At 64.3% G+C, this 56,436-nt stretch carries 52 protein-coding genes and 1 tRNA gene (2 of these 53 cut by a window edge); 35 read left to right on the forward strand and 18 right to left on the reverse strand.

Annotated features, from left to right (window positions below; translation table 11 throughout):
- From BLS55_RS03065 to flgB, 10 genes are all read right to left on the reverse strand, one after another.
- Positions 1–652 carry the start of a sensor histidine kinase gene (locus BLS55_RS03065; RefSeq protein WP_092152889.1) on the reverse strand. Its footprint begins 1,076 nt before the window's first position, so only the first 652 of its 1,728 coding nucleotides appear in the window; the start codon lies at positions 650–652; its stop codon lies off the left edge, out of view.
- Complete coding sequence (locus BLS55_RS03070) at positions 652–3,288, reverse strand: PEP/pyruvate-binding domain-containing protein (RefSeq protein WP_092152890.1); 2,637 nt, start codon at positions 3,286–3,288, stop codon at positions 652–654. Before BLS55_RS03070 ends, BLS55_RS03065 begins: the two co-directional genes overlap by 1 nt.
- Positions 3,289–3,686: 398 nt before the next feature.
- Positions 3,687–5,147, reverse strand: a complete 1,461-nt coding sequence (locus tag BLS55_RS03075) for a FliI/YscN family ATPase (RefSeq protein ID WP_092152891.1) — start codon at positions 5,145–5,147, stop codon at positions 3,687–3,689.
- Positions 5,148–5,156: 9 nt separating this feature from the next.
- Positions 5,157–6,908 (reverse strand): FliH/SctL family protein, encoded by a 1,752-nt coding sequence (locus BLS55_RS03080; protein ID WP_092152892.1) that lies wholly within the window; start codon positions 6,906–6,908, stop codon positions 5,157–5,159.
- 32 nt (positions 6,909–6,940) lie between these two features.
- Positions 6,941–7,936, reverse strand: coding sequence for a flagellar motor switch protein FliG (fliG, locus tag BLS55_RS03085; RefSeq protein ID WP_092152893.1), 996 nt, complete (start codon positions 7,934–7,936; stop codon positions 6,941–6,943).
- 43 nt (positions 7,937–7,979) lie between these two features.
- The gene (locus BLS55_RS03090; protein ID WP_092152894.1) at positions 7,980–8,192 is read right to left on the reverse strand and encodes a flagellar M-ring protein FliF; all 213 of its coding nucleotides are present in this window, start codon (positions 8,190–8,192) and stop codon (positions 7,980–7,982) included.
- Positions 8,179–9,816, reverse strand: coding sequence for a flagellar basal-body MS-ring/collar protein FliF (gene fliF, locus BLS55_RS03095; protein WP_092152895.1), 1,638 nt, complete (start codon positions 9,814–9,816; stop codon positions 8,179–8,181). The genes BLS55_RS03090 and fliF overlap by 14 nt, the downstream gene beginning before the upstream one ends.
- A gap of 236 nt (positions 9,817–10,052) precedes the next feature.
- A complete protein-coding gene (gene fliE, locus BLS55_RS03100) occupies positions 10,053–10,499 on the reverse strand; it encodes a flagellar hook-basal body complex protein FliE (RefSeq protein WP_092152896.1) in 447 nt (148 codons plus the stop codon).
- Positions 10,500–10,535: 36 nt separating this feature from the next.
- Positions 10,536–10,973 (reverse strand): flagellar basal body rod protein FlgC, encoded by a 438-nt coding sequence (gene flgC / locus BLS55_RS03105; RefSeq protein WP_092152897.1) that lies wholly within the window; start codon positions 10,971–10,973, stop codon positions 10,536–10,538.
- 24 nt (positions 10,974–10,997) lie between these two features.
- On the reverse strand, positions 10,998–11,411 hold the full coding sequence (gene flgB / locus BLS55_RS03110) for a flagellar basal body rod protein FlgB (protein ID WP_092152898.1): 414 nt from the start codon (positions 11,409–11,411) through the stop codon (positions 10,998–11,000).
- A 244-nt stretch (positions 11,412–11,655) separates the two neighbouring features.
- Here flgB and BLS55_RS03115 point away from each other — a divergent pair, with 244 nt between their 5' ends.
- The 15 genes from BLS55_RS03115 to BLS55_RS03180 all read left to right on the forward strand — a co-directional run bounded on the left by BLS55_RS03115 (position 11,656) and on the right by BLS55_RS03180 (position 27,532).
- Positions 11,656–12,339: a precorrin-2 dehydrogenase/sirohydrochlorin ferrochelatase family protein gene (locus tag BLS55_RS03115; protein WP_092152899.1), complete on the forward strand. Its 684-nt coding sequence runs from the start codon at positions 11,656–11,658 to the stop codon at positions 12,337–12,339.
- Positions 12,326–13,153 carry a cytochrome c biogenesis protein CcsA gene (gene ccsA / locus BLS55_RS03120; RefSeq protein ID WP_092152900.1) on the forward strand — a complete coding sequence of 276 codons (828 nt, stop codon included), beginning with the start codon at positions 12,326–12,328 and terminating at the stop codon, positions 13,151–13,153. The genes BLS55_RS03115 and ccsA overlap by 14 nt, the downstream gene beginning before the upstream one ends.
- A 13-nt stretch (positions 13,154–13,166) precedes the next feature.
- A complete protein-coding gene (gene hemA, locus BLS55_RS03125) occupies positions 13,167–14,459 on the forward strand; it encodes a glutamyl-tRNA reductase (RefSeq protein ID WP_092152901.1) in 1,293 nt (430 codons plus the stop codon).
- Complete coding sequence (locus tag BLS55_RS03130) at positions 14,459–14,794, forward strand: hypothetical protein (RefSeq protein WP_092152902.1); 336 nt, start codon at positions 14,459–14,461, stop codon at positions 14,792–14,794. Before hemA ends, BLS55_RS03130 begins: the two co-directional genes overlap by 1 nt.
- Before the next feature lie 105 nt (positions 14,795–14,899).
- The gene (gene tilS / locus BLS55_RS03135) at positions 14,900–16,057 is read left to right on the forward strand and encodes a tRNA lysidine(34) synthetase TilS (protein WP_092152903.1); all 1,158 of its coding nucleotides are present in this window, start codon (positions 14,900–14,902) and stop codon (positions 16,055–16,057) included.
- 299 nt (positions 16,058–16,356) lie between these two features.
- Entirely contained in the window at positions 16,357–16,884 is a 528-nt protein-coding gene (locus BLS55_RS03140; protein ID WP_092152904.1) for an FmdE family protein, read from the forward strand.
- A gap of 125 nt (positions 16,885–17,009) precedes the next feature.
- Positions 17,010–19,226: a TonB-dependent receptor plug domain-containing protein gene (locus BLS55_RS03145; protein ID WP_092152905.1), complete on the forward strand. Its 2,217-nt coding sequence runs from the start codon at positions 17,010–17,012 to the stop codon at positions 19,224–19,226.
- Positions 19,214–19,978 (forward strand): class I SAM-dependent methyltransferase, encoded by a 765-nt coding sequence (locus BLS55_RS03150; RefSeq protein ID WP_092152906.1) that lies wholly within the window; start codon positions 19,214–19,216, stop codon positions 19,976–19,978. Before BLS55_RS03145 ends, BLS55_RS03150 begins: the two co-directional genes overlap by 13 nt.
- Positions 19,963–21,102, forward strand: a complete 1,140-nt coding sequence (locus tag BLS55_RS03155; protein ID WP_092152907.1) for an ABC transporter substrate-binding protein — start codon at positions 19,963–19,965, stop codon at positions 21,100–21,102. The genes BLS55_RS03150 and BLS55_RS03155 overlap by 16 nt, the downstream gene beginning before the upstream one ends.
- Positions 21,086–22,192: a FecCD family ABC transporter permease gene (locus tag BLS55_RS03160; RefSeq protein WP_257243116.1), complete on the forward strand. Its 1,107-nt coding sequence runs from the start codon at positions 21,086–21,088 to the stop codon at positions 22,190–22,192. Before BLS55_RS03155 ends, BLS55_RS03160 begins: the two co-directional genes overlap by 17 nt.
- Entirely contained in the window at positions 22,176–22,925 is a 750-nt protein-coding gene (locus BLS55_RS03165; RefSeq protein WP_092152908.1) for an ABC transporter ATP-binding protein, read from the forward strand. Before BLS55_RS03160 ends, BLS55_RS03165 begins: the two co-directional genes overlap by 17 nt.
- 606 nt (positions 22,926–23,531) lie before the next feature.
- Entirely contained in the window at positions 23,532–23,966 is a 435-nt protein-coding gene (locus BLS55_RS11805) for a hypothetical protein (protein WP_143339502.1), read from the forward strand.
- A gap of 381 nt (positions 23,967–24,347) precedes the next feature.
- Positions 24,348–25,085 carry a hypothetical protein gene (locus tag BLS55_RS03170; protein WP_092152909.1) on the forward strand — a complete coding sequence of 246 codons (738 nt, stop codon included), beginning with the start codon at positions 24,348–24,350 and terminating at the stop codon, positions 25,083–25,085.
- Between the two features lie 147 nt (positions 25,086–25,232).
- Positions 25,233–25,577 carry an STAS domain-containing protein gene (locus tag BLS55_RS03175; protein ID WP_143339503.1) on the forward strand — a complete coding sequence of 115 codons (345 nt, stop codon included), beginning with the start codon at positions 25,233–25,235 and terminating at the stop codon, positions 25,575–25,577.
- A 35-nt stretch (positions 25,578–25,612) separates the two neighbouring features.
- Positions 25,613–27,532: a PP2C family protein-serine/threonine phosphatase gene (locus BLS55_RS03180; RefSeq protein WP_180365381.1), complete on the forward strand. Its 1,920-nt coding sequence runs from the start codon at positions 25,613–25,615 to the stop codon at positions 27,530–27,532.
- 134 nt (positions 27,533–27,666) lie between these two features.
- Here the strand turns inward: BLS55_RS03180 and BLS55_RS12260 are convergent, their stop codons facing one another.
- Positions 27,667–29,016 carry a sigma-54 interaction domain-containing protein gene (locus BLS55_RS12260; RefSeq protein ID WP_180365382.1) on the reverse strand — a complete coding sequence of 450 codons (1,350 nt, stop codon included), beginning with the start codon at positions 29,014–29,016 and terminating at the stop codon, positions 27,667–27,669.
- A 157-nt stretch (positions 29,017–29,173) separates the two neighbouring features.
- Here BLS55_RS12260 and BLS55_RS03190 point away from each other — a divergent pair, with 157 nt between their 5' ends.
- From BLS55_RS03190 to BLS55_RS03210, 5 genes are all read left to right on the forward strand, one after another.
- Positions 29,174–31,693: a SpoIIE family protein phosphatase gene (locus BLS55_RS03190; RefSeq protein ID WP_180365383.1), complete on the forward strand. Its 2,520-nt coding sequence runs from the start codon at positions 29,174–29,176 to the stop codon at positions 31,691–31,693.
- Between the two features lie 276 nt (positions 31,694–31,969).
- A complete protein-coding gene (lysA, locus tag BLS55_RS03195) occupies positions 31,970–33,241 on the forward strand; it encodes a diaminopimelate decarboxylase (RefSeq protein WP_092152914.1) in 1,272 nt (423 codons plus the stop codon).
- Positions 33,210–34,658: an MATE family efflux transporter gene (locus tag BLS55_RS03200; RefSeq protein WP_257243117.1), complete on the forward strand. Its 1,449-nt coding sequence runs from the start codon at positions 33,210–33,212 to the stop codon at positions 34,656–34,658. The genes lysA and BLS55_RS03200 overlap by 32 nt, the downstream gene beginning before the upstream one ends.
- A gap of 68 nt (positions 34,659–34,726) precedes the next feature.
- Entirely contained in the window at positions 34,727–35,620 is an 894-nt protein-coding gene (locus tag BLS55_RS03205; protein WP_092152915.1) for a DUF2156 domain-containing protein, read from the forward strand.
- 34 nt (positions 35,621–35,654) lie between these two features.
- Positions 35,655–35,987, forward strand: coding sequence for a YnfA family protein (locus BLS55_RS03210; RefSeq protein ID WP_092152916.1), 333 nt, complete (start codon positions 35,655–35,657; stop codon positions 35,985–35,987).
- 116 nt (positions 35,988–36,103) lie between these two features.
- On the opposite strand, the gene BLS55_RS03215 is transcribed toward BLS55_RS03210, so the two are convergent.
- Positions 36,104–36,180 (reverse strand) — tRNA-Arg (locus BLS55_RS03215).
- A gap of 167 nt (positions 36,181–36,347) precedes the next feature.
- On the opposite strand from BLS55_RS03215, the gene BLS55_RS03220 reads away from it, so the two are divergent.
- The 8 genes from BLS55_RS03220 to BLS55_RS03255 all read left to right on the forward strand — a co-directional run bounded on the left by BLS55_RS03220 (position 36,348) and on the right by BLS55_RS03255 (position 46,230).
- Entirely contained in the window at positions 36,348–37,493 is a 1,146-nt protein-coding gene (locus tag BLS55_RS03220) for a metal-dependent phosphohydrolase (protein ID WP_092152917.1), read from the forward strand.
- A 170-nt stretch (positions 37,494–37,663) separates the two neighbouring features.
- Positions 37,664–39,388, forward strand: coding sequence for an alkaline phosphatase (locus tag BLS55_RS03225; protein ID WP_092152918.1), 1,725 nt, complete (start codon positions 37,664–37,666; stop codon positions 39,386–39,388).
- A 79-nt stretch (positions 39,389–39,467) separates the two neighbouring features.
- Positions 39,468–39,938 carry a hypothetical protein gene (locus BLS55_RS03230; protein ID WP_218970725.1) on the forward strand — a complete coding sequence of 157 codons (471 nt, stop codon included), beginning with the start codon at positions 39,468–39,470 and terminating at the stop codon, positions 39,936–39,938.
- The gene (locus tag BLS55_RS03235; protein ID WP_092152919.1) at positions 39,935–40,612 is read left to right on the forward strand and encodes an ATP-binding cassette domain-containing protein; all 678 of its coding nucleotides are present in this window, start codon (positions 39,935–39,937) and stop codon (positions 40,610–40,612) included. Before BLS55_RS03230 ends, BLS55_RS03235 begins: the two co-directional genes overlap by 4 nt.
- The gene (locus BLS55_RS03240; protein WP_092152920.1) at positions 40,609–41,901 is read left to right on the forward strand and encodes an FtsX-like permease family protein; all 1,293 of its coding nucleotides are present in this window, start codon (positions 40,609–40,611) and stop codon (positions 41,899–41,901) included. Before BLS55_RS03235 ends, BLS55_RS03240 begins: the two co-directional genes overlap by 4 nt.
- 67 nt (positions 41,902–41,968) lie before the next feature.
- The gene (locus tag BLS55_RS03245; RefSeq protein ID WP_092152921.1) at positions 41,969–43,321 is read left to right on the forward strand and encodes a bifunctional folylpolyglutamate synthase/dihydrofolate synthase; all 1,353 of its coding nucleotides are present in this window, start codon (positions 41,969–41,971) and stop codon (positions 43,319–43,321) included.
- Positions 43,314–44,744: an L-seryl-tRNA(Sec) selenium transferase gene (gene selA, locus BLS55_RS03250; RefSeq protein ID WP_092152922.1), complete on the forward strand. Its 1,431-nt coding sequence runs from the start codon at positions 43,314–43,316 to the stop codon at positions 44,742–44,744. The genes BLS55_RS03245 and selA overlap by 8 nt, the downstream gene beginning before the upstream one ends.
- 94 nt (positions 44,745–44,838) lie before the next feature.
- Positions 44,839–46,230 (forward strand): aminopeptidase, encoded by a 1,392-nt coding sequence (locus tag BLS55_RS03255; protein ID WP_092152923.1) that lies wholly within the window; start codon positions 44,839–44,841, stop codon positions 46,228–46,230.
- A 242-nt stretch (positions 46,231–46,472) separates the two neighbouring features.
- Here BLS55_RS03255 and BLS55_RS03260 read toward each other — a convergent pair whose 3' ends face one another.
- Positions 46,473–47,207 (reverse strand): outer membrane protein, encoded by a 735-nt coding sequence (locus tag BLS55_RS03260; RefSeq protein WP_092152924.1) that lies wholly within the window; start codon positions 47,205–47,207, stop codon positions 46,473–46,475.
- Between the two features lie 49 nt (positions 47,208–47,256).
- On the opposite strand from BLS55_RS03260, the gene BLS55_RS11810 reads away from it, so the two are divergent.
- From BLS55_RS11810 to BLS55_RS03275, 4 genes are read left to right on the forward strand one after another with little or no spacing between them, the layout of a single operon-like run.
- Positions 47,257–47,541, forward strand: coding sequence for a hypothetical protein (locus tag BLS55_RS11810; protein ID WP_143339504.1), 285 nt, complete (start codon positions 47,257–47,259; stop codon positions 47,539–47,541).
- A complete protein-coding gene (locus tag BLS55_RS03265) occupies positions 47,498–48,514 on the forward strand; it encodes an ABC transporter substrate-binding protein (protein ID WP_092152925.1) in 1,017 nt (338 codons plus the stop codon). The genes BLS55_RS11810 and BLS55_RS03265 overlap by 44 nt, the downstream gene beginning before the upstream one ends.
- Positions 48,502–49,203 (forward strand): GTP-binding protein, encoded by a 702-nt coding sequence (locus BLS55_RS03270; RefSeq protein ID WP_092152926.1) that lies wholly within the window; start codon positions 48,502–48,504, stop codon positions 49,201–49,203. The genes BLS55_RS03265 and BLS55_RS03270 overlap by 13 nt, the downstream gene beginning before the upstream one ends.
- Positions 49,196–50,068: an ATP-binding cassette domain-containing protein gene (locus BLS55_RS03275; RefSeq protein WP_092152927.1), complete on the forward strand. Its 873-nt coding sequence runs from the start codon at positions 49,196–49,198 to the stop codon at positions 50,066–50,068. Before BLS55_RS03270 ends, BLS55_RS03275 begins: the two co-directional genes overlap by 8 nt.
- A 45-nt stretch (positions 50,069–50,113) precedes the next feature.
- Here BLS55_RS03275 and trmFO read toward each other — a convergent pair whose 3' ends face one another.
- The 5 genes from trmFO to BLS55_RS03300 form a co-directional block, all read right to left on the reverse strand.
- Positions 50,114–51,475 (reverse strand): methylenetetrahydrofolate--tRNA-(uracil(54)-C(5))-methyltransferase (FADH(2)-oxidizing) TrmFO, encoded by a 1,362-nt coding sequence (gene trmFO, locus BLS55_RS03280; RefSeq protein ID WP_092152928.1) that lies wholly within the window; start codon positions 51,473–51,475, stop codon positions 50,114–50,116.
- 286 nt (positions 51,476–51,761) lie between these two features.
- On the reverse strand, positions 51,762–52,043 hold the full coding sequence (locus BLS55_RS03285; protein ID WP_092152929.1) for a hypothetical protein: 282 nt from the start codon (positions 52,041–52,043) through the stop codon (positions 51,762–51,764).
- Positions 52,044–52,158: 115 nt separating this feature from the next.
- Positions 52,159–52,389 carry a hypothetical protein gene (locus tag BLS55_RS03290; RefSeq protein ID WP_092152930.1) on the reverse strand — a complete coding sequence of 77 codons (231 nt, stop codon included), beginning with the start codon at positions 52,387–52,389 and terminating at the stop codon, positions 52,159–52,161.
- A 64-nt stretch (positions 52,390–52,453) separates the two neighbouring features.
- Positions 52,454–52,894, reverse strand: a complete 441-nt coding sequence (locus BLS55_RS03295; RefSeq protein WP_092152931.1) for a nucleoside deaminase — start codon at positions 52,892–52,894, stop codon at positions 52,454–52,456.
- A 68-nt stretch (positions 52,895–52,962) separates the two neighbouring features.
- Positions 52,963–53,631 carry an LOG family protein gene (locus BLS55_RS03300; protein ID WP_092152932.1) on the reverse strand — a complete coding sequence of 223 codons (669 nt, stop codon included), beginning with the start codon at positions 53,629–53,631 and terminating at the stop codon, positions 52,963–52,965.
- Between the two features lie 333 nt (positions 53,632–53,964).
- On the opposite strand from BLS55_RS03300, the gene BLS55_RS03305 reads away from it, so the two are divergent.
- The 3 genes in view from BLS55_RS03305 to coaD are tightly spaced (at most 6 nt apart) and all read left to right on the forward strand, a layout consistent with a single transcriptional unit that may run on beyond the window.
- Positions 53,965–55,578 carry an MBL fold metallo-hydrolase RNA specificity domain-containing protein gene (locus BLS55_RS03305; RefSeq protein ID WP_092152933.1) on the forward strand — a complete coding sequence of 538 codons (1,614 nt, stop codon included), beginning with the start codon at positions 53,965–53,967 and terminating at the stop codon, positions 55,576–55,578.
- A gap of 6 nt (positions 55,579–55,584) precedes the next feature.
- Positions 55,585–56,136: a 16S rRNA (guanine(966)-N(2))-methyltransferase RsmD gene (rsmD, locus tag BLS55_RS03310; protein ID WP_092152934.1), complete on the forward strand. Its 552-nt coding sequence runs from the start codon at positions 55,585–55,587 to the stop codon at positions 56,134–56,136.
- Positions 56,133–56,436: the 5' portion of a pantetheine-phosphate adenylyltransferase gene (coaD, locus tag BLS55_RS03315; RefSeq protein WP_092152935.1), read on the forward strand. It continues 236 nt past the right edge of the window; 304 of the gene's 540 nt are visible here — the first part of the coding sequence; its start codon is at positions 56,133–56,135; its stop codon lies off the right edge, out of view. The genes rsmD and coaD overlap by 4 nt, the downstream gene beginning before the upstream one ends.

A 56,436-nucleotide genomic window follows, 5' to 3' on the forward strand; every position in this document is an offset into this window, starting at 1 on the left:
GGTAGCGGGAATCCGTCTGGAGCACGCCCTGGGCATTGACGATAAAGGCGTCGCTGTGCGGGCCGGAGTACACCCGGCGCAGCAGCGCGTCGATGGCGTCCATATCAATGGTGGCCCGAAGGATGAAGCTCTGCCCGCCCACATGCCGCAGCACGGCTACGATGAAGTGCGGCACATGGCGGTAGCCCAGAAACACGTCGCTCACATACACGCCCTTGCGCAGCACCTCCACAAACCAGTCGGCCTCGGCGTAGTTGGCCCCGCGCAGGTCGAAAGGCCCCACATAGGCCACATGTTTGCCGTCCATGCCGATGATGCCCACATCCACAAAGGAGCGGCTGTTGGCCTGCATGACGCTGAAAATGGCGCTCAGCCGCGCGGGGTCGCTCAGCTCCGCATAACTGTGGGTGAAGGCAAGGGTCTTGATCTGGGCCACCCGCTCCACCATAAAGGTGTCCAGGGCGCGGTGCTTGCTGCTGATGACGGCCTCAATGCCCGCGCTGATCTTTTCGTCATAAATGGCCCCCAGGCGGTCCAGGCAGAACAGGCCCAGAGCCGCCAGGGGCGTCAGCGCCATGAGCAGCAAGGTCGCCAGCAGGCGCCGGTAGATGCTTTTGTATCCGCGATGGGGCGCGGCCGCCACGACAGACATCAGCGTTCCTCCCCGCAGCGGGGCGCCCCGGCCAGGGGCGCGGCGCTCCCGGATGCGGCGTCAACCGCGACGCCGCCCAGGGGCTCGCCCCGGTACAGGGCCCGGCAGTGTTCCAGAATCTCTTCCCGCCGGGCGGCCACCTGCGCCGCATCCTGCATGATCATGTCCAGCTGCCGGGTGTGGATGGTCATATACCCGGCCACGGCCAGCAGACGCGCGCCTTCTTCCTCTTCAAAGCCTTTGAGGGTGGCGCTTACGGCGTCGTTGTGCAAAACGGGGGCGAGGCCGAATTCCCACAGGATATCGGCCACAAAACGCACCCGCAGCATGCGCCGCTCTATGTCCGCCGCGCCGCCGCGCAGCTGGAAGTTGAGATAATTTTCGGAAACGCGCTCGGAAAGCCGCGCCTCCACTGACACAAAATGAAAGCCGAAGCGCGAGTGCAGGCTGCAGTAATCGCGCGAGACCAGAAAATAGTTCTTTTCGCTGAAATACGCCGTTTGCGAGGCCGGGTCCAGATGCGGATTGGCCGTCGCTTCAAACAGCACGGACAAAAAGCCCTTGCCGTCCACGGGCGGCGGCCCCTGCCAGGGCCAGGCGTTCATGCCGCGCCACAGGGCGCGCATGGGACGGGAAGCAATGTCCTCCACGTCGATAACCGGCCCCGAAGGCGTCACACGGAAGCCATCGCTCAGATTCACCACCCAGAACTGTTTGAGCACCTTGTCCCTGAGCTGTTTGACCCTTTGCGGCGCATAGGCCTTGGCCGCGCCCAGGCTGAACATGGCGCTCACGGCCCGCTCGTGGCAATAGCGCCCAATATCGTGGTAAGTGGCGCAGTTGGCGGCCTTAAAGTCCACGCTGTCCACCTCCAGGGTCAGGGGCAGGATGTGGCGCGACGCGTTCTGGAGAACGCGGTACACCGGGCTGCCGGGCATATAGTCCTTCCCCGCCGGTTTATTGGGCAGCACGGCCTCGCGCCGTTCGTCATAAACCGTGCGCACATCCGCGCAGAGGGTCACGGGCTGGCCGTTTTCCACCACCTCCGTGGCCCAGGCCATGCCGAACACGGCGGGCTTGCCGAATTCCCGCGCTAGAGAGGCCAGCCGCGAACCCTGAAAGCCGCGCTCCACCACCAGCCCGGCCATGCGGTCAATAAGCGCGCCCCACATATAATTGTCGTCCGGCACCACCAGGATGCCGCCCGTGGGGAAGCGCCGGGCGTCGTCCCAGCGCCGGGCCGTCCAAGCCGGGCCCCAGGTTCTGCCGGGGTTGACCGTAAAGCCCCCTTCCAGCAGCACGGCGTCGTCCAGCTCCGGCGGGGGCGCGGGCTCCGGCAGGGGCGCAGCCGGGGGCCGGGTCATGGGGCGGGTCATGAGCAGGCGGATCTCCCCCGCAGGCGTACGCGCCCAGGTGACCGCCTGGGGCAAACCTTCAGCCGCCTCCACCTCCAGGGCCAACCGGGCCGCCTGCAGGGCCGCCGTCTCGTCCAGCACGGGCCGGAGCACGCGGTGCGGGCGGCGCTCCACCACCCGTTGCGGCGCGGCGCGGGTCACTGTGGCCGCATCCACGGGCATGGCGGAATATTCCAGCTCCTGCGGCAAGCCCTCGCAGGCGTAGACATGGACGTGGGCGCTCTCCGGCCGCAGGGGCGCGGCGGACTGCGCAAGCCCGCCCCAACAGCCCTTTTCCACCGCCAGGCAGGTGACGCAGAGCCCGGCCCCGCCGTCGGTAAGGCCGCGCGCCCGGCGGTAGACCAGGGCCTGGGCGCGCTGTTTGCCGGCCAGGGTTTTGTGGATGGCCTCCAGAATATGCGCGTCTGGCGCGTCCAGGGGCACGGGCGGCCCCCAGAGAACCATGCCGCAGCCTTCCTCCGCCGGGGCCTCAGGCGGCCAGACCCGGCCGCGCGGCAAAAGCTGCAGGGAATCCGCGTCCGGCAGAGCGCGCAACCGCTCCACCTCTTGCAAAACGGCGCTCGTCAGGTTTTGCGGCAAGGGCGTGGATTCCACCAGCTGGCCCAACTGGCGGGAGAGCTTGGCGAGGTGCATAGGCGCAAGCCCCCCGGCGGCCTGAATGCGACGGTTGATCTCGCTCTGCAGATCCCCGTGCTGAAAAAAATGCTGGCAGCCTGCGCCGGTAATGACAAAGCCCTGCGGCACGGCCTGGGGAAAACGCGCCCGCAGCGCCTCCAGCCTAAGGGCGGCCGGGTCCACCAGCGCGCCCTGCAAGGCCGCCGTCCCTTCGCCCAGGGGCAGGGTCAGCGGCCCCAGAAGGCAGGATTCCGGCTCGTAGACCTCATCGGCCACCAGCTTCTGCAACTGATTGAAGCGCTCGTAAAGGGCGGCGCAGGGGCCGGGGTCCAGCCGCTCCAACTGCTGAATGCACTGAAAGACCTGGGTGGCCACCTTGGTGCAGAGGGCGCGCACCCGGTACAGACCAAAAGGATGGTCGCAGCAAAGGGTATATTCCACATCGGCCATGGTTTCCTGAAAGGTGTTCCAGGCCGTGAGAAAGAGCTTGAAGGAATGGTGCCGCAGGGCGAAAAAGCGCTCAGCCTCGTCGGCAGAGCGCGGCTCGGACCGCTCCTGGCGCTTGGCGGAAGGCAGAAAAAAGCCCAGCAAACGGCTGAGGGACATGGCGGCTCCCCTGGCGCATACCGCGTTGGCCCCGGCCCCGGCCCTGCGGCCGCGGTGGAGGCGTCTCTGACGCTAGCACAGGCCGCCGCGGCCTTCAAGCGCATGTGCCGAAAAGCGCAAGTTTTTTTCGGCAAGGAAGAGCGCTGTACGGCCAAAGGGGCGCGCGATCTGCCGGGGCGCAACCAGGGGCCGTCATGGGGCGGGCCATGAGCAGGCGGATCTCCCCCGCCGGCGAGGGCGCCCAGGCGACCGCCTGGGGCGAACCTTCAGCCCCTCTACATCCAGAGCCAGTCGGGCCGCCTGCAGGGGCGCCGTCTCGTCCAGCACGGGCCGGACGCGCGCGGCGGGCGGCATGCGGCCGTGTTTTTTGGTTATCCAAAGGAGCGGCGGTTGCCGCGTTACACGGCGGGCGGGGCGGCCTCCGGCATGTCGGCCAGGGCGCGCAGCTGGGCCATGCTCTGCTCCAGGTTCTGGGGGTCGCCCACATCCTGCTGCAGAAAGGCGTTGACGGCGGGCATCTTGGCTATGGCGGCGTCGATTTCCGGGTTGGAGCCTTTGGCGTAAGCGCCGATGTTGACCATATCCTCCACCCGACGGAAGGTGCTCATATGGCGGGTAACCACACGGCCTGCCAGCACGTCCTGCCGCTCGCAGATGTCCGAACGCAGACGGCTGATGGAGCGCAGCACGTCAATGGCGGGGAAGTGCCCCTGGTCCGCCAGGTCGCGGGTGAGCACAATGTGCCCGTCCAGGATGGAGCGCACGGCGTCGGCAATGGGTTCGTTGAAGTCGTCGCCGTCCACCAGCACGGTATAGATGCCGGTAATGGTGCCCGAAGCCGAGCGCCCGGCCCGTTCCAGCAGCTTGGGCAGCTGGGCGAAGACCGAAGGCGTGTAGCCCTTGGTGGTGGGGGGTTCGCCTACGGCCAGGCCCACTTCGCGGGCGGCCATGGCAAAGCGGGTGACGGAATCCATCATCAGCAGCACGTCCATGCCTTTGTCGCGGAAGTATTCGGCCACGGCCGTGGCCGCGTAGGCGGCGCGCATGCGCACCAAGGGGGATTGGTCAGAGGTGGCGATGACCAGCACGGAGCGGGCCATGCCCGCCGGGCCCAGGTCGCGTTCCATGAATTCCACCACTTCGCGGCCGCGCTCGCCGATGAGGGCGATGACGTTGACGTCCGCGCGGGTGTAGCGGGCCATCATGCCCATGAGGGTGGATTTGCCCACGCCGGACCCGGCCATGATGCCCACGCGCTGCCCCTTGCCCAGGGTGAGCAGACTGTTGACCGAGCGCACGCCCACGTCCAGGATGTCCGTAATGCGCGGGCGTTGCAGGGGGCTCGGCGGATCGGTATAGATGGGGGCCAGCTCCGGGTGCCAGGTTTGCCTGGCTTCCACCGCCCAAGGGGGCGTGAAAGGGCGCTGCTCCCCCATCTGACGAGAAAAATCGGCCCGCGCGGCCTCCCCCACGGGCAGGGGCGAAGTGTAGATTTCCGCGCTTACGGGCGGCCCGGCGTCCAGGGGCGTGCCGAAAGCGTCAAAGGCCCGGCCCAGCAGATCCGGCCCCACGGGAAAGACCGGGGGCAGGCTGGTGTTGCGGATGCGGCTGCCGGGACGGATGCCGCGCATGTCGCCGTAGGGCATGAACAGCAGGTTACCGTCGCGAAAGCCCACCACCTCCGCCGCAATGCCGCCCTCCTCCCCATCGTCGGGCAGCATGTGGCAGACCGCGCCCAAGGGCGCGCGCAGGCCGCTGCCTTCGGCCACCAGGCCCACCACCTTGTTGACCTTGCCGTACAGGCGCACCGGGTCTCCGGCGCGCAGCAGTTTGGCGCAGGCTTGCGGATCCAGCTTCATGCCGCCCCCTCAGCGCTCAGGGTCCGCGCCGGGCAGAAAGCCGCCCTGCGTGAGAACGTTGCGGGCGGCGGCTTCCTCCTCCAGTGGAAAAAGCTCTTCTTCCAGCTCGGCCAGACTGGGCGCGCCGGCAGCGGAACCGGGCGCGCCGGAAGGGGTCGCGCCGGATTGAACAGAACCAGGCTGCGCAGAACCGGATTGGGCTAGGCCGGATTGGACTGGATCGGATTGGACTGGGCGCGTTGCGGCTTGGGAGGATTGCGCCTGCCGAGGATCGTCCTGCGGCGCTGCGGTCTGCGCCCCGCCGTGGGACGCGGCGGCAGGCGCGGCATCCGGCGCGGCATCCGGTGCGACTGGGACGTCCGGCGCGGCGGCAGGCGCGGCATCGCCCTCCAGGGGCTCGCCCAGGGGGGGCAGCCAGAGCGATTCTTCCGCGTCGTCGGCCGCAGGGGCGGAAGAAGGCGCGTCCGACGCGGGCGCGGGATCGGGCCCGACGTCCGCCGACGAGGGTACGGGGGCCGACGCTGCCGCGGCGATGGCATCCGCCCCGACCGGCGCAGCAGGCGGTGCGGCTGCAACGCCAGGAGATGGGGATGCGGCGTCAGCAGGAGATGCGGCAGGAGGCTCGGCTGCCGCCGTGGGCGCAGCAGGGGGCGCGGCTACCGCCGTGGGCGCAGCAGGTTTCTGAACCGCAGCAGGGGGCGCTGCTTCCACAGGGGATGCGGCGGGCAAAACTTCCTCAACCTCCACGGGCGTGGCCGCCTCTGCCGTCGCGGGCGGCGTTTCCGAGCCGGCGGGGGCGGCAGAGGGCGGCGTTTCCACTTCGGGCGCGGCCAGGCGCGCCGCTTCGCGGGCCACAAGCTCGCCCAGCTCCGCGGCGGCGGCCGCTTCTTCTGGGCGCTGGGGCAGGGCCAGGTGGGCCAGCACGCCCGCTGTCATTTCCCGGAAATAGGCGCGGCGGCAATCCACGCTGCCGCTGCCGCTTTCCGCCACCAAGTCGCCGGGCTCCAGGTTCGGGTCACCCGTAACCACCCACTGGCGCAGCTCCGGCACGCGCTCCCGCGCAGCCTGAAACAGATCGCCCACCGTGGCTTCGTCGTCGGGGTGCACGCGCACGCTGACACTGGCGCGCTCTTCCAGCAGGTTAAGGGCCTCCAGCACCAGGCTGCGCAAAATGGCCTTGTGCTCGCTTTGCAGCATCCAGCCCGTGCCCGCCTCCACGGCGGCCAGGGTCAGGGCCGTCAAATCTTCGCGCCAGGCGGCGCACAGGGCGGCCTGCTGGTCCTCCAGCCGCCGCAGCAGCGTGGCCAGGCTCTGGCCCAGCTCCTGCCGGAAGGCGGCCAGTTCCTCTCCGGCCGCATCCATGCCCTCCTGAAAGCCCGCATCATGGGCCGCATCGCGCAATTGGGCGGCCTCTTCCCGCAGCTGGGCGGCCGCCTGGCGCTCCTGCCGCGCCGCATCCAGGGCGGTACGGGCTTCCTCCCGCGCGGCGTCGGCCTCGCGGGTCAGGGCCTGCACGGCGGCCGCAGCTTCGGCGCGGGCCTCCTCCAGCACCTTCTGGCGCTCCGTGTAGGCCGCGCCCAGGATCTCCCGCGCGCGCTCCTCGGCCCGGGCGCGCACCCGCGCCAGGTAGTCTTCCTCCTGCTGGTGCTGGCGGCGCTGGCGCAGGGCGGGTTCCTGCATGGCGTCGAGCTGAGCCTCGGAGGCTTCACGCTCGCCCATGAAGACAGTGCCCCATTTTTTGCGCAGTTGGTCCGAGGCCATGGCGACCTATCCGGGGTTAAAGGCTTGCGGGGCTAAACAAAAACATCGCCCGCGCCGCGGCTGATGACGAGCTTGTTTTCCCCTTCCAGCCGCCGCACGATCTTGACGATGTCCTGCTGGGCACCCTCCACGTCCGAGAGTTTGGTGGGGCCCATGAATTCCAGCTCTTCGCGGATCATGTTGCCGGCGCGCTCCGACATGTTCTTGAAAAATTTTTCCTTGAGCTCGTCGCTGGCGCCGCGCAGGGCCAGAGTGAGCTGTTCGTTGGGAACTTCCTTGAGCAGTTCGCGCATGCCCCGGTCGTCGATATTCTTGCAATCCTCAAAGACGAACATGAGGTTGCGGATATCCTCGGCCATCTGGGCGGAATCTTCTTCGATTTCGGAGAGCACTTCCTCTTCGGTGGCGCGGTCCACGGCGTTGAGGATTTCGGCCACGGACTGCACGCCGCCCACCTTTTTGCCTTCCTTGCCGCCCATGGCAATGAGCTGGCTGGTGAGCACCTTATCCACCTCCATGAGCATGTCTTCGGGCACGGCCTCCAGGCGGGCCAGGCGCATGAGCACTTCAGCGCGCGCGCCTGCGGGCAGGTTCGTCAACAAATTGGCGGCCTGGTCCGGGTTAAGGTGGCCAAGGATGAGGGCCAGGGTCTGGGGATGCTCGTTGCGCAATATCTGGGCCAGCAGCCGGGGGCTGACCTGCTCCAGCTCGCGGAAGGGGGCCGGGCCCGTATCCAGATTAAGGGAATCCAGGATATACTTGGTGGTTTCCGGGTCCACGTTTTTGACCAGCAGGCGCTTGAGGGTATCGGAACCGCCGGCGATCATGTCCACGCCCTCCACCAGGGATTCGTGGAATTCGCGCAGCACTTCCTCCACGGTTTCGCGCGGCACGGGCTCCAGCTCCACAATGGCCTTGGAGATATCGGCAATCTCCTGCCGATCCATGCGCTTGAACACATCGGCCGTAAACTTGTCGCCCATGGCGAGCAAAAGCACGGCAATGCGCTGTTTGCCGGTCAACTCCATGTTCCAACTCCTTCGCCGGGGGCGCGCCGGGGGCCCCGGAAGCTCATTCCTTGTCCGCCATCCAGCGCCGCACCAACCGCACGGCCTGGTCCATATGCTGTTCCGTAATGCGGAAAAGCCGCATTTTCAGTTCCTCAATCCGCTGGTTGCTCTCTTTCTGCGCCAGGCGCAGCGCCCGCAACTGCGTGAGCGAGGGGACCGATCCGCCGCCGCCGGAGGGCAGGCGCGCCGGTTTCTGCTGTTTAGGCTGCTGCATCGTTTTTCATCCAGCCGCGCACCAAGGTCACCACCTGTTCCATATGATTGTCGGAAAGGGTGAAGATGTGCGCCTTGAGGGCTTCTATATCTTTGTAAATGATCTCGTCCTCGTCCTCTTGCTCCGGGGCCTCGTCGTCGGTCTTGGCCTTTTCTTCCAGGGCCTCATACAGGGCGAGCTGTTCCTCGGCGGCAGGCAGGCCTTCCAGCCCTTCCACCATCTCGCCGGCCTCCACCTTGGGCCGGATGAGCGCCAGCACCACCGGCCGCACAATGAGCATCAGGAAGAGGAAGGCCAGCAGGGCCTTCAGCAGGGGCTTGCCCAAGCGCTCCGCGTAGTCAGCCAGCATGTCGGCGAAATTGGGATCCTTGGGCGGCTCCGAATCCGCAAAGGGGGCGGAGCTTACTTCCAGGGAGTCGCCGCGCGCCGTGTCCAGGCCCACGGCGTTGGACACAAGCTGCCGCACGCGCTCCACTTCTTCGGGCTTGCGCGGCACAAAGGTCCAGGCGCCGTTAGTCTTTTCATACGTCCCATCGAGCAGAACCGCAACCGTCAGGCGGCGCACGTCGCCCACATTGGCCACGATCTGCTGCTCTTCCTTATTGATTTCATAGTTGGTGGTGCGGGTTTCGCGGCTGCCGTTCTGGTCGGACACGGAACCCGTGATGCCGTCGCCGCGGAAGTTGACGTCCGGGGAGCCGGCCTCAAGATTGGCGCGGCCCTGCTGGCTTTCTTCGCTGCGCTGCTCGCTGCGGACCACGGTTTTTTCGGGGTCGAAAAGCTCGCGGCGGATGGTTTTCTGGCTGAAGTCCAGCTCAGCATTGACCTTGGCGATAACCCGGCCGGGGCCGAAAATGGGCTGGAGCATTTCTTCAATGCGACGCTCCAGGTTACGCTGCATGTGGTTGCGGTATTCCATCTGGGTGGTGCTCATGCCGGCCAGGCTGTCTTCCTCCGGCTGATAGAGCACCTTGCCGCCGTTGTCCGTGATGGAGAGGTGGGCTTTGTCCAGCCCCTCCACGGCCATGAGCATCATATTGACGATGGCGTTGATTTCCTTCTGATCCGGCTTGGCGCTGGGGCGTTTGAGCTTGAGCACCACCGAGGCTGAAGGGGATTGCCGCTCCTCCACAAAAAGGCTGCGCCGCGGGATGACCAGGTGCACGCGCGCGCTCTCCACGCTGGGGAATTCGCTGATGGTGCGGGCAAGCTCGCCCTGCAGGGCGCGGGTATAGTTGACCTTCTGAACAAAGTCCGTCTGACCCACTTTGATTTTATCAAAGATCTCAAAACCGATGCCCTGCCCCACCAGGCCGCCTTCCCCGGCGATCTTGATGCGCTGGTCGTAGACGGTCTCCTTGGGCACCAAAATGGTGCCGCCGTTGTCCGCAATCTGGTAGGGAATTTTTTCGGCCTGCAGGGCCTTGAGCACCACGCCCGCGTCTTCCGGCCCCAGATTGGAATAAAGCACGCGGAAGTCGGGGCGGCTCAGCCAGACCGAAAGCCCCAGCGCGCCGGCCATGAGGGCCGTTGCGCCGCCCAGAAGGGCCACGCGCTGCCAACGGCTCATATGGGTCCAGAAATTCTTGAAGGAAGCCAGTAGTTGGGTGAGAAATGCCGGCATGGTCCGCTCCTGCGCAAGCATGGCGCTGATTTTTCGACACCGGGGCGTGTCCGGCAATCAATTAGCAAGCATTGTGCCAAACACTGTGGATATGCTGCAAATCCCCAGCTTTCGGGCCGCCACAAGCAAATCAATTCCCCAGCCCGCCGCCCCCGCCCAGGCCCCCGCGGACGGCAAAAAGGCGACGCCCCGGAGGATGGGAACGCCGCCCTTTGCGCGTGTGAAGAAATCCGGCCTCAGAACTGCATTTTGGAAAGCTCTTTGTAGGCCTCCAGCACCTTGCCGCGCACGGCCGTGGTGAGCTTCATGGCCAGGCTGGACTTCTGCATGGCGATCATGAGCTCGTGCACGTTTTGGTTGCGGCCTGAGGCAAAATCCACAATGGCCTGGTCCTTGGCCTGTTGCAGCTCGTTGACGCGGTTCAGAGACTGCGTGGCCGTATCCGTAAAGCTGCTGGCCTGGGTTGCCGGCGTGTGCGCCTGGGTGGGATAAGCCATAAAGTCGGCCTGCGCGCCAAAGGTTTCCCCTTTGTCCACGCTGTCGCGCAGGAGGCTCTGGTCCAGGGTTTTGGCAAACAGGGTCTCGCCGCTTGCGGGCGCGCCCTGCTGCAGCGAACTCTGCACCTGGGTAAAATGCCGCAGGGCGTCGCTGTACGCCCGCATGCCCACTGTCTGGATGCTCATATCTGCTCTCCCTGTCCCTGGCGGCGGCCTGCCGCGTTACTTGCCTATTTCCAGCGCCTTGACGTACATGCCCTTGAGGGCCTCGGCCGTGGTGACGTTGGCCTCGTAGTTGCGCTGGGCCGTCATAAGATTGGCCATCTCCTCCACCACGTTGATGTCCGGGTAGGAGACGTAGCCTTCGGCGTCGGCGTCCGGGTGCCCCGGCTCGTAAACGCGCTTAAGGGGCCGGTTGTCGATGGTCACGGCCATAACGCGCACGCCTTTGACCTCCCGGTCCAGGGCCGAACGCATGTGGATGGAAAAGGGGTCGTCCACATCGGCAGTCTGCTGCAGCACGCTGCGCCGCCGGTAGGGCCCGCCCTGGGGCGTGCGGGTGGTCTTGGCGTTGGCCAGGTTCATGGAGATGGTATTGATGCGCGTGCGGTCCGCCGCAAGGCCCGAAGCGCTGATGTCAAATGCAGTCAAAAAATCCATGACAAACCTCCCGCAGGCGCAACGCTACACCTGCTTGCCGTCCTGAATGACGGTGCTGATCCCTTCAAACGTCTTGGCCATGATTTGGGTCAGGGCCGTGTACTGAAGCTGGTTTTTGGCGTGGCGGGCCATTTCTTTGTCAATATTGACCCTGTCCTCGCCGTGGATGACGCGGGGCTTAAGCTCCTTGTCCCACTCCGGGCCGAAGGTATTGGGGTCAAAGGCCGTGGGCATGTGCGCCTTGCTGGTGAGGCTCAGCTTGCCCTCGGCGTCCAGCCCCAGAGCCGCCTGCAGCTCCTTTTCAAAGGTCAGCTCGCGCGGCCTGTAGCGCGGCGTCTCTACGTTGGCGATGTTGCCGGCAATGATGTTCTGCCGCTGGAGCTGCATGTCCATGACTTTGCCCACCAGGTTCGTGGGCATGGAAAACAGGCTTTTCATACTTCCTCCCGCTTTCTCCGGAGCAACGGCGGATGCGCCCAATGCGGAGAAGGCTTGCCGCTCTGAAAGCAAAGCCCGTGCCGAAAATATTTTTTCAAACTATTTTCACATGATAATGATAAAAATCAGCGGCAATCCGGGGCCAGGCCCGCCCGCTGTCAGCTTCCTGACGGGCTGCCTCTTTGCAAACGGAGCGCCATGCGCTACCCTTATAACCGTCCCTCTTCGCCAACCCAGAGCCGCCATGACGCACGATCTGCTCTACCCCGTTTTTCTCTCCCTTGCGGGCTGCCGCTGCCTAGTGGCAGGGCTGGGCAATGTGGGGCAACGCAAGCTGGCGGGCCTGCTGGCCTGCGGCCCGGCCGCCGTTCTGGCCCTGGATACGGCCCCGCCCCCGGCGGCGGCCGCGCCCCTGCTTAACGACGCGCGGGTGCGCTTTGCCCGGCGCGCCTGTACGGCTGAAGACATTGCGGGGTGCGCCCTGGTTTTTGCCGCCACGGGCGACGTAGCGGAAAACCGCCGGGTGGCCGCCCTGTGCCGCCGGGCGGGCGTGCTCTGCAACTGCGCGAGCGCGCCGGAAGAAGGTGGTTTTCAGGTGCCTTCCGTGGCCCGCCGCCCGCCCCTGGCCGCGGCTCTTTCCACGGGCGGGGCCAGCCCGGCCCTGGCCCGGCGCTGGAAGGGCGAACTGGAAGCATGGCTGGCCCCCCGCGCCCGCATGGCTGCCCTCATGGCCCGGCTGCGGCCCCTGGTCCTTGCCTTGGGCCAGGAGACAGGGCAGAATACTTTGTTGTTCCGAAAGCTGGCGGCCTCGCCTTTGCAGATCTGGCTGGAACGGGACGAAACGGACCGTTGCCGCCAATGGCTGCTGGCCGAGCTGCCGCCGGCCCTGCACGCGCATCTAGCGGAGTTGTTGCATGATCTCCCCTGAAGTTTCCACCGGCATTACCCTGCTGCTTTACGGCCTGGCCAGCACGGCGGGCATTGCCGGCATGCTGGCGCGCAGCCCTTTGTGGCGGCGCATGGGCTGCTGGCTGGCCGTAGCCGGTTTTGTCTGCCAGACCCTCATCCTGGGGCTGGGCTTTCACCGCGCCCTGCCCGGCGGCCTGAGCCTGGGGGCTTACCTGCAGCTCATGGCCTGGTTTGTGGCGCTTTGCGGCATTGCGGCCTGGGGCAAGCTCCGGCAGGAAGTACCCCTGGTCTTTGCCGCGCCCCTGGCGCTCATGCTTTTTGCCATGTCCGCCCCTTATCTAGGGGCCGTGGTGCCCGTGCCGCCCTCTCTCAAGGCCCCCTTTTACGCCTTGCACATCGGCGCGCTCTTTCTGAGCCTGGCCCTGCTGGCCCTGGCCTTTGCCGCCGGGGCGCTGTTTCTGTTTATGGAGGGCCGCATCAAAAGCAAGCAGTCGGTCAAGGGCTTCTGGCAGGATATGCCGGCCCTCTCTATGCTGGACCGGATCAACGCGCTGACCGTGCTGACGGCCTTCCCGCTCTACACTCTGGGCATCGTTTCCGGCCTGGTCTGGGCCAAGCCCGTGTTCGGCGGCGTGGTGACCGGCGACCCCAAGGAAGTTGTCAGCATCGTCATCTGGGCGCTGCTTTCCGTGCTTTTCAACAACCGCGTCACCAAGGGCTGGCGGGGCCGCAAACCGGCGCAACTGGCAGTGTTCATCTTCATCCTCTGTCTCTTTTCCATCGTGGTGGTCAACACCTTCATGGAAACGCACCACGCCTTCATCCGGCGCTGATTGAGCAATAGCTATGGACTGCGACATCTTTCTTGTGGGCCTGAACCACCGCACCGCCGGCGTGGACGTGCGGGAACGCTTCGCCCTGGTCAACCACTGCGACCCGGAGCATTGGGCCCTGCCCTGTACGGGCGCAGTGAACGAAAGCGTGATCCTCTCCACCTGTAACCGGGTGGAACTGCTCGCCGCGGGTTCGGGCGACGTGCCGGGCCAGATGCTGGACTGCTGGGCCAAGGCGCGCGGGGCCAAGGTGGACGAGCTCTCCCCCTACGTCTATGTGCACAAAAATCTGGAGGCCGTGCGCCACCTGTTTTCCGTGGCCTCCAGCCTGGATTCCATGGTGCTGGGCGAGCCGCAGATTCTGGGGCAGCTCAAGACGGCCTACCGCAAGGCCGTGCAAAGCCACGCCACGGGCGTCATCCTCAACCGCTTGCTGCACAAGGCTTTTTCCGTGGCCAAGCGGGTGCGCACCGAAACGGCCGTGGCTTCCAGCGCCGTTTCCATCAGCTACGCCGCCGTGGAGCTGGCCAAACGCATTTTTGGCGACATGCGCGGCCACAAGGCCCTGCTGGTGGGCGCGGGCGAAATGGCCGAGCTGGCCGCCATGCACCTTTTGCAGGCGGGCATTGACGAAATCCTGGTGGCCAACCGCACCCTGGCCCGCGGCGAAGAGCTGGCCCGGCAGTTTCAGGGCCGCGCCGTCCCTTTTGCACAGCTGGCCGAACAGCTCACCAGCGTGGACATCATCATCACCTCCACGGGTTCGCAGGAACCCGTCATCCGCGCGCGCGACATCCGGGCCGTACTCAAGGCCCGCAAAAACCGGCCCATGTTCTTCATCGACATTGCCGTGCCCCGCGATATTGACCCGGACGTCAACGGCCTCGACAACGTCTACCTCTACGACATCGACGACCTTAGAGAAGTTGTTGAAGAAAACCTGGCCTCCCGCCGGGACGAAGCCGCCAAGGCGGCGGAAATCGTCAATGAAGAGGTGTTGGCTTTTTCCCACTGGCTGTCCTCCCTGGACGTGCAGCCCACCATCGTGGCGCTCATTGAGCGCGGCGAAAGCATGGCCCGGGAGGAACTGGCCAAGACCCTCAAACGCCTGGGCCCCGTGGACGTCCCCACCCGCGAGGCCCTGGAGGCCCTGGTGGGCTCCCTGGTGCGCAAAATGAACCATGACCCCATCATGTTTCTGAAAAACGGGGGCATGGCTCAGGAAGGCAACGGCCAGCGCATCAGCCTCACGCGCCGCATCTTCGGCCTGGACAAAACGGGCTGTAAGTATACGGAGGAACACTGATGCGCTGGTACGTCGTGGACGACCTGACGGAAAAGGAAACGGCCCGCCTGCAATCCCTGCTCACCCAAATGGGACTGGCCGCGGGCATGGACGGCCTCTACTGGCTGCCCCCGCCAGCCGAACTGCTCTCGCCCCTGCAGCGGGAGCACGCCGCGGACTGCGGCCCCCACGTCATGGGCCTGGAGGTGGAAAAAACCTCTCTGCGCCTGGAGCTGCTGGTGCGCGCGCGGGGGCGGCTGCGCTGCGACTGTGTGCACTACGCAAGCCCGGCCCTGCGCGAACACATGATCACCTGGCTGGAGCGCCTGCTCAATGACGCCGCCAGCGACGCCTGAACTCAGCGGCCGCTTCCCCGCAAGCCCCGTAGCCCTCACGGCGTCCGCAGGCCGCGGCCCGCACAGCTGCCCTTTCCGGCCCGCGTCTTTCCGTCGGAAAAAACCATGACACCCCGGCCCTTTGCCCTCCAGGCCCTGCCCCCGGCCGCCGCCCGCCTCTGCCTGAAGGTGGAGCGCTTCTGCCGCCGAGACCTGGCCCTGCCGCAGGGGGCATCCCTCCTGCTGGGGCTCTCCGGCGGAGCGGATTCCTCGGCTCTGGCCGTCATCCTGCACGCCCTGGCCCCACGCCTTGGGCTACAGCTCCACGCCTTGAGCATTGACCACGGCCTGCGCCCGGAATCCGCCGCCGACGCCGCGCACGCCCAAAGCCTGGGCCAAAGCCTGGGCCTGCCTTGCCGTATCCTCCAGGCGGACGTGCGGGGGCTGGCCGCACGGGAAGGGCGCGGCCTGGAGGAGGCGGCCCGTTGCCTGCGCTATGCCCTGCTGGAGGCGGAACGCCAGGCCTGCAGAGCGGATTTTATCGTCCTGGGGCACCACGCCGGCGACCTGAGCGAGGACGTGCTGCTGCGCCTGCTGCGGGGCGCGGGCTGGCCCGCCCTGGGTGGCATGCCCGCCCGCGACGACGCCCGCCGCCTGCTCCGCCCCCTTCTGCACACGGAGCCCGCCGCCCTGCGCGCCCTGCTGCGCCACTGCGGCCTGACCTGGCGCGAAGACGCCAGCAACCAGGACGCGCGCTTTCGCCGCAACCGCCTGCGGCACGCCGTTCTGCCCTTGCTGCGGGCGGAAAATCCTTCCCTGGACCGCAGCCTGTGCGACCTCTGGCAGTTGGCGCGGCAGGACGAAGACTACTGGCGCCAAGCAACCGACGCGGCCCTGGCCGCCCACCCCTGGGAAGAAAGTGCGGACGCCGCGGGCCGCAGCCTCTACCTGCCCCCGGCTCTGCTGCGCACCCTGCACCCGGCGGCGCGCCTGCGGCTCTACCTGCGGGCCGTGCGGCAGCTCTGCGGCCGGGGCGCAACGGCTGCAGAGCGACGCGGCCCCGCTGCCCCAGCCGCCGGACATCAGGCCCAGGACGGCGATCCGGCCGAGCCCCTCGCAGCCCCCGGCGCGCAGGCCAGGGCCCGCACCCTGCTGGCCCTGGACGCAGCTCTGACTCAGGGCCGGGGGCAAACCTGCTTTCAGCTGCCCGGCGGGATCACCGCCCATATCCTCAAAGGCGGCGTGCGCTTCAGCGTGCGGACCGCGGCCCTGCCGCGTTGCTGAAAACGGCGCGACCCCTTCCTGCCGAACGACCTGGCCTCCCTGTTGCACGGCGCCGCGGATGCCCGTTGCCGCCAGCCTCTGTCGGCCGTATTTTCACACCCTATTGCCTTCTGCATGCCACAATGCCGCAGCCGATGCAGCGTTTGTAACACGTTTTTTGCCCGCAAGGGCGCCGACGGCTTGCCAGAGCCGCCCCATTGTGTTACTTTTCTAAAAAAAATAATACCAAGTCCGTCAGTTATGCCGCCCGCAGCACCGCGACGCCGCACGGCTGGCGACGGGCGCAAAAAGGAACTCGCATGGACAAAACCCTGCTGGACAAAGCCGTGGCCTTCCACGGGCACCTCTGCCCCGGCCTGGTCATCGGCCTGCGCGCCGTGGAGGCCGTGCTGCAAGAGCCCGTCCTGGGCAAACTGCCCTACGGCAAGCTGGTCTGCGTGACGGAAAACGACGCCTGCGGCGTGGACGCCATCCAATGCCTGCTGGGCTGCTCCGCCGGCAAGGGCAACCTGGTGCTGCGCCCTGTGGCCAAGCACGCCTATGCCTTTTTTGACCGGGAAAGCGGCACGGCCTTGCGCCTCTGCCTGCAGCGTCAAAAAGCTCCGGACCAGAGCCGGGAGGCGTGGCAGGAAGACCTGCTGACTCTGCCGCTGGAAACGCTTTTCCGCCGCTCCGTACCCGCCTACCCCGTACCGGAGCCGCCCCGCCTGTTCCCCACCGTGACCTGCGAAATCTGCGGCGAGGGCGCGGCCGAGCACGCCATCCGGCTGGAAAACGGCAAAAAGGTCTGCCTGGATTGCAGGCGCGCCTATGCCCGGCGCTGGTAGCCCCGCGGCGGCCCGCCGTGCCAGGCGGGCGCAAAAGGCCGTGCGCGGCCTTTTTTCTTGGCCCATGGTAGCACGATTTCAAAATTAATCACTTCAATCCGCGCGCAGCGCTCCACGGATCCGTCATGAAAAAAACGCTCCTGTTCTGCTGTCTGCTCCTCTGCCCCCCAACCTTGGCGGCCCGCGCCGCGGACGACAACCTTATGCAGGACGTCTTCCTGCTGGACCCTGTTACCGTGACCGGCCAGCTGGAAGAAGAGCAGCTTGACCGCACCTCGGCCATTGTGGTGGAAAAAAACCGCAGCAACAACGTGGCGGACTATCTGGTGCGCGATCCGGAAATTTCCTTCAAGCGCAAAGCCGCCTTTGGCGACAGCAGCGACATCATTTCCATCCGGGGCATGGAATCCAAGCGCATCATGCTCAATCTGGACGGCCGCAACATCGGCTCCACGGGCATGTCAGGCGGCAACTACATCGACTTCGGCACCATCCCCCTGGACAACATTGAGCGCATTGAAGTTATCAAGGGCGGCAGCTCCGTGGAATACGGCAACAGCGCCCTGGGCGGCGTCATCAACGCCCGCACCCGCAAACCCACGGAAACCCCCTACCTGAGCGCCTACGCCACCATGGGCGGCTGGAACGACGTCTATGATTTCCACAACGTGCGCGGATCTTACGCCCAGAAGTTCCGCGCGCTGGGCGTGAGCCTGGGCCTGAGCCACCAGCACGCCGACCCTTTCCTGCGCAACAACTACTACAATTCCTTTCACATCAATCCCAAATTCTACCTGGACCTGCCCTGGCGGGGGGAGCTCGCCTTCGGCTATAACTACAGCGAGACGGAACGCGGCCTCATCCGCAGCAACCGGGCGGACGGCAACCCCACGAGCGACGCGAACCCGGACCTTCCCGGCTTCAGCAACACCATCAACAGCGACTACCCCCTGGCCAACGGCGAAAGTTTTGCCGGCGGCTCGCCCACGCCTTCCATGACTGTCATCGGCGACGACGCCCACTGGACCAAATACCGTCATCTGCTGGACGCCACCTACCGCCAGGAATTTCTGGACACGGGCTTTTTTGAGCTCATGGCCTTCAAAAACTACGAAAACCGGCGCGAAAAGAACTATGCGGACGTGGCGAGCCGCATGCTCCTGGATAAGGGCGGCATGCCCGCCAAAAACAAATTCGATCCCACCAGCACCAGGGACGGAGACCTGGTCCTGGACCGCAACGTGGTGGTGGACACCTCCTACGGCTTCAAGGCCAAAACCGGCGGCACGCTCATGGGCCATCAGATCCTGGCCGGGTTTGAATACAAGCTCCTCCAGCCCGGCGACATCACCGTGGAATATGTGGACAAAAACTATAACAAGGCCGGGCCCAACAAATTTACCGGGCAGATGGATTCCCAATCCGCCGGGCGCGCGGCCCAGGTCTACGGGGCCTTCCTGGCCGACAAGTTCAACCTGACGGACGCCCTTACCGTGGACGTGGGCCTGCGCCTGGACAGCTTCGTCTACAGCCCCGAAGGCCGCAACCGTACCCTCAACCACACGGCGGTCTCGCCCAAGCTCATGCTCACCTACGCCTTTACCGAACGCCAGGCCGCTTCCCTGGCCCTGTACCAGAACTACCGCACCCCCACCATTCCAGAGCTCTACTGGAACTCCCAGGCCGCCTCCAGCGACCCCACAGTCAACGTGCCCTATCTGCAGGGCAAGGACATCAAGCCGGAAACGGCCCGCGGCGTGGACCTGGCCTACAAATATACGTTTGACGCCAAAGGCTTTGTCAAACTTTCCGGTTTTTATTACAATATTGAAGACTACATTGTGCACAAGGCCGTCTATGTGGACCGCCCCCAAAGCTACCAAGCCTGGGCCGCCTACAATACGGACGCGGAAATCTACGGGGCCACCCTCAGCGGCAGCTACGCCCTGCGCAACGACCTGCAGGCCCGCGCGGCCGTCACCTGGCAGGACAGCCGCAAGCGCAACGACCCCGCCGATCCCGACGGCGTGCTGAACAAGCTGGAATATGTGCCCAACTGGAAGGCCACCCTGGGCGCGGCCTGGAAAATCACCGACGCCCTCACCCTGGATACGGCCCTCACCTATGTGGGCCCGCGGGAGTACTACGTCAACACGGCCAAACTGGACAAAGGCACCCTGCACGACTACGCCACCCTGGGCGCCAGCCTGAGCTACCGCCTGGACGAGCACCTGACCCTGGAAGCCTACGCAGACAACATCACCAATACGCAATACGCCGAATCCTGGGGCTATCCGGCCCTGGGTTTCAACGCGGGGGTAAGCATCAAATGGGAACTCTGATCGACAAAAAAGATGGCCGCGCCTACTGGAACTCCCGGGCCCGCACCTTTCCCCGCTATGAGGAGGGCGACCAGACCTACGAGGCCGGCATGCTCCGCCGGGCCAGGGAGCACGGCGTGGTCTTCGCCGGCAAGGACGTGCTGGACGTAGGCTGCGGCAGCGGCATGTACACCCTGCGTCTGGCGCAGGAGGCGGCCCAGGTTACAGCTGTGGACGTTTCAGACGAGATGCTCCGCCTGCTGCAGGAGGATGCCGCCGCTCTGGGCCTTGCCAACATCCGCACCGTGCGCTCAGGCTGGGAGGATTTTACCCCGGACCGACGCTACGAAGTGGTCTTCGCCTCCATGACCCCGGCCCTGGACAGCGAAGCCGGGAAGGAAAAATTGCTGACCTGCGCCGCCGACTGGGTGGTCTACATGGGCTTTCTGGACCGCATGGCCTCGGACCTCATGCAGGGCCTGTACGCCCGTTACAGCATCACCCCGCGCGTGTTCAACAACGCGCAGGTCATGCACCAGTGGCTCACGGCGCGCGGCATTGCCTGCACGGCCCTGCCCGTCAAAGGGCAATGGGTGGTCTCCCGCAACCGGGCAGACGCCCTGGACGTCTGCGCCACCACCCTGCAGCACTACGGCGTGGATCCGGATCCGGACCTTCTGGCCGCCCACATTGCGGCCTTTCGCGACGACTCCGGCGCGTATGTAGAACGCACGGACTACACCATTGAGATGCTCCTATGGCAAAACTCCTGAGCGCCCTGCTCTGCTCCTGCGCCTTGCTCCTGCCGGGCTTTTTCCCGCCGGGCCCCGCCCTGGCCGCCGACGCGAACGCCCACGCGGTTCAGGCCCCCGCCCCGCCCCGCATCCTTACGGACGCCCTGGGCCGCACCGTGCGCCTGCCCCCGGCGGAACACATCCGCCGCCTGGTGGCCCTGGGCAGCAGCATGGCCTTCATCACCTATCTCAATGCCCAGAACCTAGTGGTGGGCGTGGAGGACTTTGACCAGACCGACGACCTGGCCAAGCCTTACGTCCTCCGCAACCGGGAGCGCTTCCGCAGCCTGCCCGTGGTGGGCAAGGCCGGGGCCGTGCGCCTGCCGGACTACGAACGCATCGTGGCCCTCAAGCCGGACGTGGTCTTCATCGTTTCCACGGATCCCGGCGAGCCGGACCTGCTGCAGCGCAAGCTGCGGCTGCCCGTAGTGGCCGTCAGTCAGGGGCAGCCGCAGTTTGATCAGGAAATTTTCCTCCGCTCCATCCGCCTGACGGGCCAGGCCCTGGGCCGGGAGGCGCGGGCCGCCCAGCTGGTGCAGGGCATCCGCGGCCTGACGGCGCGCCTTGCCTATCGCCCCGCCCCGCACGAGCGGCGCAAGGCCTATGTGGGCGGGCTTTCCTACAAGGGCAATCAGGATCTGCGCAGCACCTCCGGCCGCTTTCTGCCCCTGGAACTGGCCGGGCTGGATAACGTGGCGGACAGCGCGGGCCGGGCCGGACACTTTTTTGTGAACAAAGAATTTCTCCTGGCCGCCAATCCGCCCCTGATCTTCATCGACGCCAACGGCCTGCCCCTTATCCGCCAAGGGCTGCGCGCAGACCCCGCCTACTACCGGCGGCTCAAGGCCCTGACCCGGGGCAACGTCTGGCTGCTGCTGCCCCACACGGCCTACTTCAACAATCCGGAAATCCTCTACATCAACGCCTTTTTCATGGCCAAGGCCGCCTACCCGGAGCACTACGCCCATCTGGACCCGGAGGCCGAGGCCGACGCCGTTTTTACCCTCTTCAACGGCGCGCCACAGTACCGGGATTTTGTGCGCCTGTGCGGTCGCCCCGGCAGACTGCAGCTTACGGAGGCTGGGCTTGAGTACGCTCCCTGAAGCGGCCTCCCGCCGCCCCGCGCTGCCTAAGGCCGCCCCTGCTGCGGCGCAGGCCGCCGCGCGCGCCCCCCGGCACACGGGCCGAGGCCTCTTCCTCCTCCTGCTGGTCCTCGCCGCCTTAGCCCTGACCGCTGCAGGCATGAAGTGCGGCGCCACGGCCTGCGGCTGGCGCGACCTGGCCGCAGCCCTCTGCAACCCCGCCGACGAAGGCGACCTGCGCTACTTCGTCCTCTACCTGCGGCTGCCCCGCGTGGCCGCCGCTCTGGCCGTGGGCGCGGCCCTGGCCGTCACGGGCGTCGTCCTCCAGAACGTGCTCAACAACCCCCTGGCTTCGTCCTTTACCCTGGGGCTTTCCCAGGGCGCGGCCTTCGGGGCCAGCTTCGTCATGATTGCCCTGGCCGCGGCCGGCGGCATGGCGGGCCTGAGCCTGGTGGCCCTGGGCGCGCTGGCAGGGGCCCTGGCCGCCGGGCTCTGCGTGCTGGCCTGCAGCCTGGTTCCGGGCATGACGGCCCAAGGGCTGATCCTGGCGGGCGTGGCTTTGTCCTCCTTTTTCGGCGCGGCCACCATGTCCCTGCAGTATTTCGCCTCGGACAGCCAGGTGGCGGCCACGGTCTTCTGGACCTTTGGCGACCTGAGCAAGGGCGGCTGGCGCGAGGCCGCCGTGGTGGCCGCAACCCTGGCGGGCGGACTGGCCTTTGCCTGCAGCCGCAGCCTGGACTACGACGCGCTGCGCTGGGGCGACGCCCAGGCCGCGGCCCTGGGGGTCAACGTGCGGCGGCTGCGCTTTGCCTCCTTGCTGGCGGCGGCCCTCATGGCTGCTGTGGCCACGGCCTTCTACGGGGTAATCGGCTTTGTGGGCCTGGTGGCCCCGCACGCCGTGCGTCTGCTTTTTCCGCACGCGGGGCACGCCTATCTGCTCTGCGCGTCTGCCCTGCTGGGCGGCGTTTTTCTGTTGGCCGCAGACCTTGTGGCCCAAAGCCTGCTCTATCCCGTACTCCTGCCCATCGGCATCATCTGCGCCTTCACGGGAGCGCCGGTCTTTCTCTTCCTGCTTTTCCGGGGGGCGGCACAGCATGCTGGAAGCGCGTAACCTGACCGTCACGGGGCGGCGCGGCCGCGTGCTGCTGCAGAACGTGAGCTTCAGTCTGCAGCCCGGGGCGCTGCTGGCCGTGGTGGGCCCCAACGGCGCGGGCAAAAGCACCCTGGGCAAAACCCTGGCCGGGCTCATCCGCCCCCAAAGCGGCGGCTTCTTCCTCCACGGCCGCCCCCTGGACGGCCTGGGCCGCAAGGGTCGCGCCCGACAAGTGGCCTGGCTGCCCCAGAGCGTTACCCCCGTGCCTTGCAGCGTATTTGATGCCGTGCTCCTGGGACGCCGCCCGCACATGGCCTGGCTGCCCTCGGCCCAGGACCGCCACCTTACCGCCGCAGTGCTGGAAGAACTGCGCCTCGCCCACCTCAGCGCGGCCTGCGTCACGGGCCTCAGCGGCGGCGAGCTGCAAAAAACCCTCATCGCCCGCGCCCTGGTGCAGGAAGCCCCCGTGCTGATCCTGGACGAACCTGTCAACCACCTGGATATCCGCAATCAGGTAGAAATTCTGGAAACCGTGCGCGCCCGCACCAGAGCCCGCCGCACCCGCTGCCTGGTGGTGCTGCACAATCTGAGTTTTGCCCTGCGCTACGCCGATGCCGTACTCCTGCTGCACCAGGGGCGCGCGCTCTTCCACGGCCCGCCCGCAGACCTGCAGGCCGAAGCCCTCAGCGCCGCCTACGGCATCCCCGTGCGCTTAGTAAGCGTGGATGGCGTGCGCTATGCCCTGGTGTAGGGGATGGGGAAAAGGCCACTGCTACGGACTGTGCAAAAATTCTGGACACTACCGGCTGCAGTAATGTGAGCACCAGTAACAACATCTCTTTTAGTGCAGTTGAATATCGGTTTCTTGGCGTGCTGTGAATATGGCATCAAGCGGCTTAAACCGGAAATAAATGTGATTTTCAATTCATGAGACAGGCTCCTGCGGCGGGCATAAAAGCCTCCTCTGGCTCCTTACGTCCACCTTCGCTTCTGGTCCAGTTTCCCGAAACCACCTTTGGTCAATTTTTGTGCCCAGTTATTGGTCAGCTCCGTGCCATATGTCTATTAAATGGGCAGTTCTTGAGGGTAAAACATACGGCAAGCGCCTGCCGCTTTTCACATAGGTAGTCCGTTGGAAGGCAGAATGCCTGAATTTATTATCAATAAATTCAGGCTGTTTGCTTATGCTGCATATCCATACAGCTTTATCCCGCCGATATTATACACTTTGGAACATTTTTTGCCCTGCTTGAAAAAGCAACTTCTCGCTAATTTGAGAGCTTTTCGGGGCAGATCAAATACCTCCATAAATATGGAGCAAACTAAATCTTAGCGAGATATAAAAAGGAGTATAGAAATGCTTAAAAAATTTTTACCTGTTAAAGCGCTTGCCTTGTGCCTTGTGGCATTGATGCTTGTTTTTTCAATGGTTAACAATGCTTCAGCTGGGCCAATAAGCATAAAGGTGACAGGTACGAACGCTGGCGGCGTGGGTGATGGAAAGCAAAAAATCGTTTTTCAATATACCATAAAAAACACATCACAGCATGAGTATATCGGTAAAATCAATTGGGTTGAAGTTGAAGTAACAGGCAGTTGGGGAAATGGCAGACAAGAAAAATATAAAAGAAAGGTTAATATAAACTATGCATTTAATCCTGCACTTGGACCGGGAAAATCAAAAACACTCAAGACAAATTTTTACAGAACTGTTAATCGCAGTAATGGAATGTTCAAATACGACAGAGTGAATATCAAAATATTGAAATATGGTTTCAAAAGAGCAAGTTAACTGAACAAGTAATCACTGGTAAACCCCCGGCTTTGCCGGGGGTACCTGACTTTGCCGTTGACTGGTCCGAAGAAGTGAACCAACCTCTCACGGCTGGCAGCAAGCTGTTTGAAAACAACGATGAACAAGCTGTGTGGCGCAAGGTGCCGGCTTCATGTTTGTGCAGATAACACGGCGATAACATTTGTTATCAAAAGAACTTGATATCCAACTGACAAAATGCATATTATTGAATCAGGCCTGCGGTTATATTGTTTGCCAAAAATATTTTCTACAAAAATAAATGCCGTTGGCAAACAACCTGAACCGAAAGCGCATGCTGCGTGTCCGCAGTTTCAATTATCAGGGGCCTCCCATGTCTGACTGGTGATGGAGATACATATGGACAAGATTTTTCTGCTCCTGTCCCTGCTTATGCTTTGGGCAGTGCCAGCCGTGGCGGGCCCTACCCTGTATTTGAAAGATGGCGCTGTCGTACTGAAAAATGCCGGCAAGACCACTGTGTTGCCGGAAGGTCCCTCCTATAAGCCGCAGAAGGTCAGCGGCTCAGACATGTTTTTTCTGGGCACAAACCTGGAGGCCAAAGAACGGTTTGGCCTTGAGCAAGGCCTGTATCTTTTTGATAAAACAGGAAAAATGATAGCCTTCGCCCCTTCGGAGGCTGCGGAATTTTGTGCTGACGTGAGTTTTTCGCCCACAGGAAATATCCTTGCAATGGACAGTGGGGCAACGCTGGTGCGCTCAAACTTCTTCTTCAGCTACCCGTCCCTGAAGCCAATGGGGGAAATTGTTTTCTATCAACTCTCTGAAAAGCCATCTTTTTTCTGGAATAACGATACGGGCATTCTCTTTTCTTCAATGCAAGTCGACAATCCGGGCCGCGCCTGCGGCTATGACCCTTGTGGACCTGTGTCCGTTGAGTATCACAGCTTTAAAGATAGTAAGACGACTTCCGTAATGGCTGGCACCCCAGAATGCGACTACACCATTGCAGGCTTTGATGCTGGAAAGGGTGTCGTTTCGATCGACAAGCTCTGCCTGCCCTCGGCCGACGCCTGGAAGGAATTTCCTGAAAATGTTCCGCCCCAGACCATAACTGTTCCCTTGAGCAAGAATTAGCGCAATCAATGCCCGGTACGCCGCAGAATTTCTCTGACGGCCACCGGGCGTATATGTGGGCACACCTCACGCAGCCGCCACAGCATTTCAAAATTGGAAGGCTCCAATGTGAGACAACTTTTGCCCAAGGCCACTTCGGAGAAATATATGGAAATCCAGGTCAGCCAGGTCAACAAGGCCCATATCATAAAAATTGCTGGACGGTGGGATACCTTTTCCTCTTCCGCCTTTGAGCAAACCTGCGCAGAGCTGGTCAATGACGGCATGCGGCATGCGATCATTGATACAGCCCAGGTTGATTACATAAGCTCTTTCGGGCTGCGCAGCCTGCTCAACCTTGGGAAACTGCTGGAACCGCTTCAGGGGTCTGTGCATATAAGCAGCTTGCAGCCCCAGGTGCGAAAAATTTTTGTGGGCAGCGGATTCAGCAGCCTTTTCCCCGAATACCCTGATGTAAATGCCGCCTTGCAGGCCCTTGGAACCGGGCATTGAGCCGACACAAAATTCCCCTGCACTACCGCCTTTCAGTGCGCCAAACCGTGCCCATCCTGGCAGGTCTTGTCGGCGTGCTCCTTGTTCTTGTCATTATGGGCTATCTGTACGCGCGTGACCAGATCGTAAAAACGGCCCGGCTTCAGGTGGCCCAGCTGGTTGGCAGCATTGCCCGGCAGGATGACTACAGCCGACGCTGGCTTGAACGCGGCATGCAGTCTGTGGTCAGGCTGGCTTCAACTTTTCCTGATCTCCCTCCCGCAGAGCGAAAGGAAGAAGACAAACGGATGGTGGCCATCGTCTCTGACGAGCGCGGCAGACAGGTTGTGGAAATCTGCCTGCTCGACGAACAGCATGGCATCTGGCGGCGACGCTATGGCAGCGACGGCGTCATGAACGGCACGAGCCGCGCCCTTGGACCGGACTGGACCATACAGGAACTGCGCGAACTCAAGGCTCCGGTATGGCACAAACCCGTTGTGGGACATGACCGTATCATCACCATAAGCTATTCAGCGCCTCTTTTAAAAAAAGATCAGAGCGGGCATGAGACTGTGACGGGCGTTTGTACCGTAAGTCTTGGCCTGCCCTGGTTTGCGGACCGGGTACGCTCCTTCAGTTCCCTTGAAAACTGCATGGCCTTCTTTCTTACGCCCGATGGACACTGGACCTTGCCGCCTGACGCCGACAGCCAGTTGGAAAATCTGAAAAAACGTATGCTGCAGCGCCGTTCGGGCGAAGTAAATGTTACCTACAACGAGGCCTCGTATCTCGCAGTATTCATGCCCGTTACCGACTACAGCCTGCTTATGGGCGTGCTCATTCCCCGCGCCAATCTTTTCGGCAGTCTGGACAGGCTTGCCCGGCTGCTGGCTCTTGTGGGCGTCAGTATTCTCATATTGGCAGCATACAGCCTGCACCGCACTTCAAACCGCCTGCTTAAGCCCCTGATTCCTCTGGGCGACCTCGCCGCGAGACTCGCCAGGGGAGAACTTGAAGCCATACCGGACCCTGCGGCCGCCCTGCCCCCGCCGCCCTTCCCCAATGAGGCGCAGCGGCTCAGGATAGTAACTGAGAAATTACGGCAGGCACTGCACCAGAGAGTACACGACCTTGCGCTCATAGGCAGAACTAAGGAGCGCCTCTTTGGTGAGCTGGCTTTTGCGCGTACTCTTCAGGAAAAAATGCGCCCGCCAAAGCTGCCCCCCCTTGCTGACCTCGAATTGGCAACCTTTATTCATACGGCTGGCGATATATGTGGCGATTTGTATGATTATTTTTTGCAATCGCCCCGGCATCTGTGCTGCGTTATGGGAAATGTTGCTGAACGTGGGGTGCCTGCTGCCCTGCTTATGGGGCGCATAGGGCCGCTGCTGCACGAATTGCTGCTTTCAGGTCTCAGGCCCGGCAAAGCTCTGGAAAGTGTGAACCGTATTCTGATTCCTACGGGAACAGATGCGCCATTTATGGTCAGCGTGCTTGCCAGCGTGCTTGATCTGGACACAGGCGCCTTCTGCTGGGCCTGTGCCGGGCAGTTACCGCCCTTTCGCATCCACGGCAACACGGTGAGGCAGTTAGCTTGGACGGGCGATATCCCCCTGGGCATACGCCCCAATGAAAAATACCAGGAAAAAAACATACAGCTTGCCCCCGGTGAAACACTGCTTTTTGCTGGTCAGCGCCTGCTCTCGCAGGTGGGGGTTGAGGGCAGCCTGTATACGGAATGGCGCTTGCGCCAGTTTCTGCAAAACCGCACAGAGCCGCTGCCTGAACTGCTGCGCATGCTCTACGGCGACATCCGGGCAACCCTTGGCGAAGCGCCGCAGGATGACCTGACATTTTTTGCTATCCGCTGGAAGCGTGGTACGGCCAACCCCGCTAAAAACGAAGACAAGGAAGAGGACGGCGGGGACGCACTTTCTGCCGCAAGCGACCTCGGCCAGATCCAGAGTTGATTAACTTTGAGAATGTATATTCAACGGTTACGGCACGCTCATTACGGCGATTGCCCGAACAAATAAACTGCGCCTGCGCCTCCCAGCGGGCGTCTGCTCACGCAGTCGCCCGGGCATTTTCACGTTGAAATGCTCTAATTTTGACCGTTCTTTTGCAGTTTGACGCGCAGCCCTTCACGGCTGATGCCCAAAATGCGCGCGGCACGCGATTTATTGCCGCCAAGCCGCGCCAGCACCGCTTTAATATGGGCAAGCTCAACCTGCGCCAAGGTTGGGATGCCCCCTTGGGTGCAATTGTCTACAGCTTCGGGTGGCCAGCAAGCAGGAGCCCCAACCGGCGCAGCACCTGACAAGCGGGCCTGTTCGTCTTGCGAGAGGGCCGAAAACCCTTTGCCCGGTGCATGGGCATGGCCGTCTGCACTGGCAAAGGAACCAGCGGGCGCCCCCCGCAACATCGGCGACAGATCGGATGGACTGATCTGAACGCTCTCCGCCATAAGGGCGGCTCGCTCGAGTTCGTTTTCAAGTTCGCGGATATTTCCCGGCCAGTTGTAGCGCATGAGCAAATCCAGCGCCTCTCGGCTCAGGGAAGAAGCGGCCAAAGAAGAACGCTCGGCAATACGGGTCAGAAAAAGACGAACCAAAAACGGAATGTCCTCGCGCCGTTCGCGCAGAGGTGGAACATGCAATGGCATGACATTAAGCCTGTAAAACAGATCTGCCCTGAAAAGGCCCTCCTCCACCCGCTTGCCGAGATCGCGGTGCGTGGCCGCCATAATACGCACCCCCACATCAATGGGTTTACGCCCGCCAACGCGCTCCACCTGCCCCGTTTCGATAACGTGCAAAAGTTTGGCCTGGCTTTCAAGCGGCATATCGCCTATTTCGTCCAGCAATATGGTCCCGTGCGCAGCTTGCTCAAAGCGCCCTGCGCGGGCCTGCACCCCCGAGGCAACGCCCGCCTCAATGCCGAAGAGTTCGCTTTCCAGCAGAGAAGCGGGAATGGCCGCACAGTTTATGACCACAAAGGGTTTGCCGGCTCTTGTACTCAAGTCATGAATGTGCCGGGCAAACAACCCCTTACCCGTGCCAGTTTCACCCGTCAGCAAAAGGGTGGCGTCCACCATGGCAGCCCGTTCAGCCTGCCGCAGCAGAAAAAGCATGGCTGGAGCAGTGGCTACCGGGCGCACACCCTCGGCCTTGCGGCGCAATTCGGCGCGCAGGCGGTTGTTCTCCTGCGCCAGACGCTCCTTATGCCACACGAGATCTTCACGCGTAGAAGTCAGCGCTGCAATGGCCCGGCCCAACTCAAACTCTCTGGCTTCAATGCGTACCAGCATCATGCCAAGAGCTTCTGCCAGCACATTGACTTCATCTCCGCCACAGAGAGGAAGCTCAAAAATTGCCTTGGCCTTGTCGTATTCCCCATGCGTGATTTCCTCACAAATGGCTGTGAGCCTGGCATGCAGCGCAGAAGTATCCATACAATACCTCACTTGTAACTTTTTTGGGCACTTGGTCCACATATATGCCCAATTAATTGCCAGGGCAAGAAATTCTTATTAGTTATAACTCAGAGTTACGGTAGTTGCCATGAACAGGTCGCCTGACACATCCCCCCCTTCCGCCGCGCATGACAAGATGAGCCTGCGCTTTGACGCCAGCCTGGCAACAGTTGAAGGCGTGCTGGCGGTTGTGCAGGAATGGGTAGCGGAGCGTGGCATACTTCGAGATGACGCACTTTCACTGCGCCTTGTGCTTGAGGAACTGCTGATCAATATCTGTCTGCATGCCAAGTTGCCAGACCACAATAATAAAATAGATCTTCAAATGAAAATCCTGGGCCAGCAAAATGCCGCTAAAAGCCGCATAGGCGCAGAAAACACTCAAACATCCTTGCACATTACCCTGCGTGATTACGGACAGCCCTTCAACCCGCTGACGCACGTTAACCTTCCCCTCGGCGATCTCAAGACTGCTTCAGAAGGAGGACGAGGCCTCACCCTGGTCCGGCTTATCGCCACACAGATGGACTATCTGAGGGCGCAAGGCAGCAATCAGCTGGATATTGCCATTCCCCTGCTCACTCCCGCCGGAGAAACAGGCCGCCTTTTCCCCGGTCATGCCAAGACGCTGCCCAAAAGACCACTGGAGCGGCTGTGGGCCTTTTGGTGCAGCAGCATTGCTCTGCGTCAGACGGTTTTGTTCACGCTTAGTTCCATAGTTCTCATCTGGGGAGCAATAACACTTTATTCCATTGAAATAGCGAATCAACGACATGAAAGCTCGCTGATGCTGACCAGGCAGGCCATGCACACGCAGGCTGTTATTTCTTCCACATTTCTGGACAGGGTCGGCGGCGGTCTTGAAAACGTGGCCCAGGCAGCAAGGGAGATGCCAGAGTATGCAGCGTTGCTGGCCCGGCCAGACGACTTTGTAAAGGAACTGCAAAAGGGCGCCGCACTGCGTTCACTATGGGCTGAAATTCCAGTCCTCGGCCTGGCAATCGGCTATGGTGGAAAAACGTGGTTGTACCGCCTGCAGCATAGCGAATTGGAAAAGCAGGAAATCAAGACGGACCTTGCCGCTTTTGCTGCCCAAGGCACAAGCAGGGCCCAGTGGCAAAGCCTGTTCATAAATTTTTTGCCTGACGACCCGCATGCCGCCATGATTTATGCTCTCGCGCTGGCCCCTTCAGGGCGCACCGAAGACGGCTGGATAGGCACCATCATCACCATGCCCTGGATAGCAGGCACGCTGCGCGCGCTTTCAGGCTTCAAGCACGCCGCGGCTTTTTATACTGACAGTCAGGGGCGCTATGTGATCTTTCCTCCGGGGCGCGCACTGGGACAAGGGGCCCAAAGTCTTGGCCAAGAGGCCCGGCTGCATGGCGCTCCAGAGCTTGAAAACGTTGAAAGGGCTATGCTGGAGGGCCAGATCGGCGCAGTGCAGCTTCGGCCTGTGTTTGATGGCGACAAAACGCCCTGGAACCTGCCGTGGGAAGGGCCGACAACCCTGGCGTACTATCCGATGATGACAAAAGGCTGGTATCTGGGCCTGCTTATTTCCAGCGATGAGCTTGGGGACGCGCCCCGCGGCTTGCCGCCAGCGCTCTTTTTCATGGCTGCCCTCGGACCTTTGTGTATCGGGCTTATCACCTGGTTCGTCACATCGCGCACACTGCGCCCTCTTAATGAGCTGGCGGACGCCCTTGAAGGCTTCGGTAGCGGCAACCTTGAGGCTCCCTTTCCCCGGGCGCGCTTTCCCGACGAAATCGGCGTGATGCTGACCACTTTTGAGCGCGTACGCGTGACGTTGCGGGCCTCCTTCCGCAATCTCGTCACCAGCGCGGCAGATCAGCAACGTATGCAGAACGAGCTGAATCTCGCCCGAAATATTCAGCAGTCCATGTTGCCAAAGACTTTTCCTCAATTATCCTGGGTAAATGTTGATGCGCGTATCGACATGTGCCGGGAAGTATGCGGCGACCTGTATGACTGTTTTTCGCCCCATGCCAAACCCGAACGCCTTTGCTGCGTCATAGGCGATGTGTGCGGCAAGGGGGTGCCCGCAGCCATTATCATGAGCCGTACCATGTCGCTGGCGCGCTCCTTTCTGCAGGAGGGGCACGGCCCGGCTGAAACCCTTGAAAAACTCAATACAGCCCTGCTGCGCACTGACGCCTCGTCAATGTTCGTCACCATGTTGGTGGGTATTCTTGAACCAGACGGGCTGTTCTGCTGGGCCAGTGCCGGGCACCCTCCACCGCTGCCAGGACCGGAACCACTGGAAACAGGCGAAGGTTTTTCCGCGGAGCAGGCTCCTCTGCCGCCCTGGCCAGGTGAACTGGTACTCGGCGTGCGTAAAAAGCAGACATATTCTACCCATACAGCGCAGCTCAAGCCTGGGCAGTCTCTTTTACTCTACACCGATGGCGCTGATGAGGCCATGGGGCCGCCAGCTGGCGTGCAAAACCTTAACGAAATATACGGCGAAACAAGGCTGGCTGCTTCGCTGGACAAGGCCTGCCGCGCCGCGCAGGATTCCAAAAACATCGTGGCCTCCCTGCGGCAGGATATTACGAGTCACATGCAAGGCCTTTCCCCGGCCGACGATATTTCGCTCATGGTTATGACCTATACGGGCGCAGACGACGTGTAGCAAATCTTCTGCCCACAAAAAACAGGGCACGCCCCACCAAGGCGAGAGGTGGGGTCACTTCTTCAGACCAGTCAGCGGCAAAATTAGCTGCGGTGCCCCTGCCCCGCAGCGTGGGCCGCGCACGGCCGCTGTGCCGTCTCCGGGCGCTGTGCGTTCGCTCAATCATCTTGACAGCGGGGCATGGAGAACCGATAATGATTATTTGCCTGTTCCAATCACTCCGACCAGGGCCGGACCGGGCCGGTCCCGCACTTTTCGGCATTGCATGAGGTACTTATGTCGCATATCCGCTCCAGCTATACCGACGCCTGCGCTTTTTACGGCCGCCACACCCCCCGAGAACTGGCCGAAACCTACGGCACCCCCCTCTACGTTTATAACGAAAACATTCTGCGCCAACGCTGCCGCGAGCTCATGGGGCTTTCTGCCCACCCCGGCTTCGGCGTGAACTATTCCGTCAAGGCCAACGCCAACCCGGCCCTGCTCAAAATAGTGCGCGAGGAAGGCCTGGTGGTGGACGCCATGAGCCCCGGCGAGCTTTATATGGATGAGCTGGCGGGCTTTACTCCGGAGAAAATCCTTTATATTTCCAACAACAATTCCGCTGCGGAGCTGCAGAATGCCCTGGTGCGGGGCCTGCTTGTCAGTGTGGATTCCCTCTCTCAGCTGGACCTGCTGGGCGGGCTCAACCCCGGCGGCAAGGTCATGGTGCGCTTCAACCCCGGCATCGGCGCGGGCCACCACGCCAAGGTGATCACCGCGGGCAAGGCCACCAAGTTCGGCGTCACGCCCGACAAGCTGGACGCGGTGCTGGCCCTCGTCAAACGCCACAATCTGACCCTTGCGGGCCTTAACCAGCACATCGGCTCCCTGTTCATGGAACCGGAAGGCTACCTGAACGCCGCCGAGGTGCTTCTGCACCTGGCCGAGCGCCTGCCCGAAGAAGCCCTGGCCAAGCTGGAAGTCATCGACTTCGGCGGCGGCTTCGGCATCCCTTACCGCAAGTACGACGGCGAAGCCCGCCTCAATATGGACGAGCTGGGCGCGCGCCTGCACGCCCTTATCAGCGGCTGGGCCGCCAAAACCGGCTACAAGGGCCGCTTCCTTGTGGAGCCCGGCCGCTATGTGGCCGCCGAATGCAGCGTGCTGCTGGGCCGCGTGCACGCCGTGAAGAACAACGGCGAGAAGCGCTATGTGGGCACGGACCTGGGCTTTAACGTGCTGGTGCGCCCGGCCATGTACGATTCCTTCCACGATCTGGAGATCTACGAGGCCCCCGGCCCGCAGGACCGCGCCGAGCTGCTCCAGACCATTGTGGGCAACATCTGCGAAAGCGGCGACATCCTGGCCAAGGACCGCACCCTGCCCGCCCTGCACGAGAGCGACGTTCTGGGCGTGCTGGACGCCGGAGCCTACGGCTTTACCATGGGCTCCAACTACAACATGCGCCGCCGCCCGGCAGAGGTGCTCATCCAGGGCGACGGCACGGCACGGCTCATCCGCCGCCGCGAAAACCTTGAAGATCTGGCGCGCTGCCTTCTGGATTGATGTGACCTCCCTTCGCGGCACCCCCCCGCCGCAGGCCGGTTCCAAGCCGGACCTGAGCACATCGCCCCGCGCCGTCTGGCAGCTCACCTGGCCACAGATGCTCATGATGTACCTGATGTTCTTCATGGGCTTTGTGGCCGTGTGGGTGGCCGGGCAGCTCAGCGCCCAGGTGCAGGCGGCCCTTGGCATGGTCAACCAGTGCGGCATCCTGCTTATGGTGGTGGCCATGGCCATTTCCAGCGGCGCCACCGCGGCGGTAAGCCAATCCCTGGGCGCGCTGCGCGTGCCCCGCGCCCGGCGCTACATCGTCGCCACCGTGGCGGGCAGCCTGGGTCTGGGCCTGTTCATCGCGCTGGTCGGCTGGCGCTGCGGCGACCCCTTACTGCGCCTGTTGCAGGTGCCGGAAAGCATCTTTCCGCTCACCAGCGACATGTGGCGGGTGAGCATGCTGGGCCTGCCCGCACAGTATGTGTACGCCTCCACGGGCGTCATGTTCCGCGCCACGCGCCTGGTGCTGCCACCCCTCTGGGTGGCGGCGGGCGTGTGCGTCCTCAACCTGCTGGGCTGCCTGGGCCTCGGCCTCGGCTGGTTCGGCCTGCCCCGGATGGGCTATATGGGCCTGATCTGGACAGGCGTGGCCGTGCAGTACCTGGGCGCGCTCTGCAACTGCCTGCTCCTGGCCCGCCTGGGCTATCTGCGGCGCGACGCCCTGCCCTCCCTGCGCTGGCTCAAGGTCGCTCTGCCCTATCTGCTCAAGGTGGCCCTGCCCGCCGGGGCGGCGCAGATCGTCTGGCAATCCGGCTATATGACCCTCTTCGTGCTTGTGGCCTCCCTGCCTGCGGACAGCGTCAACGCCCTGGCCGGGCTCACCGCCGGGCTGCGGGTGGAAGCCCTGCTCTTTCTGCCCGGCATGGCCTGCAACATGAGCGCGGCCGTGCTGGTGGGCAACAGCCTGGGCGCGGGCAGGCCGGACGAAGCCAAGCGCGTGGGCTTGTTCATGGTGTTGGCGGCCGCCGCGGCCATGAGTGTTATGGCCGCCCTGATCTGGCCCTTCCGCGCGGAGGCGGCCGCCCTGCTCTCGCAGGAGCCGGGCACGCGCGCGCAGATCGTAAGCTACCTGACCTACAACCTGCTCTCCACGCCCTTTTCCATCGCCAGCACGGTTATGGGGGGCATTATGACCGGGGCCGGGGCCACCCGGTACAATCTGCTTATTTTCGGCGGCACCTTCTGGCTGGTGCGCCTGCCCCTGGGCTGGCTGCTGGGGCATGTGCTCTGGGGCACGGCTTCGGGCGTATTTGCGGCCATGCTTTGTTCCCAGGTGCTGCAAACGGCCATCATGTTCTATGTGGTGCGCTGCCGCGACTGGGCGCGTTTTGCCATGCACTGTCAGCACCAGCGCCCGCACGCCGTCTGATTCCATTATACGCCGCCAAACGCCCCGGGCCGCGTCCGGTCCCGCAGGGCGATGCAAGGAGATATATAGTGAGCAAAGACTTTACCCCCGTGAGCCTGGAAGACCGCGACCGCTATTACGAACTCTGGCGGCGCACCCCCTGCCGCTCGCTGGACTACACCCTGGCCAACCTCTGGGGCTGGCAGGCATATTACGGCCTGGAATGGCGCTTTGCGGACAACCTCTGCTGGATACGGCAGACCCGCCCCGACCTGGTCTGCTGGGCCCCGGTGGGGGACTGGAACAATGCCCCCTGGAAGGATCTGCTGCCCTGCGGCTTTGACGCGACCGACCACCGCGTGACCCGCGTGCCGGAATCCCTGTTCCAGATCTGGCGGCAGGCTTTGCCCGAACAGGTGGAAGGCAAGGAAGACCGCGGCCAGTGGGAATACCTCTACAAACAGACAGACCTGGCCGAGCTGCCGGGCAACCGCTTTCACAAAAAACGCAACCACTGCAACAGCTACGTCAAAGCCTACGGCCAGCCGGACTACCGATCCTTAAGCGACGCCATGGTGGAGGACGTGCTGGGCCTTCAGGACGATTGGTGCCAGTGGCACGAATGCGAAGGTTCGCCTTCCCTGCAGGCGGAAAACGAAGCCATCAACCGGGTGCTTTCGCACTGGGACAGCTTCCGCGGCCTGGTGGGCGGCTCCCTGTATGTGGGTGGACGCATGGTGGCCTTCAGTGTGGGCGAGAATCTGGACGACGTGAGCCTGGGCGTGCACTACGAAAAAGGCCTCAACGGCTTCAAGGGCGTGTACCAGACCATCAATTGCGAGTTTTCCCGCCGCGCCGGGGCCGGATTTACCTACATCAACCGTGCCCAGGACCTGGACGAAGAAGGCCTGCGCCAAGCCAAAATGACCTACATGCCGGCGGACTTCCTGCGCAAATATCAGGTCGTCGTCCGGCAAAAATAAGACGCGGACAGCGCCTTTCAGGGGAGGGCTGCGCATGCTCGCCAAGACGTTGCTGCTTTTTGTGCTCACGGCCCTGGCCGAAATAACGGGCTGCTTTCTGCCCTACGTCTGGCTGCGCAAGGGCGGTTCCCCCTGGCTTTTGCTGCCCGCCGCGGTCAGCCTGGCCGTGTTCGCCTGGCTCCTGACCCTGCATCCTGCGGCCAGCGGCCGGGTCTATGCGGCCTACGGCTGCGTGTATGTGGTTACGGCCCTGGCCTGGCTCCGCCTGGTGGACAAGGTTCCCCTTTCCGCCACGGACCTTCTGGGCGGCGCGGTGGCCCTGGCGGGCATGCTGATCATCGTTTCCGGCTGGGGCGGCGCGGCCTGAAGGCCCCGTGCCCCGCTCTTTGACGCAGGCCCGGCCTTTCGGAAAACTTCCGCAGAGCGCTTACAAAAATGCAAAGAGGGATGCACGGCAAGACCGTGCATCCCTCTGAACTATGTTGGCGCGCCCGGAAGGGATCGAACCCTCGGCCTGATGCTTAGAAGGCATCTGCTCTGTCCAACTGAGCTACGGGCGCGCGTGGAGCGTCATATTAGAGACAGCGCTCCGCGGCGTCAAGCGCTCCGCCCAGCAGCCGCCGCGCCCGCCTGCGCCCAACTTGTCACGCCCGCATAATTTTTTTGTCATACAGCTTCCTTAGCTTGCTTGCAGCAAACGGCATTGGTCCACAAGCAAGGAGTTTGTATGGACACGCACCATCCCCGTCGCAACGGCCGTCGCGCTTTCCTCAAAGGCGCGGCTGCCGCCGGTCTTATCCTGGGCAGCGGCTTTACCGCCCGCGCCGCGCAGGCGGCCGCGAACCCCCGCGAAATCAGAACCATTTCTTTTGACCGCTGCGTCGCCATGACGCCGCAACAGATTGCCGAGGCCTCGCCCCTGGCGCGCAAAGCCTGGACCTTCCTGCGCGAGACCGCGGGCGGCATCCAGGACGCCGCGCTGCGCCGTCAGGTTCTGGACATTCTGGACAATCCCGCCCCCACGCTGGCCCAAAACCTGGACCAGAAGGCCGCTGCCAAAGCGCTGCGCGAGGCAGGCCTGCTGGCTGCAGATCCTGATACGCCCCTCCTGCCCCCTGTGGCGGATCCGCAGCGCGCGCCGCAGCCCTTCTTCAGCGCGCCGGGCAGCGGCTGGCAAAGCCACCACGCCTACCCCGGCGGCCTGGCCACGCATGTGGCCATGAATGTGCGCTCCACGCTGGGGCTGCTGCGCGACTATCCGGAAACCTTCGGCTTTGCGCCGGATAAAGACGTGGCCCTGGCCGCGCAGCTGCTGCACGATCTGCACAAGCCCTGGGTTTTCCAGTGGCGCAAGGACGGAGCCTGCCGCACGGAACAGCCCCTGGCCGCCACGGGCGAACACCATGTGCTGAGCGTGGCCGAAAGCATTGTACGCAAACTTCCCGCCCCGGTGGTTGTAGCCCAGGCCTGTGCCCACACCCATCCCGGCACGGCCAAGGACGAAGCGCTGGTAGTGGGCTGGATCAAGGCCGCGGCCCTCCTGGCCGGGGTGGACCCTGTGCGCGCGGACCTGCTGGCCCCCGGCGGCAAGACCCTGCCCCTGCCCCGCCGCGCCGAAGGTTTTCTGGTGCATCTGGGCGACCACGACTTTGTGCTCTCCGTGCCCGCCGCCCAGTGGGTCACCCCGGCGCTGCGCAATCTGGCGGAGGAAAAATACGGCCTCAAAGGCGCGGACCTGGACGGTCTGCCTTTTAACAACTTCCGCAACTATGTGTTCGCGCAGGTCAGCGCCATGCGCCTCTACGGCGCGCTGGCCGCCCAAGGCCCGGCCGCCGTGGCCGAACTGGCCGCCGCCGCCGTGCGCCCGGCCTGACCGCATCCCAGAGCAGATTAACTTTGAGAACAGGCATGCTCAAAGTTTACGGCACGCTCGTTTCGGCGCTTAACAGCGCAAATAAATTGCGCTTACACCTCCACAGCTGGCGTCTGCTCACGCAGCCGCCAGGGCATTTCAAAGTTGAAATGCCCTAAGGAGCGTTTCCCGTGAGAATCCTTTTTCCGGCCTTGCTGGCCATAACTTTGCTTCCGGCGGCCGCCCAGGCCGCAACCATCTATCCTCTGGACCGGGCCGAAATCCTTTCCGGCAGCCGCTTTGACGTCAAGGTGGAGTTTGACGCCCAACTGCCCGACGCCAACGCCGCACGCCTGACGCTCAACGGCCGCAACGCCGCCGAGGCGCTGGGCAAAGAACTCCACTTTGTGCCCGATGAAGACGGCAAAGGCTCGGCCTTCGTCCTGCGCGGCGCGAGCCTTCCGGCGGGCGAATACACGGTGGAGGCCAGCGGCGGCGGGGAAACCGCGCGCGTTTCCTGGCGGGTATTTGCCACGCCCAGGCCCGTGGCCAAAAACGTCATTCTGCTCATTGCCGACGGCCTCAGTGTGGGCCACCGCACGGCCGCGCGGCTGCTCTCCGCAGGCATGACCCAAGGCAAATACAACGGCCGCTTGGCCATGGACGGCATGCCCCACATGGCCACGGTGGGCACGGGCAGTGTGGACTCCATCGCCGCGGACTCGGCCAACACCATGAGCGCCTACACCACGGGGCACAAATCCTGCGTCAACGCCCTGGGCGTCTACGCGGACAGGACGCCGGATCCTTTTGACGACCCCAGGCAGGAAACCCTGGGCGAGATCCTGCGCCGCACGGGCAAAAAATCCCTGGGCGTGGTTTCGGATGCGGAGCTGGAGGACGCCACCCCCGCCGCCGTGGTGGCCCACACCCGCAAGCGGGCGGAAAAAGCCGCCATTGTGGAAATGTTCTACAAGGTGCGGCCCGAAGTGCTGCTGGGCGGCGGCGCGGCCTATTTTCTGCCCAAGGACGTGCCGGGCTCCAAGCGCAAGGACGACGTGAACTACATCCAGCGTTTCAAGGACGCAGGCTACACCCTGGTCACCTCCGGCAGGGAGCTGCAGGCCCTGCCCAAAAACGCCGGACGTGTGCTGGGGCTTTTCCACCCCGGCAACATGGACGGCGTGCTGGACCGCAGATTCCTCAAAAAAGGCACGGTGCCCAAATTCCCGGATCAGCCGGACCTCACGGACATGGCCCGCACGGCGCTGGAGGTGCTTTCGCGCAACCCGGAGGGCTTCGTGCTGGTGCTGGAAGCAGGCCTGGTGGACAAATACTCCCATCCGCTGGATTGGGAGCGATCCGTCTACGACACCATTATGTTTGACAAAGTGGTGGCCCTGGCCCGCGAATTCTGCGAAAAGAACTCCGATACCCTCCTGGTGGTCACGGGCGACCACACCCACTCCATCAGCGTGGCGGGCACCGTGGACGACCGCCTGCCCGGCAAGGACATGCGGGACAAAGTGGGCGTGTACGCCAAGGCCGGGTATCCGCTGTATGAAGACAAAAACCACGACGGCTATCCCGACGATGTGAACCCGCCCAAGCGCCTGGCCGTTTTCTTCGGGGCTACGCCGGATTATTACGAAACCTTTGCCCCCAAGCTGGACAACCCCTTTGTGCCCGCCGTCAAGGATGAGCACGGCAACTATATCGCCAACGCAGCCTACAAAGACGCCCCCGGCGCGGAATTCCGCGCTGGCGTGCTGCCCCGCAACGAAAGCCAGGGCGTGCACACTGTGGACGATCTGCTGCTCCACGCCCAGGGCGCGGGGGCCGAAAACTTCCACGGCTTCATGGAAAACACCCAGGTCTTCAAAATTATGGCCCAGGCCCTGGGTCTGGGCCGCTGAATCCCTCCTCACACCCCCTAACAGGACGGTCGCGCGTCGCGGTTTTCCCCACGGCGCGCGGCCGTCCGGGAGTTTGCCCATGCGCGCCGCGCTGTTCTCTCCCGCCCTTTCACGCCGCCTGGCCCTGCTCCTCATGGCGCTTGGGCTCTGCATGTCCGCCCCCGACGCCAACGCCGCCGGCCCCACGGACCTCGGCTTCAACGAGATGTACGCCGCCCAGGGCGTGCTGGGGATGCAGTTCTCCGCCAAGCTCCTGGCCCTCAACGGCAAGCCCGTACGCATCAAAGGCTTTATGGCCCCGCCCCTCAAGGCCGACGGCGTCTTTTTTGTGCTGACCAGCGCGCCCGTGGCCCTCTGCCCCTTCTGCAACGCCGAGGCGGACTGGCCCGCTGACATCGTAGTGGCCTACATGGCCCCTGGCGAACGCTTTGTACAGAACAACGCCCCCATCGCGGCCACGGGCATTCTGGAAGTGGGCGCGGCCACAGACCCGGAAACGGGCTTTGTGAGCATGGTGCGCCTGCGCGAAACAAGGATCTGCAAACTATGAACGACATCCATGTTGCCGGCCTGCGCTGCGCCCTGCGGGAAAACGGCCAGGAACGTCTTCTGCTGGCGGCGGATTCCCTGCATCTGCCCGCCGGGAGCTCCCTGGGCGTCAGCGGGCCTTCCGGCGGCGGCAAGACCACCCTGCTGCACACCCTGGCCGGGCTGCTGCCGCCCACGGCAGGCACAGTGCGCTGGGGCGGACAGGACATCTACGCCCTGCCCGAGGCCCGACGCGACGCCCTGCGCGCGGCCACAGCAGGCATGATCTTTCAGGATTTCCTGCTCATCCCCGGCATGAGCGTCCTGCAGAACGTGCTGCTGCCCCAGACCTTCCGGACCTTTTACGTCCCGGAGGCAGCCCGACGGCGAGCGCTGGATCTGCTGCGCCTGCTGGGCCTTACCGCGCAGCACAGGCCCGTGGAGCGCCTCTCGCGCGGCGAAATGCAGCGCGTGGCCCTGGCCCGGGCCTTTCAGGGGCCGTGCGGCATCCTTTTTGCCGACGAGCCCACCGCCAGTCTGGACGCGGCCAACGCCGCCCAGGTAACGGACCTGCTCTGCGGCCTCTGCCGCGAGCGCAAGGCCACCCTCGTCTGCATCAGCCACGACGTGCGCCTGCTGCGGCGCATGGACCAACGCCTCTGGCTGGAATACGGTCAACTGCGGGAGGTCGCATGAATCCCTTGCCCCTGGCCCTGGCCTCGCTGCGGCGGTTTCCCTTCCTCTCTCTGGCCACGGTGCTGCTGGTGGCCTTGGCCGTGGGCCTGGGCACGGCTGTGGCCCTGCTGGAGCCCTCCCTGCGTCAGGGCTCGGCCGCGGCGGCGCGCAAGTTCGATCTGCTGGTGGGCGCGCCGGGCAGCGAAAGCCAGCTGGTGCTCTCTGCCGTGTATCTGGATCCCGCACCTCTGCCCTTATTGGACGGCGCCGTGGCCGCAAAAATCGCGGCGGACCCCGGCGTGGCCTGGTCCTCGCCCCTGCTCCTGGGCGACAGCTGGAACGGCTGCCCCGTGGTGGGCGTGGACGCGGCCTTTCTGGAGGGCGCAGCGCGCTTTGCCGCCCCTACGGACGCCGTTGCCGGCGCCCTGACGCCCCTGCGCCCAGGCGACGCCTTTCAGAGCATGCACGGCCGGGGAGAGCACGCGGGGCCCACTCCCCCCCACCCCCACAGCACGGTCTTTACCGTGCGCGCCGTGCTGCCCCCCACGGGCACGCCCTGGGACAAGGCTATTCTGGTGCCGGCGGCCGCGGTGCGCGCCCTGCACGCCCACGGGCACGACGCCCATGCGCAGGAAGGCGGGCACGACGCCAAAGACGCTGCGCACGGAAAAAACCCCGCCCACGGGTCGGCCCACGCGGACGGCGAAGAGCGTGAGGAGACCGAAGAGCATGCGCCGACGGCCCACGGGCACGGAGTAGCCCAGAACGGGGATGCAGGGCCGACTCCGGCGCTGGTGGTCAAACCCCGCACCGTGGCGGACGCCTACCGCCTGCGCGCCCAATACCGCACGGCGCAAAGCCTGGCTGTGTTCCCGGCGGAAGTGCTGGTGCGCCTCTATGGCTTGCTGGGCAACGCCCAGCGCGTGCTTTCTCTTGTCTCCGGGCTCACCCAGGGGGCTGTGCTGGCCGGGGTGCTGCTGGCCGTGTTCGCCGGGCTGCCCCGACGCCGCAAGACCATAGCCGTTCTGCGGGCCCTGGGCGCGCCCCGCCTGTACGGAGTGCTGGCCCTCTGGCTGGAGGTTTTTCTGCAAGTGCTTTTGGGCGGTCTGCTGGGGCTGGCGCTGGGCTGGGGCGGCACGTTCTGGGGCCTTCGCTTGCTGGCCGCGCACACGGGCGTGGCGGCCCAGGTCAGCCTGGAGGGCGCGGCCCTGGTCAGCCTGGGCCTTTGTCTCGCAGCGGGCAGCCTGGCCGCCCTGCTCCCCGCCTGGAGCTGCGGGCGCGCCCCCGTGGCCCGCACCCTGCGAGAATGACGCCCGCCCCCGGCCGCCCCCTGTCCGGGCGCTGACAGCCGCCCTACTTTGGGATAGGCTGTGCGCCATGAGGCATTTTTCATCCGCCGCCGACGTGTTGCGGCATCTGGACGGCCTGGGGCTTTTCCACATGGATCTGGGGCTGGAGCGCGTGCACCGCGCCTTGGCCGCGCTCCACTGCATCCGTCCGCCCTTTGTGACGGCGCAGGTGCTGGGCACCAACGGCAAAGGCTCCACGGCGGCCTTTCTGGCCTCACTGGGCATGGCCCACGGCTGCCGCGTGGGGCTCTACACCTCGCCCCACTTTGTCCACCCGGCGGAGCGCATCCGCATAGACGGCCGCCCCTGGCCTGAAGAGGACTGGGTCGCCCCGGCCAACGAGGTGCGGGAAGCGGCCCCGGATCTGACCTACTTTGAATTTCTTACCGTACTGGCCATATTGGCCTTCGCGCGGGCGGGCGTAGACCTGGCCGTGCTGGAAGCCGGGCTGGGCGGCCGCTGCGACGCCACCACCGCTGTGGTGGCCGACGCACTTTGCTATGCGCCCATCGCCATGGATCACAAGGCCGTGCTGGGCTCCACGCTCGCAGCCATCGCCACGGACAAAGCCGCAGCCGTGCGCGATCCGGCCCCGGTCTGCACGGCCCGGCAGTTTCCCGACGCGGCCCGCGCCCTGGCCAAAGCCGCCGCGGCCCACAGCGCGCCCCTGCTGGAGGCGCGGCCTGTGGACAAAAGCGCAACCTTGGGCCTGGCCGGGCCGCACCAGCGCGCCAACGCCGGCCTGGCCCTGACCGCCTGGCAACAGCTGGCGCCCCTGCTGGGCAAAACCCCGGACGACGTCGCTGCCCAGGCGCGGGGGCTGGCCGCGGCCTTTCTGCCCGGCAGGCTGCAATCCGTGCCCGGAGGCAACGGCCTGCCGCCCCTGCTGCTGGACGGCGCGCACAATCCCCACGGCATGGCCGCCCTGACGGCCGCTTTGCGGGATGCGGGCCTGCGCCCCGCCGGGGCTGTGTTTTCCTGCCTGGGCGACAAGGACTGGCGGCCCGCCCTGCATCTGCTTAAGGACTGCCTGGGCGGCGCGCCCCTGTTCATCCCCACCCTGCATAACGAGCGCGCCGCGCCCGCCGCCCTTATCGCCGCCGAGGCCAACCGTTGCGGCCCGGCCACGGCGCATGCCCTGCCCGAAGGCCCGGAGGCGCTCTCCCAGGCCCTGGCCCGCGCCGCAGCCCTGCCGGATGCGGGGCCGCGCCGCCCGGTGCTCCTGGCCGGGTCGCTCTACCTTTTGGCGGAGTTCTACGCCCTGCACCCGCAATGGCTCACGCCGCCAGGCGCTTCCCCCCTGCAGAACGACGGCCGCCCGGCTCCCGCATCCCCAGCCGATGCCGCCCCAACTGATCCTGCGAGGCCTTGCCATGTCTGACCTCTTCCGGGCCATCCCCGCCGTGGACGCCAGCCTCAACGCCCTGCTGGCCGCCGATCCCGCTCTGGAAGCCGCCCCCCGCCCCCTGTTGCGCCAGGCCGTGACCGATTTCTGGGATGCGCGCCGGGCGGATATCCGCCAGGGCCGCGTGGCCCGCGCGATGGATCTGGCCCTGGAAGCCTGCCTGCCTGCCCTGCTGGCCCATGCCCGCCGCGCCGTGCTGCCCCGCTTGCGGCCCGTGCTCAACGCCACGGGCGTGGTGGTGCACACCAATATGGGGCGCTCCGTCCTGGCGCAGGAGGCGCAGGCAGCCGTGCAACAGGCCGCCGCCGGTTATTGCAGCCTGGAACTGGATCTGGAAACCGGCGGGCGCGGCAGCCGCCACAGCCTGGTGGAAGACCTGTTGCGCCGCCTTACCGGAGCCGAGGCCGCCCTGGTGGTCAACAACAACGCCGCCGCCGTGCTGCTGGTGCTGGACACCTTCTGCAAGGGCGGCGAGGTCATTGTTTCCCGCGGGGAGCTGGTGGAGATCGGCGGCAGCTTCCGCATCCCGGAAGTGATGGAAAAAAGCGGCGCGCGCCTGCGCGAGGTAGGGGCCACCAACCGCACCCATCTTAAGGACTATGCCGCCGCCATTACAGAGAAAACCCGCGCCCTTATGCGCGTGCACACCTCCAACTACCGCATTGTGGGCTTCCACGCCGCCGTGCCCCTGCCGGAGCTGGCCGCCCTGGCGCGCCAACACGGCCTGCCCCTGATTGAAGACCTGGGCAGCGGCAGCTTTACGGATTTTTCGGCCTGCGGCCTGCCCAACGAGCCCACCGTGCCCGCCGTGGTGGCGCAGGGGGCGGATCTGGCCACGTTTTCCGGCGACAAGGTGCTGGGCGGCCCCCAGGCGGGCGTCATCGTGGGCCGGGCGGATCTGGTGGCGGCCCTCAAGCGCAACCCCCTGACCCGCGCCCTGCGCTGCGACAAGCTCTGCCTGGCGGCCCTGGAGGCCACCCTGCGCCTCTACCTGGAGCCGGAGGCGGCCCTGCGGCGCATCCCCACCCTGCGCATGGTCACGAGCTCCGCCGCAACCCTGGCCCGCGCCGCCCGCAGCCTGGCCGCCAGGTTGCGGCACGGCCTGCGCGACGCGCGGGGGCCGCTCTGCACTGTGCGCCTGCGCCAGGACGTTTCGCGCGTGGGGGGCGGGGCCTTCCCCCAGTACGACCTGCCCACCACCCTGGTCTGCCTTACGCCCGCCAGGGGCAGCGCCACAGCCCTCAAACGCGCCCTGCTGCGCACAGATCCGCCCCTTATCGGCCGCCTGGAGGACGACGCCTTCTGCCTGGACCCGCGTACTCTGGAGGCGCGCCAGTATCCTCTTCTGCTGCAAACCCTGCGCGAGGGGCTGGCCCTCTGCGCGCGCGAACTTATATAAGGAATTGAACGGACGAAAGGGAAGCGGATCCCCGCCCGCCATCCGGATTGGTTGAACAAGGAATGCGGCCCCGCAACCCGCAAAAGGAACACACATGGACACACCCTTTGCCTACACCCCCAAGAGCGTCTGGGAGGGCCTCAACGCCCAGGCCCGCAAGGACATGGACGCCCTTGCCGCCCGTTATGTGGATTTTCTGACCCGCTGCAAAACGGAACGTGAAACTGTAGCCTACATCTGCGAGCGCCTGGCGGCGCAAGGCTATGCGGAAACAGGCGACAAGGTGCTGCGCCCCCTGCGCGGCAAGGCCGTATTTGCGGCGCGGCGCGGCGCTCTGCCCCTGGAGCGGGGGCTGAACCTGCTGGCCGCCCACGCGGACAGCCCGCGCCTGGATTTCAAGCAGCGCCCCCTGGTGGAGCAGGCCTGCGTGGCCCAGGCCAAAACCCACTATTACGGCGGCATCCGCAAATACCAGTGGCTGGCGCGGCCCTTGGCCCTGCACGGCGTGGTGGTGCGCGAAAACGGCGAGGCGCTGCCCGTGACCATAGGCGAAAAGCCCGGCGAGCCCGTGTTCTGCATTGCGGATCTGCTCCCCCACCTGGCCCAGAAGCAGTCGACCCAGCCCGTCAGCGAGGCCTTTGAGGGCGAAAAGCTCAACGTCATCCTGGGGCACAGCCCCAAACCTTCCGCCCAATCCGCCAAGGGAAAAGAAAAGGAAGACACCCCCAAGGAGCCCGTCAAAGCCCTGCTCCTGGAGCTGCTGCACAAGAAGTACGGCATCACGGAGGAAGATTTCGTCACCGCCGAGCTGCAGGCCGTGCCCGCCGGTCCCGCCCGCTTTGTGGGCTTTGACAAGGCCCTAGTGGGGGCCTACGGCCAGGACGACCGCATCTGCGTGTTCACAGCTCTGGAGGCCCTGCTGGAGGCCGCGCCCACGGGCCGGAGCATGGCCGTCATGTTCTGGGATAAGGAGGAAATCGGCTCAGACGGGGCCACCGGCGCGTCTTCGCGCTTCTTCCAGTACTGCGTGGAAGATCTGGCCCAGGCCTGGGGGCAGGGGCTGCCCGCCTCCCGCGTGTTTCTGGAAACCCGCGCCCTCTCGGCCGACGTGGCGGGCGCGCTGGATCCGGACTATCAGGACGTGCACGAAAAACAGAACGCCGCCCTGCTGGGCTACGGCCCCACCTTCTGCAAGTTCACGGGCTCACGCGGCAAATACGGGGCCAGCGAGGCCGATGCAGAATACTTTGCCGCCCTGCGCGGCCTGTACAACAGCAAGGGCATTCCCTGGCAGGCGGCGGAGCTGGGCAAGGTGGACCACGGCGGCGGCGGCACGGTGGCGCTGTTTTTGGCCGCCTACGGCATGCGCGTCATCGACCTGGGCCCGGCCATCCTCTCCATGCACAGCCCCTTTGAGCTGGCCAGCTGCGCGGATGTCTACGCCACTGCCCAGGCCTACCGGGCTTTTCTGGAAGCGCAGGTCTAGGGCCTTGCAACTTTGAGATGCGCTAACGGACGGCAGCGCAAGCGCAGTCCGCGCCAGTGCGGCGTAGGCGAAATTCATTTTCGCCGACCACGCCGAGTGCAGCGTTTTAACGGTAATCTGCTCCAGGGCCTGTTGGCGCTGCCTGGCTGCGGATAAAAGCTCACAGGCCTGCCCCAAAGCTCCCAACAACAAGGCCGCCCAAGGGGGCGGCCTGTTGGAAGGGAAGGCCATGAAAAAAAATTTTAGAACGTATAGCGCAGGCCCAGGCTGAATTCGTTGGCATAAGGGGCCATGCCGATGTCCTGCCCCCATTTGCTCGTCTCACTGTAGCTCAGGCCCACAAAGCGGTAAGCCAGGTCGGCGGAGAAGTTGTCGTTGAAGGCGTAAGAGCAGCCCAGCCCGGCGTTCCAGGCGAACACGGTGTGCATTTCGTTGACGCTGGCGTTGCCGCTGATGGGGGTGTCCACGCCTGCGGCAGGAAGAGAAAGATCGTTAGCTTCAATTTCATACTTTGTGCGCAGGAAGCCCAGGCCGACGCCAGCGCCGATATAGGGCGTAAAATTCGTATCGTTGTGGAAGTCCCAATAAGCGTTCAGGAACAGCGTCTGTAAGTTCCATTCGCCTTTGACGCTGGCGCTGCCGCTGCCGCCAAGCTGCTTCAAAGCGCTCCCCACCTCACCTTTGAGATCCCAGGTTGTGGTGCTGTTGGTGCGGATGGCGTATTCCACCTCCGTGCGCACAGGCACCTGGAACTGCGGGTAGAAATCAAAGCCGACAAAGATGCCGCCGCCCACGGTATTCTGGGTGTAGTTGTCGATGTCGAAAGCGTCTTCAACGCCGCCGTTTTTGGAGATGGATCCGGTGCTCTGGATGGAATCAAGGAACTTCAGCCCCGCATAAAAACCGTTGTCCGCCGCAAAAGCGGAGACGGAGAGCGCCAAAGACAGCGCCGCAGCAAGAATAACCCTTTTGAACATAGCTTCCTCCTGGTATTTTTCACAACCTTCCTTGCGGGGAGGCTAATACATGGGGGCCATGTCGGTCAACAACCGGCATGGCCTTTTGCCTTCCGCGCCGCCGACAGCCGCAGGCTATTTGATACAAAAAAATATTAAAATTCTTTTTTGTACTAATCCTGGCCACGCGCACAGCGGCAATAGCCCGGCATTATTATCTTTCTGCAAACAATATCCTGGTATTATTTTTGCTTATCTCATAGTGCAGATTGAGGCCCGCTCCGTCCACATCCCTTTTTCCCCTTACCGCCATGAGAAGTCTCGACGCCCTTGTCCGTTCTTTGCACCAGGCTGAAGACGTCCCGGAAACGGGCACGCCGGACCTACTGCTCTACACGCCCTGCCCGGTGAAGCTCGTGGTCAAGGAGCGCGTGGAAGCCCTGGCGGCCGCCGCCGCGCCGCCCCTGACCGCCCATATTCCCATGGGCTGCACCGTGGTGGACCCCTTTGACCCTTTGTATATGGAAACGGACCCGGATAAGCTCCCCGCCGTCATCGCCTCCATTGGCTTCGGCGACTTCTGGCGGCCGGAATTTGTGCGCCGGTTTGTCCACAACGGGCTTTTTGCCGCCGTCAGGCCCAGGGCCGTCAATCCCTTGTACACGGAGGCCGCCATGGCGGACCCCGCCGGGGCCTACACCATCTACGGCGTAACGCCGTATATCTTTCTGGCGGACGCCAACAAGCTCGGCGGCTTGCCCTTGCCCCGCACCTGGGGCGACCTGCTGCACCCCCGCTACAAGGGGCAGATCGTCATGTGCGGCGACGGTGACGATATGGCCGATGCGGTGCTGCTCAATATTTATAAGGAATATGGAAGGGCGGGGCTTGCGGCTCTGGCGGGCAACGTCAAAAGCCTCATGCACTCCTCGCGCATGGTCAAGGTCTGCGGCACCAGCGCGCCGGACGCGGGGGGCATCTTCATCATCCCGCTTTTCTTTGCCCGCAGCGTAAGTCTGCCGCCCGGCGTCGCGGAAATCTGGCCGGAGGACGGCGCCGCGGCCAGCCCACTCTATTTTCTGGCAAAAAAATCTGAACAAAAGCGTCTGGCCCCGCTGCTGGATTTTCTGGTCAACGGCTTCTGCGGCATTGACAGCGCGGCCTGGTTCATCCCGCTGGGCGCGGCGCGGGACGCGCGCCTGCCGCCGCGGGCCCGGCTCAAGTGGGTAGGCTGGGAATACGCCGCCGCCCACGACCTCAACGGCCTGCGCGACGAGCTGGTCCAGCGCTTCCGTCAAAGCTATGGGAGGGCCCCATGCGCCTCGTGACCGTGGCCGGGCCGCCTTCCTGCGGCAAGACTTCGCTGATGACCAAGACCTGCGCGGCCCTGCGGGAAAAAGGCCTGGAAAGCGCCGTGGTCAAATTCGACTGTCTGCAGAGCAGGGACGACGCGCTCTACGCGGCAGCAGGCATCCCCGTAAGTCTGGCTCTTTCGGGCGGGCTCTGCCCAGACCATTTTTTTGCCACTAATCTGGAGGAGGCCTTTGCCTGGGCTGCGGGCACCGGGGCGCAGTGCTGCATCATAGAAACCGCCGGCCTGTGCAACCGCTGCTCGCCCCACCTGCGCGGGGCGCTGGCCCTGTGCGTCATCGACAACCTTATGGGCATTGACGCCCCGGAAAAAATCGGCCCCATGCTCCGTCTGGCCGACGTGGTGGTGGTCACCAAGGGGGATCTGGTCTCCCAGGCCGAGCGGGAGGTCTACCGCTACCGGGTGCGACAGATGAACAAAAAGGCCATCATCCGGCATGTAAACGGCCTTACGGGCCAGGGCTCCGCGGATCTGGCCGCCATCCTGGCCGTGGCCCCGGACAGGGCAAGCGTTACAGACATGAAGCTGCGCTTTGCCATGCCCGCGGCGGTCTGCTCCTACTGCCTGAGTGAAATGCGCATCGGCGGGCGCTACCAGAAGGGCAACGTCAAAAAGGCGCAGTTCGGAGGTTCGCCCCATGCCTGAGCGCTTCCCTGCCGCCGCGGCCCTGACCGCCGACCTGCCGTCCGCGGGTTGCCCCTGCGCCCACAGGCCGACCGATAACGACGCGCCGGACCCGGAGGACGTTCCGCAATCCTTGCGGGGCCTGACCCTCACCGCCGGGCGGGACAAATCGGCCCGCCCCGAGGCGGAAGACATCCACTTCAAGCCCGGCGAAATCACCGCCCTGCTGGGGCCCACGGGGTCCGGCAAAAGCCGCTTCCTGGCTGATATCGAATCCCTGGCCGCGGCGGATACGCCCACAGGGCGCGTGCTGCTGCTCAATGGGCGCGCCCCGGACGCGGAGGCCCGCTTTGCCCTGCAGGGCCGCCTGGTGGCGCAGCTGACCCAGAATATGAATTTTGTGCTGGATATGGGGGTAACGGATTTTTTGCGCACCCACGCCCTGAGCCGCCAGGTTCCGGATCCGGATCAGGCCGCCCGGCACGTTTTTGCCGCCGCCAATGCCCTGGCCGGGGAACCCTTCGGCGAGACGACGCCGCTTACCCAGCTTTCGGGCGGGCAGTCGCGGGCCTTGATGATTGCGGATACCGCCCTGCTCAGCTGGTCGCCCGTGCTGCTCATCGATGAAATCGAAAACGCCGGGGTGGACAAGCGCAAGGCGCTGGACCTGCTGCTGACCACGGACAAAATTGTGGTCATGGCCACCCACGATCCCGTGCTGGCCCTGGCCGCGCACCGCCGTCTGGTCTTCCGCCACGGGGCCGTGGCCCAGGTGCAGCGCCGCAGCCCGGAGGAAGACGCGGTGCTTGTCCATCTGGAAGGGCTGGAAAAAACCCTGGCCGGGGTGCGGGCCGCCCTGCGGGCCGGGAAAAAAATTTCCCTCTGAGCCGCTGCCCGGCGTGCGCACGCCCCCACACAAAGCTATTCTCCTTCAAACCTCTCCCGTCGTTGCGCGCCAGGCGGCAAAGGCGGCCTGAGCGCGGGCGGCGTAGAGGGCCTTGCGGTCTTTTTTGCGGGCGCGTTCGTCCAGGGGCGGCATAAGGCCAAAATGAACATTGGAGGGCTGGAAGCGCTTGGCGGGCGTGCGCAGGTGCCCCAGCAACGCGCCCAGGGCGCTTTCCGGCGGCGGCGGCGGGGGTAGATCCCGGCCGTGGGCGCGGGCCGCCAGCAGCATGCCCAGCCAAAGGCCGCAGGCGGCGGATTCCACATAGCCTTCCACCCCGGTGATCTGCCCGGCCAGGTAGATGCCGGGCGCGGCGCGCAGCTCCAGCTCCGGGGTCAGGGCTGTGGGCGCATTGACGTAAGTATTGCGGTGCATGCTGCCGTAGCGGGCAAATTCCGCCCGTTCCAGGCCGGGCACCAGGCGGAAGACGCGGGCCTGCTCGGCCTGCACCAGTTTGGTCTGACAGCCCACCAGGTTGCAGGTTTCGGCATTGGCGTTTTCGGCCCGCAGCTGCAGCACGGCCCAGGGGCGGCGGCCCGTACGCGGATCCACAAAGCCCACGGGCTTGAGCGGCCCGAAGGTCAGGGTGCGCTCGCCGCGCTGGGCCAGAGCCTCAAGGGGCATGCAGCCCTCAAAGTGCCGTTCCGACTCAAAGGCGTGGGCCTGCATGGTGCGCGCCTCCAGAAGGGCGTTATAAAAGGCCGTGTATTCCTCGCGGGTCATGGGGCAGTTGAGGTAGTCCCCTTCGCCGGGGGCGTCCCCCTGCTCCTGGCCGTAGCGCGAAGCGCGGAAGACCACGCTCATGTCCAGGGAGTGGGTCCAGACAATGGGCGCAATGGCGTCGTAAAAGTAGCAGTGCTCCACGCCTACGGCCGCGGCCAGGGAAGCGGAAAGCTCTTCCGAGGCCAGAGGCCCCGCGGCAATGGCCACGGCCCCATCCGCCGTGCGGAAGGGGGTCAGCACGGGATCGTCCAGACCGCGCACGCAGTGTTCCACCCGCCGGATGTGCGGCTGGGCCGCCACCATGGCGGTGAGCGCGGCGGCGAAGGCTTCGCGGTCCACGGCCAGGGCCTTGCCGGCAGGCACGCGGCAGGCGTCTGCGGCGGCCATGAAACGGCTGCCCAGGGCGCGCAGCTCGGCCTTGAGCAGGCCCACGCCGGAGCCTGTTTCGTCCGACCGCAGCGAATTGGAGCAGACCAGCTCAGCCAGATGATCGCTGACGTGGGCTGGGGAGCGCCGCCCCGGCTTCTGTTCAAAAAGGGTGACCTCAAGACCGGCCTGGGCCAGACGCAGGGCGCATTCGCACCCGGCAAGCCCGCCCCCCACCACGGCTACGGATTGCAAAGGCATAGAAACTCCAGCCGATTCACTGTAAAAATCAGGTTAGGATAAGGAGAAAAGGCGGACGCCACGGGCCGGGGCGGGAACGCGGCCTGACCGCAAACCGAAGCCCTTGGCCGCAGGCGCAAAAAACGGCGCGCCGGGCAGCCCCGGAACCGCCGTTTCTTTACATGCGCAAGCGCGGCGCGCTGGGCGCGACCGCCCCGCCGCAAAGGCGCAGGCGCAATGCGGCTGCGCGCTGAAGCGCCCGTCCTGCATTGCCGTTGAGAAGGTGTGTTCTCAATGGCGGTCTGTATTAGCTGATCCAGCCGCTCAGGGCGTCCACGATCTTGCGGGCCTGTTCCGCACTGGAAATGGTGAATTTGGACTGCTGCCGGTATTCGCCGCCGGATTTTTTGTAGCGTCGGATAACAAACATATCCGGCCCATAGGCGTTTTTCTCCGGCTGCCAGACCTGGTAACGGAAGAGGATGGTGGTCCACAGCCCTTTGCTCAGCACCACTTTGTCCAGTTCGTTGACGATGGTCTGCCCGTTTTCTTCAAACTGCACCGTAAGGTCGTCGATACTCTCGTTCAAAATTCCCTCTCTTGCATCCGCCGGGCTGCACTGCCTTGTCTTCAGGGCCCGGCCGCAGTCAGGCATGGCCGCGGCCGCGCCCCAGCCCACGGCCGCGCTTCGCCGTCTTTGCGGTTCAGCCTGCGTAGTTGGCCAGCAGGCCCTTGATGTTTTCCGGCAATTGGGGCGTGGAGATTTCCATCTCAGCCGGGCCAGGGCCGTAATTGTTGCCCAGGATCTGGCCTGAGGCCGTCATGGCCATGAGATTTTCGGCCAGGGTCAGCTCTCTGCCAGTGGCCATTTTGGTGCCCAAAATGCGCAGTACGGTTTCGCTGCTTTTTACGGGGCTCACGACATTATATTCCATAGCGCGCCTCCCTGTCTGCCGTAAATTAGCCTGTTCGCGCGCATCGCGCAAGGGCGGACAAGGCTCAGCGCGCCGGCCGCCGCGCCTCGAAAAAAGCGTGCAGCAAAGCGGCGCAGGCCTGACCGCGCACGCCGCCCATATGCCAGAGCCGGTGGTTGGCATCGGGCGCGTCCAGGAGCTCGGCACGGGAAATGACGGCCCCGGCGCGCGGATCCGCCGCGCCGTAAACCACCCCGGCCAGCCGGGCGTGCACGCAGGCCGCCGCGCACATGGCGCAAGGCTCCAGGGTGACCGCCAGCACGCAGCCGGTCAGGCGGTAATTGCCCAGGGCCGCGCCCGCCCGCCGCAGGGCCAGCACCTCCGCATGGGCGGTAGGGTCGTGCCCCCGCAGCACAGCGTTGCCCGCGCGAGCCAGCAGGCGGCCGTCCGCCCCGGCCAGCGCCGCGCCCACGGGCACCTCGCCCGTGGCCGCCGCCCGGCGGGCCTCCTCCAGGGCCACATCCATAAGCCCTTCCCAGGTCCAGCCCGGCGGCGGCGGCGTGCGCGGCCCGGCCGGGGCAAAGGCCCGCGCCCCTAAAGGATCACGATCTTGCACAGGTGGCTGGCCACTTCTTCCGGCGTGTCGCAGACGGTGATGAGCTTATCGATCTCCGCTTCCTTGATGAAGCCCCGTCCGGCCATGCTCTTGCGCAGCCATTCCAGCAGGCCGCTCCAGAAGCTGGAATCGTAAAGCACAATGGGGAAGGGGCGGGTACGGCCCGTCTGCGCCAGCACAAAGGCTTCGGAAAGCTCGTCGATGGTGCCCATGCCGCCGGGCATGACCACATAGGCCATGGCGTATTTGACGAACATGAACTTGCGGATAAAAAAGTAGCGGAAGTTGCAGCGCGTTTTTACATATTTGTTGCAGCCCTGCTCGTGGGGCAGCTGGATGTGCAGGCCCACGGATTCGCCCCCGGCGTCAAAGGCCCCTTTGTTGGCCGCCTCCATAATGCCGGGACCGCCGCCGGAAATGATGCCGAAGCCGGCCTCCACCAGCAGGCGGGAAATTTTTTCGGCGTCCTGATATTCCTGCATGTCCGGCGTGCAGCGGGCCGAGCCGAAGAGGGAAATGCAGTTGACCTTCAGGGCGTTGAGCACGTCCAGGGCTTCCACCATCTCGGCCATGATGCGGAAAGTGCGCCAGGATTCGGTGGTGACGGAGGCGAGATCGTCCACAATGTTCTGTTGCAGTTCGGGCATGGCGGATCCTTCTTAAATATTGCCTTTAAAAAAGACATCCCAAAGGGATGTAAGACGCTCGCTCCGGCGCTGCCCCGCACGGCCAGGCTGCGCGGGCGTCTTGCCTGCGCAGCCGCCAAAGCGTTTCGCCGCAGGAAACGCGCTTGCGCGCGGGCGGCCCTGGGCCGCCTCCTGCAGACAAGGGCGCAGTATAAAGGGAGCCCTCGCCAAAGGCAACGGGGGCTTGCTTGACGCTGCGCGCCCCTTGCGGCTATGGAAAAGCGTTCTCCCAAGGCCCGCTCCCGGGTGGGGAGGACGGCCCATTCCGGGCCGACAACTCGCGGAGGCCAGCTAATGAAGGTCCAATTTCTGGGCGCGGCGCAGACCGTGACCGGCTCCTGCTACATGATTGAAGCCAACGGCAAGCGCTTTTGCGTGGATTGCGGCATGCACCAGGGCAACAAGGCCATTGAGGCCCGCAACCGGGATACTGCGCCCTACCGGCCCAAAGACATTGATTTCATCCTCGTCACCCACGCCCACATCGACCACTCCGGCCTGCTGCCCAGAATGGTGCGCGAGGGCTACGCCAAGCCCATCTACTGCACCAAGGCCACGGGCGAACTGCTGGAGCTTATGCTGGAAGACAGCGCCCATATTCAGGAAATGGAAGCCCAAAGCGAGGCCAGAAAATACCTGCGGCGCGGCCTCAGCAACCCGCCAGCCGCCCTCTACGCCACCGAAGACGCGCAAAAAACCGCCCGTTTTTTTCATACTGTAGATTACCACAAGACCTTTGAACCCGCCCCAGGCATCCGCGTCACCTACTACGACGCCGGCCACATCCTGGGTTCGGGCAGCCTGCGCCTGGAGGCCGACGAAAACGGCCGCACCACCAGCATGATCTTTTCCGGCGACATAGGCCGCCCCCAGTCCCTCATCGTGCGCAGCCCGGAGGAACCCCCGCAGGCGGACTACGTCTTCATGGAATCCACCTACGGCGACCGCGACCACAAGGACGAATCCCTGAGCGACGCCGAACTCGCCGAAGCCATCGCCTACAGTTACGGCAAGGGCGAAAAGGTCATCATCCCCGCCTTTGCGGTGGAGCGCACCCAGGAGGTGCTCTACTGCCTGCATGTGCTCAACAAGCAGGGCAAGCTGCCCGCGGATATGCCCGTCTTTGTGGACAGCCCCCTGGCCATCCGCGCCACAGAGGTTTTCGAGCGCCACCGCAAGCTCTTTGACGACGACGCCCAGAAAATGCTCAGCAACGGCGACAACCCCTTTGCCCTGCCCAACCTGCACTACACCCTTTCCGCCGCCGAGTCGCAGGCCATCAACGTCTACAAGGGCCCGGCCATCGTCATTTCGGCCAGCGGCATGTGCAACGCGGGCCGCGTGCGCCACCACCTGCGCCACAACATCTGGCGGCCCGGAGCCAGCATCGTCTTTGTGGGCTACCAGGCCGCGGGCACGCCCGGCCGTCAGATTGTGGAAAAAGCAAAAAAAATAACCCTGTTCGGCGAAGATGTGGAGGTGGCCGCGCGCATCTTCACCATCAACGGCTTTTCCGCCCACGCGGGGCAAAGTCAGCTTCTGGACTGGATCGCCCCGCTGCTGGCGGGCCGCTGCGCCAAGGTAGTGCTGACCCACGGCGAAACCAGGGCTCAGAACACGCTGGCCGGGCTTATGGAGCAAAAATTCGGCGTCCGTCCTATCATCGCCGCCTACCTGGAGGAAATGGTCCTGGAAGGCTGCGAGGTGGCCGCCACAGTGCGCCACGAAACCCTTGCCCACCCCCGGGTGGACTGGGCCTTCCTTACCACCGAGGTGGAACGCAAGTGGGGCCTGTTCAAAGGACGGCTGGAAGACGTGGAGCGCCGCCCCTGGGTGGAGCAGACAGACCTCCAGGACGCTGTGGAAAAGCTGGATTACGCCCTTACTCGCCTGCTCTCGCGGATGTAAGCCGTCATGCGCGTCATTGCCGGTCGACTGGGCGGGCGTCTGCTCAAAACCGTGGAGGGCGAAGGCTACCGCCCGGCCATGGGCAGAACCCGCGAGGCCCTTTTTTCCATGCTTGCGGCGCGGGGCCTTGATTGGCCAACGGCGCGGGTGCTGGATCTCTTTGCCGGCAGCGGCAGTCTGGCTTTTGAGGCCGTAAGCCGCGGCGCGCCCCACGCCCTGCTGGTGGAAAGCGCCCCCCAGGCCGTGCGCTGCCTTACGGCCAACACAACGGCCCTGGGCCTGGAGGGGGTGGTCCGCCTGCTGGCAGAGGACGTGCTGCGCGTGCTCAAGCGCCCGCCGGACGCCCCCTATCATCTGGTTTTTATGGACCCCCCCTACCGCAAACGCCTGGCGGATCCGGCCTTGCGCCTGCTCACCCAGCGCGGCTGGCTTGCGCCGGGAGCCTTTGTAACCGCCGAGGTGGAAAAAGAGGCCAGGCTTTCCCCGCCGCTGGAGCTCCGCCTTGAGGTGGACCGGCTGCTGGGCCAAACCCGCATCCTCATCTGGACCATGCCATGAAAACAGCCTTGTATCCCGGTACGTTCGACCCTCTGACCAACGGGCATCTGAGCCTTATCCGTCGGGGCTGCGAAGTGTTTGATCAGATTATTGTAGCCGTAGCCGACAATACGCCCAAAAAGCCTCTGTTCAGTCACGAAGAACGGGTGGCCATGGCCCGCGAAGCCCTCCTGGACGTGCCCAACGTAACGGTGGAGCCGTTCTCCGGCCTGACGGTGGAATACGCCGCCCAACGCGGGGCCTGCGCCCTGCTGCGCGGGTTGCGCGCCGTTTCTGACTTTGAATACGAGTTCCAGCTGG

This window comes from Desulfovibrio legallii (assembly GCF_900102485.1).
GTDB lineage: Bacteria > Desulfobacterota > Desulfovibrionia > Desulfovibrionales > Desulfovibrionaceae > Desulfovibrio > Desulfovibrio legallii_A.

Excerpts from the sequence above, each read along its gene's own strand:
- BLS55_RS03070 (WP_092152890.1), bottom strand. The coding sequence starts at position 3,288 with ATGTCCCTCAGCCGTTTGCTGGGCTTTTTTCTGCCTTCCGCCAAGCGC.
- BLS55_RS03075 (WP_092152891.1), bottom strand. The coding sequence starts at position 5,147 with ATGAAGCTGGATCCGCAAGCCTGCGCCAAACTGCTGCGCGCCGGAGAC.
- BLS55_RS03080 (WP_092152892.1), bottom strand. The coding sequence starts at position 6,908 with ATGGCCTCGGACCAACTGCGCAAAAAATGGGGCACTGTCTTCATGGGC.
- fliG (WP_092152893.1), bottom strand. The coding sequence starts at position 7,936 with ATGGAGTTGACCGGCAAACAGCGCATTGCCGTGCTTTTGCTCGCCATG.
- BLS55_RS03090 (WP_092152894.1), bottom strand. The coding sequence starts at position 8,192 with ATGCAGCAGCCTAAACAGCAGAAACCGGCGCGCCTGCCCTCCGGCGGC.
- fliF (WP_092152895.1), bottom strand. The coding sequence starts at position 9,816 with ATGCCGGCATTTCTCACCCAACTACTGGCTTCCTTCAAGAATTTCTGG.
- fliE (WP_092152896.1), bottom strand. The coding sequence starts at position 10,499 with ATGAGCATCCAGACAGTGGGCATGCGGGCGTACAGCGACGCCCTGCGG.
- flgC (WP_092152897.1), bottom strand. The coding sequence starts at position 10,973 with ATGGATTTTTTGACTGCATTTGACATCAGCGCTTCGGGCCTTGCGGCG.
- flgB (WP_092152898.1), bottom strand. The coding sequence starts at position 11,411 with ATGAAAAGCCTGTTTTCCATGCCCACGAACCTGGTGGGCAAAGTCATG.
- BLS55_RS03115 (WP_092152899.1), top strand. The coding sequence starts at position 11,656 with ATGACGCACGATCTGCTCTACCCCGTTTTTCTCTCCCTTGCGGGCTGC.
- ccsA (WP_092152900.1), top strand. The coding sequence starts at position 12,326 with ATGATCTCCCCTGAAGTTTCCACCGGCATTACCCTGCTGCTTTACGGC.
- hemA (WP_092152901.1), top strand. The coding sequence starts at position 13,167 with ATGGACTGCGACATCTTTCTTGTGGGCCTGAACCACCGCACCGCCGGC.
- BLS55_RS03130 (WP_092152902.1), top strand. The coding sequence starts at position 14,459 with ATGCGCTGGTACGTCGTGGACGACCTGACGGAAAAGGAAACGGCCCGC.
- tilS (WP_092152903.1), top strand. The coding sequence starts at position 14,900 with ATGACACCCCGGCCCTTTGCCCTCCAGGCCCTGCCCCCGGCCGCCGCC.
- BLS55_RS03140 (WP_092152904.1), top strand. The coding sequence starts at position 16,357 with ATGGACAAAACCCTGCTGGACAAAGCCGTGGCCTTCCACGGGCACCTC.
- BLS55_RS03145 (WP_092152905.1), top strand. The coding sequence starts at position 17,010 with ATGAAAAAAACGCTCCTGTTCTGCTGTCTGCTCCTCTGCCCCCCAACC.
- BLS55_RS03150 (WP_092152906.1), top strand. The coding sequence starts at position 19,214 with ATGGGAACTCTGATCGACAAAAAAGATGGCCGCGCCTACTGGAACTCC.
- BLS55_RS03155 (WP_092152907.1), top strand. The coding sequence starts at position 19,963 with ATGGCAAAACTCCTGAGCGCCCTGCTCTGCTCCTGCGCCTTGCTCCTG.
- BLS55_RS03165 (WP_092152908.1), top strand. The coding sequence starts at position 22,176 with ATGCTGGAAGCGCGTAACCTGACCGTCACGGGGCGGCGCGGCCGCGTG.
- BLS55_RS11805 (WP_143339502.1), top strand. The coding sequence starts at position 23,532 with ATGCTTAAAAAATTTTTACCTGTTAAAGCGCTTGCCTTGTGCCTTGTG.
- BLS55_RS03170 (WP_092152909.1), top strand. The coding sequence starts at position 24,348 with ATGGACAAGATTTTTCTGCTCCTGTCCCTGCTTATGCTTTGGGCAGTG.
- BLS55_RS03175 (WP_143339503.1), top strand. The coding sequence starts at position 25,233 with ATGGAAATCCAGGTCAGCCAGGTCAACAAGGCCCATATCATAAAAATT.
- BLS55_RS12260 (WP_180365382.1), bottom strand. The coding sequence starts at position 29,016 with ATGGATACTTCTGCGCTGCATGCCAGGCTCACAGCCATTTGTGAGGAA.
- BLS55_RS03190 (WP_180365383.1), top strand. The coding sequence starts at position 29,174 with ATGAGCCTGCGCTTTGACGCCAGCCTGGCAACAGTTGAAGGCGTGCTG.
- lysA (WP_092152914.1), top strand. The coding sequence starts at position 31,970 with ATGTCGCATATCCGCTCCAGCTATACCGACGCCTGCGCTTTTTACGGC.
- BLS55_RS03210 (WP_092152916.1), top strand. The coding sequence starts at position 35,655 with ATGCTCGCCAAGACGTTGCTGCTTTTTGTGCTCACGGCCCTGGCCGAA.
- BLS55_RS03220 (WP_092152917.1), top strand. The coding sequence starts at position 36,348 with ATGGACACGCACCATCCCCGTCGCAACGGCCGTCGCGCTTTCCTCAAA.
- BLS55_RS03230 (WP_218970725.1), top strand. The coding sequence starts at position 39,468 with ATGCGCGCCGCGCTGTTCTCTCCCGCCCTTTCACGCCGCCTGGCCCTG.
- BLS55_RS03235 (WP_092152919.1), top strand. The coding sequence starts at position 39,935 with ATGAACGACATCCATGTTGCCGGCCTGCGCTGCGCCCTGCGGGAAAAC.
- BLS55_RS03240 (WP_092152920.1), top strand. The coding sequence starts at position 40,609 with ATGAATCCCTTGCCCCTGGCCCTGGCCTCGCTGCGGCGGTTTCCCTTC.
- BLS55_RS03245 (WP_092152921.1), top strand. The coding sequence starts at position 41,969 with ATGAGGCATTTTTCATCCGCCGCCGACGTGTTGCGGCATCTGGACGGC.
- selA (WP_092152922.1), top strand. The coding sequence starts at position 43,314 with ATGTCTGACCTCTTCCGGGCCATCCCCGCCGTGGACGCCAGCCTCAAC.
- BLS55_RS03255 (WP_092152923.1), top strand. The coding sequence starts at position 44,839 with ATGGACACACCCTTTGCCTACACCCCCAAGAGCGTCTGGGAGGGCCTC.
- BLS55_RS03260 (WP_092152924.1), bottom strand. The coding sequence starts at position 47,207 with ATGTTCAAAAGGGTTATTCTTGCTGCGGCGCTGTCTTTGGCGCTCTCC.
- BLS55_RS11810 (WP_143339504.1), top strand. The coding sequence starts at position 47,257 with ATGGGGGCCATGTCGGTCAACAACCGGCATGGCCTTTTGCCTTCCGCG.
- BLS55_RS03265 (WP_092152925.1), top strand. The coding sequence starts at position 47,498 with ATGAGAAGTCTCGACGCCCTTGTCCGTTCTTTGCACCAGGCTGAAGAC.
- BLS55_RS03270 (WP_092152926.1), top strand. The coding sequence starts at position 48,502 with ATGCGCCTCGTGACCGTGGCCGGGCCGCCTTCCTGCGGCAAGACTTCG.
- BLS55_RS03275 (WP_092152927.1), top strand. The coding sequence starts at position 49,196 with ATGCCTGAGCGCTTCCCTGCCGCCGCGGCCCTGACCGCCGACCTGCCG.
- trmFO (WP_092152928.1), bottom strand. The coding sequence starts at position 51,475 with ATGCCTTTGCAATCCGTAGCCGTGGTGGGGGGCGGGCTTGCCGGGTGC.
- BLS55_RS03290 (WP_092152930.1), bottom strand. The coding sequence starts at position 52,389 with ATGGAATATAATGTCGTGAGCCCCGTAAAAAGCAGCGAAACCGTACTG.
- BLS55_RS03295 (WP_092152931.1), bottom strand. The coding sequence starts at position 52,894 with ATGGATGTGGCCCTGGAGGAGGCCCGCCGGGCGGCGGCCACGGGCGAG.
- BLS55_RS03300 (WP_092152932.1), bottom strand. The coding sequence starts at position 53,631 with ATGCCCGAACTGCAACAGAACATTGTGGACGATCTCGCCTCCGTCACC.
- BLS55_RS03305 (WP_092152933.1), top strand. The coding sequence starts at position 53,965 with ATGAAGGTCCAATTTCTGGGCGCGGCGCAGACCGTGACCGGCTCCTGC.
- rsmD (WP_092152934.1), top strand. The coding sequence starts at position 55,585 with ATGCGCGTCATTGCCGGTCGACTGGGCGGGCGTCTGCTCAAAACCGTG.